Annotated in this window: 54 protein-coding genes and 1 pseudogene (2 of these 55 cut by a window edge); 38 read left to right on the top strand and 17 right to left on the bottom strand. The window is 61.1% G+C overall.

The window, feature by feature from the left end:
* Positions 1 to 149, top strand: the end of a protein-coding gene (locus tag RWJ89_RS26870) for a putative bifunctional diguanylate cyclase/phosphodiesterase (protein WP_131665224.1). 1669 nt of this gene lie to the left of the window's left edge; 149 of the gene's 1818 nt are visible here — the last part of the coding sequence; its start codon lies beyond the left edge, outside the window; the stop codon is at positions 147 to 149.
* A 370-nt stretch (positions 150 to 519) separates the two neighbouring features.
* On the top strand, positions 520 to 1368 hold the full coding sequence (locus RWJ89_RS26875) for a GNAT family N-acetyltransferase (RefSeq protein ID WP_221953709.1): 849 nt from the start codon (positions 520 to 522) through the stop codon (positions 1366 to 1368).
* A gap of 26 nt (positions 1369 to 1394) precedes the next feature.
* Here RWJ89_RS26875 and RWJ89_RS26880 read toward each other — a convergent pair whose 3' ends face one another.
* Positions 1395 to 2312, bottom strand: coding sequence for a DMT family transporter (locus RWJ89_RS26880; protein ID WP_316028722.1), 918 nt, complete (start codon positions 2310 to 2312; stop codon positions 1395 to 1397).
* A 191-nt stretch (positions 2313 to 2503) separates the two neighbouring features.
* Between RWJ89_RS26880 and RWJ89_RS26885 the strand changes: the two genes are divergently transcribed.
* Both RWJ89_RS26885 and RWJ89_RS26890 read left to right on the top strand, forming a co-directional pair.
* Positions 2504 to 3802 carry an adenylosuccinate synthase gene (locus RWJ89_RS26885; RefSeq protein ID WP_168284846.1) on the top strand — a complete coding sequence of 433 codons (1299 nt, stop codon included), beginning with the start codon at positions 2504 to 2506 and terminating at the stop codon, positions 3800 to 3802.
* A 60-nt stretch (positions 3803 to 3862) separates the two neighbouring features.
* Positions 3863 to 6412, top strand: coding sequence for a hypothetical protein (locus RWJ89_RS26890; protein WP_222062005.1), 2550 nt, complete (start codon positions 3863 to 3865; stop codon positions 6410 to 6412).
* A 106-nt stretch (positions 6413 to 6518) separates the two neighbouring features.
* On the opposite strand, the gene rpoH is transcribed toward RWJ89_RS26890, so the two are convergent.
* On the bottom strand, positions 6519 to 7427 hold the full coding sequence (gene rpoH / locus RWJ89_RS26895; protein WP_017961766.1) for an RNA polymerase sigma factor RpoH: 909 nt from the start codon (positions 7425 to 7427) through the stop codon (positions 6519 to 6521).
* Positions 7428 to 7617: 190 nt separating this feature from the next.
* Positions 7618 to 8643, bottom strand: a complete 1026-nt coding sequence (locus tag RWJ89_RS26900) for an RluA family pseudouridine synthase (RefSeq protein WP_017961765.1) — start codon at positions 8641 to 8643, stop codon at positions 7618 to 7620.
* Positions 8644 to 8685: 42 nt separating this feature from the next.
* Here RWJ89_RS26900 and RWJ89_RS26905 point away from each other — a divergent pair, with 42 nt between their 5' ends.
* Positions 8686 to 9072 (top strand): hypothetical protein, encoded by a 387-nt coding sequence (locus tag RWJ89_RS26905; protein ID WP_017961764.1) that lies wholly within the window; start codon positions 8686 to 8688, stop codon positions 9070 to 9072.
* 7 nt (positions 9073 to 9079) lie between these two features.
* Complete coding sequence (locus tag RWJ89_RS26910) at positions 9080 to 9904, top strand: TrmH family RNA methyltransferase (protein ID WP_017961763.1); 825 nt, start codon at positions 9080 to 9082, stop codon at positions 9902 to 9904.
* Between the two features lie 86 nt (positions 9905 to 9990).
* On the opposite strand, the gene RWJ89_RS26915 is transcribed toward RWJ89_RS26910, so the two are convergent.
* Both RWJ89_RS26915 and RWJ89_RS26920 read right to left on the bottom strand, forming a co-directional pair.
* A complete protein-coding gene (locus tag RWJ89_RS26915; RefSeq protein WP_017961762.1) occupies positions 9991 to 11154 on the bottom strand; it encodes a hypothetical protein in 1164 nt (387 codons plus the stop codon).
* A 116-nt stretch (positions 11155 to 11270) separates the two neighbouring features.
* Positions 11271 to 11858 carry a DUF1134 domain-containing protein gene (locus RWJ89_RS26920; RefSeq protein ID WP_025395705.1) on the bottom strand — a complete coding sequence of 196 codons (588 nt, stop codon included), beginning with the start codon at positions 11856 to 11858 and terminating at the stop codon, positions 11271 to 11273.
* Between the two features lie 193 nt (positions 11859 to 12051).
* Between RWJ89_RS26920 and chpT the strand changes: the two genes are divergently transcribed.
* Together chpT and RWJ89_RS26930 are read left to right on the top strand one after the other, a co-directional pair.
* Entirely contained in the window at positions 12052 to 12699 is a 648-nt protein-coding gene (chpT, locus tag RWJ89_RS26925; RefSeq protein WP_003542366.1) for a histidine phosphotransferase ChpT, read from the top strand.
* A 121-nt stretch (positions 12700 to 12820) separates the two neighbouring features.
* Positions 12821 to 13183, top strand: coding sequence for a response regulator (locus RWJ89_RS26930; RefSeq protein ID WP_003542364.1), 363 nt, complete (start codon positions 12821 to 12823; stop codon positions 13181 to 13183).
* 218 nt (positions 13184 to 13401) lie between these two features.
* On the opposite strand, the gene ctrA is transcribed toward RWJ89_RS26930, so the two are convergent.
* Positions 13402 to 14103, bottom strand: a complete 702-nt coding sequence (gene ctrA / locus RWJ89_RS26935; RefSeq protein ID WP_003542362.1) for a response regulator transcription factor CtrA — start codon at positions 14101 to 14103, stop codon at positions 13402 to 13404.
* Between the two features lie 436 nt (positions 14104 to 14539).
* Between ctrA and RWJ89_RS26940 the strand changes: the two genes are divergently transcribed.
* Positions 14540 to 14890, top strand: coding sequence for a hypothetical protein (locus RWJ89_RS26940; RefSeq protein ID WP_003542353.1), 351 nt, complete (start codon positions 14540 to 14542; stop codon positions 14888 to 14890).
* A gap of 205 nt (positions 14891 to 15095) precedes the next feature.
* Here RWJ89_RS26940 and RWJ89_RS26945 read toward each other — a convergent pair whose 3' ends face one another.
* The gene (locus RWJ89_RS26945) at positions 15096 to 15374 is read right to left on the bottom strand and encodes a GNAT family N-acetyltransferase (RefSeq protein ID WP_077979110.1); all 279 of its coding nucleotides are present in this window, start codon (positions 15372 to 15374) and stop codon (positions 15096 to 15098) included.
* 55 nt (positions 15375 to 15429) lie between these two features.
* On the opposite strand from RWJ89_RS26945, the gene RWJ89_RS26950 reads away from it, so the two are divergent.
* Entirely contained in the window at positions 15430 to 15996 is a 567-nt protein-coding gene (locus RWJ89_RS26950) for a paraquat-inducible protein A (protein ID WP_183594430.1), read from the top strand.
* Between the two features lie 23 nt (positions 15997 to 16019).
* Here the strand turns inward: RWJ89_RS26950 and sciP are convergent, their stop codons facing one another.
* Positions 16020 to 16295 carry a CtrA inhibitor SciP gene (gene sciP / locus RWJ89_RS26955; RefSeq protein ID WP_007533628.1) on the bottom strand — a complete coding sequence of 92 codons (276 nt, stop codon included), beginning with the start codon at positions 16293 to 16295 and terminating at the stop codon, positions 16020 to 16022.
* Positions 16296 to 16670: 375 nt separating this feature from the next.
* Here sciP and RWJ89_RS26960 point away from each other — a divergent pair, with 375 nt between their 5' ends.
* Both RWJ89_RS26960 and RWJ89_RS26965 read left to right on the top strand, forming a co-directional pair.
* Positions 16671 to 17249, top strand: coding sequence for an autoinducer binding domain-containing protein (locus tag RWJ89_RS26960; RefSeq protein WP_245503901.1), 579 nt, complete (start codon positions 16671 to 16673; stop codon positions 17247 to 17249).
* A gap of 354 nt (positions 17250 to 17603) precedes the next feature.
* Positions 17604 to 17756: pseudogene (locus RWJ89_RS26965) on the top strand (LuxR C-terminal-related transcriptional regulator); the annotation flags it as partial.
* 130 nt (positions 17757 to 17886) lie between these two features.
* On the opposite strand, the gene RWJ89_RS26970 reads toward RWJ89_RS26965, so the two are convergent.
* Positions 17887 to 18612 carry a sugar transferase gene (locus RWJ89_RS26970; RefSeq protein WP_026265403.1) on the bottom strand — a complete coding sequence of 242 codons (726 nt, stop codon included), beginning with the start codon at positions 18610 to 18612 and terminating at the stop codon, positions 17887 to 17889.
* A 638-nt stretch (positions 18613 to 19250) separates the two neighbouring features.
* Entirely contained in the window at positions 19251 to 20048 is a 798-nt protein-coding gene (gene cysQ / locus RWJ89_RS26975) for a 3'(2'),5'-bisphosphate nucleotidase CysQ (protein ID WP_221953714.1), read from the bottom strand.
* Positions 20049 to 20591: 543 nt separating this feature from the next.
* On the opposite strand from cysQ, the gene RWJ89_RS26980 reads away from it, so the two are divergent.
* From RWJ89_RS26980 to RWJ89_RS27005, 6 genes are all read left to right on the top strand, one after another.
* Positions 20592 to 21494, top strand: coding sequence for a branched-chain amino acid ABC transporter permease (locus RWJ89_RS26980; RefSeq protein ID WP_003542342.1), 903 nt, complete (start codon positions 20592 to 20594; stop codon positions 21492 to 21494).
* Between the two features lie 4 nt (positions 21495 to 21498).
* The gene (gene livM, locus RWJ89_RS26985; RefSeq protein WP_025395697.1) at positions 21499 to 22890 is read left to right on the top strand and encodes a high-affinity branched-chain amino acid ABC transporter permease LivM; all 1392 of its coding nucleotides are present in this window, start codon (positions 21499 to 21501) and stop codon (positions 22888 to 22890) included.
* Positions 22890 to 23768 (top strand): ABC transporter ATP-binding protein, encoded by an 879-nt coding sequence (locus RWJ89_RS26990; protein WP_003542337.1) that lies wholly within the window; start codon positions 22890 to 22892, stop codon positions 23766 to 23768. Before livM ends, RWJ89_RS26990 begins: the two co-directional genes overlap by 1 nt.
* Positions 23768 to 24511: an ABC transporter ATP-binding protein gene (locus tag RWJ89_RS26995; protein WP_003542336.1), complete on the top strand. Its 744-nt coding sequence runs from the start codon at positions 23768 to 23770 to the stop codon at positions 24509 to 24511. The genes RWJ89_RS26990 and RWJ89_RS26995 overlap by 1 nt, the downstream gene beginning before the upstream one ends.
* Positions 24512 to 24530: 19 nt before the next feature.
* Complete coding sequence (locus tag RWJ89_RS27000; protein WP_017961754.1) at positions 24531 to 24884, top strand: DUF6867 family protein; 354 nt, start codon at positions 24531 to 24533, stop codon at positions 24882 to 24884.
* Positions 24885 to 25004: 120 nt separating this feature from the next.
* Positions 25005 to 26126, top strand: a complete 1122-nt coding sequence (locus RWJ89_RS27005; protein ID WP_077979108.1) for a branched-chain amino acid ABC transporter substrate-binding protein — start codon at positions 25005 to 25007, stop codon at positions 26124 to 26126.
* Positions 26127 to 26398: 272 nt separating this feature from the next.
* Here RWJ89_RS27005 and RWJ89_RS27010 read toward each other — a convergent pair whose 3' ends face one another.
* The gene (locus tag RWJ89_RS27010; RefSeq protein WP_316031711.1) at positions 26399 to 27316 is read right to left on the bottom strand and encodes a DNA-binding response regulator; all 918 of its coding nucleotides are present in this window, start codon (positions 27314 to 27316) and stop codon (positions 26399 to 26401) included.
* A complete protein-coding gene (locus RWJ89_RS27015) occupies positions 27309 to 30695 on the bottom strand; it encodes a hybrid sensor histidine kinase/response regulator (RefSeq protein WP_221943042.1) in 3387 nt (1128 codons plus the stop codon). The genes RWJ89_RS27010 and RWJ89_RS27015 overlap by 8 nt, the downstream gene beginning before the upstream one ends.
* Positions 30696 to 30874: 179 nt before the next feature.
* Here RWJ89_RS27015 and RWJ89_RS27020 point away from each other — a divergent pair, with 179 nt between their 5' ends.
* From RWJ89_RS27020 to ureG, 20 genes are all read left to right on the top strand, one after another.
* Positions 30875 to 32779 (top strand): acid phosphatase, encoded by a 1905-nt coding sequence (locus tag RWJ89_RS27020; RefSeq protein WP_168329456.1) that lies wholly within the window; start codon positions 30875 to 30877, stop codon positions 32777 to 32779.
* A 196-nt stretch (positions 32780 to 32975) separates the two neighbouring features.
* Positions 32976 to 34268 carry an urea ABC transporter substrate-binding protein gene (urtA, locus tag RWJ89_RS27025; RefSeq protein WP_131665214.1) on the top strand — a complete coding sequence of 431 codons (1293 nt, stop codon included), beginning with the start codon at positions 32976 to 32978 and terminating at the stop codon, positions 34266 to 34268.
* Between the two features lie 115 nt (positions 34269 to 34383).
* Complete coding sequence (gene urtB, locus RWJ89_RS27030) at positions 34384 to 36021, top strand: urea ABC transporter permease subunit UrtB (RefSeq protein WP_131665213.1); 1638 nt, start codon at positions 34384 to 34386, stop codon at positions 36019 to 36021.
* Positions 36018 to 37181: an urea ABC transporter permease subunit UrtC gene (urtC, locus tag RWJ89_RS27035; RefSeq protein WP_094087560.1), complete on the top strand. Its 1164-nt coding sequence runs from the start codon at positions 36018 to 36020 to the stop codon at positions 37179 to 37181. Before urtB ends, urtC begins: the two co-directional genes overlap by 4 nt.
* Positions 37182 to 37186: 5 nt before the next feature.
* Positions 37187 to 37942 (top strand): urea ABC transporter ATP-binding protein UrtD, encoded by a 756-nt coding sequence (gene urtD / locus RWJ89_RS27040; protein WP_077979103.1) that lies wholly within the window; start codon positions 37187 to 37189, stop codon positions 37940 to 37942.
* 197 nt (positions 37943 to 38139) lie between these two features.
* Entirely contained in the window at positions 38140 to 38835 is a 696-nt protein-coding gene (gene urtE, locus RWJ89_RS27045; protein WP_003542323.1) for an urea ABC transporter ATP-binding subunit UrtE, read from the top strand.
* Positions 38836 to 38986: 151 nt separating this feature from the next.
* Positions 38987 to 39808, top strand: coding sequence for an urease accessory protein UreD (locus RWJ89_RS27050; RefSeq protein ID WP_077979269.1), 822 nt, complete (start codon positions 38987 to 38989; stop codon positions 39806 to 39808).
* Positions 39809 to 39841: 33 nt separating this feature from the next.
* Positions 39842 to 40144 carry an urease subunit gamma gene (locus tag RWJ89_RS27055; RefSeq protein WP_003542318.1) on the top strand — a complete coding sequence of 101 codons (303 nt, stop codon included), beginning with the start codon at positions 39842 to 39844 and terminating at the stop codon, positions 40142 to 40144.
* Positions 40145 to 40154: 10 nt separating this feature from the next.
* A complete protein-coding gene (locus RWJ89_RS27060; protein WP_077979102.1) occupies positions 40155 to 40406 on the top strand; it encodes a DUF1272 domain-containing protein in 252 nt (83 codons plus the stop codon).
* 10 nt (positions 40407 to 40416) lie between these two features.
* Positions 40417 to 40722 carry an urease subunit beta gene (locus tag RWJ89_RS27065; protein WP_003542314.1) on the top strand — a complete coding sequence of 102 codons (306 nt, stop codon included), beginning with the start codon at positions 40417 to 40419 and terminating at the stop codon, positions 40720 to 40722.
* A gap of 22 nt (positions 40723 to 40744) precedes the next feature.
* Positions 40745 to 41152, top strand: coding sequence for a lysozyme inhibitor LprI family protein (locus RWJ89_RS27070; protein WP_131639738.1), 408 nt, complete (start codon positions 40745 to 40747; stop codon positions 41150 to 41152).
* Positions 41153 to 41168: 16 nt separating this feature from the next.
* Complete coding sequence (locus tag RWJ89_RS27075) at positions 41169 to 41807, top strand: Urease operon accessory protein (RefSeq protein ID WP_131639770.1); 639 nt, start codon at positions 41169 to 41171, stop codon at positions 41805 to 41807.
* Positions 41808 to 41818: 11 nt separating this feature from the next.
* Entirely contained in the window at positions 41819 to 42085 is a 267-nt protein-coding gene (locus RWJ89_RS27080; protein WP_017961742.1) for an AbrB/MazE/SpoVT family DNA-binding domain-containing protein, read from the top strand.
* Positions 42072 to 42482, top strand: a complete 411-nt coding sequence (locus RWJ89_RS27085; RefSeq protein WP_077979099.1) for a PIN domain-containing protein — start codon at positions 42072 to 42074, stop codon at positions 42480 to 42482. The genes RWJ89_RS27080 and RWJ89_RS27085 overlap by 14 nt, the downstream gene beginning before the upstream one ends.
* 9 nt (positions 42483 to 42491) lie before the next feature.
* Complete coding sequence (gene ureC / locus RWJ89_RS27090) at positions 42492 to 44204, top strand: urease subunit alpha (RefSeq protein WP_077979098.1); 1713 nt, start codon at positions 42492 to 42494, stop codon at positions 44202 to 44204.
* Between the two features lie 31 nt (positions 44205 to 44235).
* Positions 44236 to 44907: a TIGR02117 family protein gene (locus RWJ89_RS27095; RefSeq protein WP_131665211.1), complete on the top strand. Its 672-nt coding sequence runs from the start codon at positions 44236 to 44238 to the stop codon at positions 44905 to 44907.
* 331 nt (positions 44908 to 45238) lie between these two features.
* A complete protein-coding gene (locus RWJ89_RS27100; RefSeq protein ID WP_168284854.1) occupies positions 45239 to 46102 on the top strand; it encodes a GGDEF domain-containing protein in 864 nt (287 codons plus the stop codon).
* Positions 46103 to 46188: 86 nt separating this feature from the next.
* Positions 46189 to 46767, top strand: coding sequence for an urease accessory protein UreE (ureE, locus tag RWJ89_RS27105; RefSeq protein WP_131665209.1), 579 nt, complete (start codon positions 46189 to 46191; stop codon positions 46765 to 46767).
* Positions 46768 to 46773: 6 nt separating this feature from the next.
* Entirely contained in the window at positions 46774 to 47445 is a 672-nt protein-coding gene (locus RWJ89_RS27110; RefSeq protein WP_017961736.1) for an urease accessory protein UreF, read from the top strand.
* Between the two features lie 90 nt (positions 47446 to 47535).
* Positions 47536 to 48147 (top strand): urease accessory protein UreG, encoded by a 612-nt coding sequence (ureG, locus tag RWJ89_RS27115; RefSeq protein WP_003542294.1) that lies wholly within the window; start codon positions 47536 to 47538, stop codon positions 48145 to 48147.
* 19 nt (positions 48148 to 48166) lie between these two features.
* On the opposite strand, the gene RWJ89_RS27120 is transcribed toward ureG, so the two are convergent.
* From RWJ89_RS27120 to RWJ89_RS27140, 5 genes are all read right to left on the bottom strand, one after another.
* A complete protein-coding gene (locus RWJ89_RS27120) occupies positions 48167 to 48850 on the bottom strand; it encodes a Crp/Fnr family transcriptional regulator (protein WP_131639735.1) in 684 nt (227 codons plus the stop codon).
* A gap of 167 nt (positions 48851 to 49017) precedes the next feature.
* On the bottom strand, positions 49018 to 52344 hold the full coding sequence (locus RWJ89_RS27125) for an efflux RND transporter permease subunit (protein WP_131665208.1): 3327 nt from the start codon (positions 52342 to 52344) through the stop codon (positions 49018 to 49020).
* Positions 52345 to 52356: 12 nt separating this feature from the next.
* Positions 52357 to 53547, bottom strand: coding sequence for an efflux RND transporter periplasmic adaptor subunit (locus RWJ89_RS27130; protein ID WP_131639733.1), 1191 nt, complete (start codon positions 53545 to 53547; stop codon positions 52357 to 52359).
* Between the two features lie 508 nt (positions 53548 to 54055).
* Complete coding sequence (locus tag RWJ89_RS27135; RefSeq protein ID WP_131665206.1) at positions 54056 to 55027, bottom strand: ABC transporter substrate-binding protein; 972 nt, start codon at positions 55025 to 55027, stop codon at positions 54056 to 54058.
* Positions 55028 to 55085: 58 nt separating this feature from the next.
* On the bottom strand, positions 55086 to 56029 hold the 3' portion of the coding sequence (locus tag RWJ89_RS27140) for an ABC transporter permease (RefSeq protein WP_131665205.1). 184 nt of this gene lie beyond the right edge of the window; only the last 944 of its 1128 coding nucleotides appear in the window; its start codon lies beyond the right edge, outside the window — the gene reads right to left on this strand; the stop codon is at positions 55086 to 55088.

Consider the following 56029-nt stretch of genomic DNA (forward strand, 5'->3'; position numbering starts at 1 on the left):
AGGCGCATGCCGTCGTGCTGGCGCAGCTCGGCTGCGACGGCCTGCAGGGTTATGCGTTCGGTTTTCCCGCACCGGCGGCCGAGACAGACCGTCTTTTCTCATCGATAACGAGCCGAATCGAAAAGCAGAAGGCCGCGATGAGCAGTTGAACGGCCGGTGATCCTTCCGCGGGCGACTGTCGTCGCTCCCGGTTTTTTGCTGCGTCGTGGAGGTGATTTCGGACGAATGCTTCTCTCGTCTTTCAAATTGGCGGGGCGGCATCTTTTCGGCGCGGCTTTTTATTCGCATCGGCTGGAAGATAATTGAGGCCCAAGTAATTTTCTTGAGCTTGCAACGGCATTGTTTCATGGTAATGCGGAAACGAAGCTTTCTGTATTGCATCGAAAAATGATTATACGCGTCGTCAAGTCCATGAGCGCGGCTCTCCATCGTTCGCAGGTGCAATCGGGAGCTGGGGCCTGACAATTGCTTTGCCGTTGCCGGGATGGACTTGCGGGACATTCAATCTGGGAAAGTTGCATGAATTCGGAATTTGCCGTTCGTTCGATGCGGCCCGGCGAACTGGAACTCGTGCTCGAATGGGCGCGTCAGGAAGGCTGGAACCCTGGTCTCGACGATTCGCTTGCATTCAACGAGGCTGATCCGTCGGGATTTTTCGTCGGCTCCATCGGTGAAGTCCCCGTCGGCTCGATCTCGGTCGTCAAATACGGCGATATTTTCGCCTTCCTGGGCCTCTACATCGTCCATCCCGATTTTCGTGGCAAGGGTTATGGCAAGGCGATCTGGGCGGCGGGCATTGCCAGCGCGGGAGACCGCACGATCGGTCTCGACGGCGTCGCCGCACAGCAGGACAACTACCGCAAGGCCGGCTTCGAACCTGCCTATTCCACCATTCGTTACGGCGGTGTCGCTACTTCCTTGCCTGTCTCGACGCTTGTCGCGCAACCGGTGCTGGATTCACGCCTCGAAGGCCTGCAGCGATATGATTCGGCGATCTTTCCGCAGCCGCGGGATGCTTTTCTCGCTGCCTGGTGCACCGCCCGCAAGGGCCGTCGTTCGGCGGTGGTGCGCAAGAGCCACAAGATCCGCGGTTACGGCACGATCCGCCGCTGCTACGAGGGCTACAAGGTCGGCCCGCTCTTTGCCAACGATGCCGACAGCGCCGCGGCGCTGCTTGCCGAATTGATCCCCGAGGCGAAGGGAGCCGCGGTCTTCATCGACATTCCCGCAGAGAACCACGAGGCGGTCGCGCTTGCCGAAGGCATCGGCCTTCAACCGGTGTTCGAGACGACACGCATGTATCGCGGACCGGCACCGGCCATCCCGCTGAAGCACGTCTTCGGCGTGACGACGCTGGAGCTTGGTTAGAGGCCTTTCCTGACCAGGAAAAGGTTTTAATCCATGGGTGAGGCGGGCACGGTCGGCGACGAAGCTTTCGGACGGCCCTTTTCGGCGATGGCGATGCCCCCCAAGGTCAGCACCAGTGCGATCACATGGAAGGACTGCAGTCTCTCGCCGATCAGGGCGACGGAAAGCAGCGTTCCGAACACCGGCACGAGATTGATGAAGAGGCCGGCGCGGTTGGCGCCGATTGCCACGACGCCCTTGATATAGAGGATCTGCGCCACCAGCGACGGGAAGATCGCCGTGTAGAGAGTGATGACCCAGCCGGCCTGGTCCGGCCACTGCGCGGCACCCCGGCCGGCTTCCCAGAGGAGCAGCGGCAGCGAGGTCAGCATGGCGCCGAGCGCCGGGACCGCCATCAGCGTGCGCCAGTCGAGCGGCGGCTTCCAGCGCAGGAAGATCGTGTAGACCGAATAGGCGGCAATGGCGATCAGCATCAGCCCGTCGCCGCGGTTGAGGCTGAGTTGCAGCAGCGTAGCGAGGTCGCCATGTGCGGCGGTCAGAGCGACGCCGATCAGCGTCATCCCGAAACCGAGACATTGCGCCAGCGAGATGCCAGTACGGAAGAACATGAAATTCAGCAGGAAGATCAGCATCGGGATGCCGGCCTGCTCGATGGCGACGTTGATCGCCGTCGTATATTGCACGGCCGAATAAAGCATGGCGTTGAAAAGGGTGTAGCCGATGACGCCGTAAAAGAGGAGCAGCGGCAGGTTCTTCCTGACTACCGGCCAGTCCTTCCGCAACTGCGGTACTGAAATCACGGCGATCATCGCGACGGCGAGGAACCAGCGCAGGAAGGTCAGCATCATCGGGCTGATATGCCCGAGCGCGAGTTTGCCGGCGACGGAGTTGCCGCCCCAGCAGAGGGTGGCGATAACGAGGCAGATATAGGCCGTGGCTTGCAAGAGCGTTCTTCCCGTCTTTCCGCGATCGCCGAGCGGCGTTTTGTGAGGGGAAATAGCCCGTCGGCTGCTGATTTGTCACGTAAAAAGCCCAATCTGCTGTGACAACAGGGTCGCTTTCCAAAAAACAAAGCTTTATAGATGCGCGGGTTTGAGCAGGTGCGCGGTTCCGCGCCGGTAACAGGAAGAGTTGGATGACGAACGTAGTCGTGGTCGGTTCGCAATGGGGTGACGAAGGCAAGGGCAAGATTGTCGACTGGCTTTCGGAGCGTGCGGATATCGTTGTGCGCTATCAGGGCGGACACAATGCCGGCCATACGCTCGTCATCGACGGCACGAGTTATAAGCTCTCGCTGCTGCCGTCCGGCGTCGTGCGCCCGGGCAAGATGGCCGTCATCGGCAACGGTGTCGTCGTCGATCCGCATGCGCTGATCGCCGAGATCGGCCGGCTGGAGGCGCAGGGCGTGGCGGTCACGCCTGACAATCTGCGCATTGCAGACAATGCGACGCTCATCCTGTCGCTGCACCGCGAGCTCGACGCGATGCGCGAGGATGCGGCCTCGAACAGCGGCACCAAGATCGGCACGACGCGCCGCGGCATCGGCCCGGCCTATGAAGACAAGGTCGGCCGCCGCGCCATCCGCGTCATGGATCTTGCCGATCTCGAGAGTCTTTCCGGCAAGGTCGACCGTATTCTGACGCATCACAATGCGCTTCGCCGCGGCCTTGGCGTTGCCGAAGTCAGCCACCAGGCGATCATGGACGAACTGACCTCGATCGCCGATCGGGTACTGCCTTTCCGTGATACGGTCTGGCTCTTCCTCGACAAGGAGCGCCGCAAGGGTGCTCGCATCCTTTTTGAAGGCGCGCAGGGCAGCCTGCTCGATATCGATCACGGCACCTATCCCTTCGTGACCTCCTCGAACACGGTGGCCGGCCAGGCGGCAGCCGGTTCCGGCATGGGACCCGGCTCGCTCGGTTACATTCTTGGCATCACCAAGGCCTATACGACGCGCGTCGGCGAAGGCCCGTTCCCGACCGAGCTCACCGACGAAATTGGCCAGTTCTTGGGCGAGAAGGGGCATGAATTTGGTACTGTGACGGGGCGTAAGCGCCGCTGCGGCTGGTTCGACGCCGCACTCGTACGCCAGTCGGTCGCCACCAACGGCATCACGGGCATCGCGCTCACCAAGCTCGACGTGCTCGACGGTCTCGAGGAATTGAAGATCTGCGTCGGCTACATGCTCGACGGCGAACAGATTGACCATCTTCCCGCAAGCCAGGGAGCGCAAGCTAGGGTCGAACCGATCTACGTCACCCTGGAGGGATGGAAGGAATCGACCGTCGGCGCCCGCAGTTGGGCGGATCTGCCGGCACAGGCGATCAAATATGTTCGCCAGGTCGAAGAGCTGATCGGGGCGCCCGTCGCGCTCCTGTCCACCAGCCCGGAGCGGGATGACACGATACTTGTGACCGATCCGTTTGAGGATTAAGCTCACGGGTCACTGTGGAGGATGGTTCGGTAGAGTGCCGGACTTCTTGAGAAAGTACTAATGGCGGATTTTATTGCAGTCATTCGGCGGGCCGTCGACGGCCTGGCTGAAAATACCCCCGAGATGCGGGTGAAAGTCTACGAACGTGCCCGCGGCGCAGTGCAGCGGCAGCTCGAGAACATGAAGCCGCGTCCGCCGGAAGCCATGCTGCAACGCCAGCTCGAAAAGCTCGAGGCTGCCATCCGCGAAGTGGAAGGCGAACACTCCGAGGCGATGCCGCTCGATGAGCCGGTTGCGGCCGTCGCCGCGGCGGAATCCTTCGAAGAACAAGCGGTTCCCGACGAAAGCGAACCGGCGCCGGAGACGGCTGTCGAGGAACCGGTCGACGAAGCCTATGCGGAACCGCAGGCGGCCGAGGCCGCCGACGAGCCCGATCATGTGGAATCCGCCGCGCCGGAGGAAGCTGAGGAAGAGGTCGCTGCGGAGGAGCCTCTTTCCCAGGAAACGCTCGTTTCCCCTGAAACATCCGTTCCCGCGGAACCCCCTGTTTCCGCGGAAACCCCTGTTTCCGCCGAGACATCGGTTTCGCCGGAAACATCCGGTCCGGCCGAGACATACTGGCATCCCTCGCAGGAGGAGGAAGCGCCGGCCGAGGAATGGCATGCCAGCGAGGCGCGCGACGTCGCTGCCGAAGACGTACCGGCCGAACATGACGGTTGGGAAGCGCCACCTGCCGAGCATCGCGACGAACAAGCCGACGAAGACCGTGCCGACGAGCCGCATCCCCTGGAAGCCGACGAGATCGCGGGCGAACCTGCGGCGGTGGAAAGCGAGGAGCCGGGGGCCGAGGAGGCTTACGAGCCCGACGAGCCGTTGCCGCCGATCACCCGCGGCATAGACCACGCATCCAACCGCCTGGTGGAGCCGGTCGCCGATTTCGATCGTCCGCAGGAGTTCGTCGAGCATAGCCGCGAGGAGCCGTTGCAGGCCGAAGCTGCGGCGCATTTCGACCCCGTCTGGACCGAGCCCGTTGCCGAAACGCCGGCTCCGGCGCCCAAGGATGCGGAGACCGAATGGGCGGAAGAGGAACTCCGGCAATATTCGGAGACGGCGCCGGCGCCGATTACCGCCGATGCCTCGGCGCGCGCCTTCGAGGAGGTGATATCGAGCCTCGAAAAAGTGGCACCCGCCGCCGTCATGCCGGCCGCCAAGGAAAGTTTTTCCTGGGAGACGGCCGCCTTCGACGATCTGCCGCCGATCGAGGCCGGCAACAATAAGAAGACGCCGGTTGCCTCTCATTTCGACGATGTCGATATCTTCGCCGAAGTGCACAACGGCAAGCCTGCGCCTGCTAGCGGCGCGCCGAGCGAGGACTGGCGCGAGGCGAAGGCGCTGCGCGGCTACGACCGCCGCGGCTCTGTCGCCGCCGATGACGATGACGCCAATCCGTCGATGGATATCGATCAGATTGTCGCCTCCAAGCTGCAGGGCAAGAGCTTCCGTATGGAGCCGAAGCGCCGCCGCTTCGGCATCGGCACCGTGATCACGCTCATCTTCGCACTCATCCTGATTGGTGGCGGCGCCTATGCCGGCTGGACGAACAGGGAGGCGCTGGTGGCGATGGTCGACGGGCTCGTCAGCTCGGCACCGTCGCAGGCGACCAGGAACGAGGCGGCAACGCCGCCGGATGGCTCGGCGACGCCTGCCCAGCCGGACGCGGTGACGCCAGCCCAGCCAACCACACCAGGAGCGCAGAATACTCCAGCGGCGCCGGCGCAGCCGAACCCGCAGGTAGCATCAGTGAACAATGACGGCGCTGCGGCCAATTCGAAATTCACCCAGCGGCTGCTGACCGATGGAACCGAGGTCGACAGTGGCCCGGCGACTGTGCCGGGAACGCCGACCGCGGAAGGAAAGTCGGTCGCCGAACAGAATGTTGCGGCAGCCGATACACCGCCTGCCAGCGCGCAGGGCGATGCGGCACCCGCCGACACGCGGACGCCGCCGAATGGCCCCGTGGCATCGCCGCCGCAGACCGCGCCCGTCGGTTCGTCGCAAAAGATGTTCCTCTACGAGGAGCGCATCGGCCAGAGCTCGCCGACGGCGATCGAGGGATCGGTTGTCTGGAGCGTGCAGCACGAGGCTGGCCAGGATGGCCGGCAGGAGGCGACGGTGCAGGGCAATGTCACGGTTCCCGAGCGCAATCTCTCGGCTCTCGTCACCTTCAAGCGCAATTCCGATCCGTCGCTGCCGGCAAGCCATCTCGTCGAGATCGTCTTCTCGGTGCCGCCGAATTTCGAAGGCGGCAGCATCGACAGCGTCCAGCGCATTTCGATGAAGCGCACGGAGCAGGACCGCGGTGACGCGCTGATCGCGGTTCCGGCCAAGATCACCGACGACTTCCACATGATCGCGCTCAACGACTACCCTGATGCGCGCAAGGCCAATCTCGACCTGATGTCGACCCGCAACTGGATCGATATTCCGATCACCTACCGCAACGGCCGCCGCGCGCTGCTGACGATGGAAAAGGGCGGTACGGGAACGGACGCCTTCAATACCGCGATCAAGGAATGGACTGCGCTCGGAGATGTGTCGACGAGCCAGTGACGGTTTCCCGATCTTGGCGTGATGCCGAGGCTGCGGACAAAGATGAATGAAAAAGAAAAGGCGGGCCGCAAGGACCCGCCTTCTTCAATTGTATCACGCGACAGGCTTATGCCGTGGCTTCGACGACCCGGACGGCCTTGGCGCGTTCCAGGGCTTCCTTGCGGACGGCGTCCTGCACCTTTTCGAAGGCGCGCACCTCGATCTGGCGAACGCGTTCGCGACTGATGTCGAATTCAGTCGAAAGGTCTTCCAGGGTCACTGGATCCTCGGCGAGGCGGCGCGCCTCGAAGATGCGGCGTTCGCGCTCGTTCAGCACGCTCATCGCTTTCGCCAGCATGCGCCGGCGGGTTTCGAGTTCATCCTGTTCGATCAGCACGTCTTCCTGGCTGTCGTGGTCATCCACCAGCCAATCCTGCCATTGGCCGCCGTCACCTTCGGCTGCCTTGATCGGCGCGTTCAGCGAGGCGTCGCCGGAGAGGCGGCGGTTCATCGAAATGACCTCCTCCTCCGAGACGTTCAGCTTGGTGGCGATCTCCGAGACGTGCTCCGGCTTCAGGTCGCCGTCATCGATTGCCTGGATGCGGCCCTTCAGCCGGCGCAGGTTGAAGAACAGGCGCTTCTGGTTGGCGGTCGTGCCCATCTTCACCAGCGACCACGAACGCAGGATATATTCCTGGATCGAGGCCTTGATCCACCACATGGCGTAGGTGGCGAGGCGGAAGCCGCGCTCGGCATCGAACTTCTTGACGGCCTGCATCAGGCCTACATTGCCTTCGGAGACGACTTCGCCGATCGGCAGGCCGTAGCCGCGATAGCCCATCGCGATCTTCGCAACGAGGCGAAGGTGGCTGGTGACGAGCTTGTGGGCAGCATCGCGGTCGCCATGCTCGGCATAACGCTTGGCGAGCATGTATTCCTGCTGCGGCTCCAGCATCGGGAACTTGCGGATTTCGTCGAGGTAACGATTGAGACCGGCTTCACCGGCGGTAATGGACGGCAAGGTATTTCGGGCCATAGTGCACCCTCCTAAAGTGAATTCCGGTTCCCGATGGAAACGCATCCTCGCGTTAAAAAAGGCAAACCGGGACGTGCGGCTCTACTGCGAGCCCGCACTAAGTCAATATACAGATAAGTGTGGCGAAACAGCGGTTCAAGGTGCCGCTCACGCAGGTGTGAGTTGGGCAGGCGGCATTCGGAGCCCGGCTTTATCGCCGCAGCGCGTCGACCAGTTCGACCATATCATCCGGCAGCGGCACCTCGAAATGCATGATTTCACCGGTGCGCGGATGCTCGAACTGCAGCATGAAGGCATGCAGCGCCTGGCGGCCGAAGCCGTTGACGACCTTGCGGATCTCTTCGGGCAGGAGATTGGCCTTGGTCTTGAAGCCGGCACCGTAAACCGTGTCGCCGAGCAGCGGATGGCCGATATGGGCCATGTGGACACGGATCTGGTGGGTGCGCCCGGTTTCGAGGTGGCACTCGACCAGCGAGGCGAACGCGGTCGCGTCCGGCTTCTCATGGAAGCGCTCGATTACCTGGTAATGCGTGATCGCCTCGTCGGCGTCCTGACTGTCGGGGCGTTTGACGGCGCGGCGCGTGCGGTCGCCGGTGGCGCGGCCAAGCGGCGCGTCGACCGTGCCCGACAGCGTGCGGGGCCGGCCCCAGACGATTGCCTGATAGGCCCGCTCGAGCGGCATGGTGCGGCCATGGTCGGCAAATTGCAGCGACAGGTGGCGATGGGCAATGTCGTTCTTGGCGACGACCATGACGCCTGTCGTGTCCTTGTCGAGACGGTGGACGATGCCAGGGCGGCGCACGCCGCCGATGCCGGAAAGTGTATCGCTGCAATGGTGGATCAGCGCGTTGACCAGCGTCCCCGTCCAGTTGCCGGCGCCGGGATGGACGACGAGACCGGAAGGTTTGGAGATGACGATGACGTCGTCGTCCTCATGGAGGATATCGAGCGGGATGTCCTCGCCCTGCGGCGTCGGGTCTTCCGGCTCGGGCAGCGTGAGTTCGAAACTGTCGCCGGTGCGCACCTTGCGCTGCGGGTCGGTGACGGGTTCGCCGCGCAGAAAAACCTGGCCGTCCTTGATCAGCGCCTTGATGCGGCTGCGCGAAAATTCCTCGCCGACCTGCGCCGTCAGCCAGGCGTCCAACCGGCCTTCGGCAGTTTCATCGGCGGTCAGGACTTTTCTATTGCCGGCTGCTTGTTTAAAGGGGTCGCTCAAGACGCTTCTTCTCCGACGTATTTTTTAGAACGGGACGCACAGATGACAGCAATCGAGCCAGACGACCAGGAAGAGAAGCCCCTTGATCCGGCGATGGAAAGTGTCCGGCGCAAGATGGTCCGCCTGCAGATCGTTTCCGGCGCCATCATGTTCGTGAGCCTTATGGCGGTCTTCGGCGCGGTTGTCTACAAGGTGATGCACAGCGAGCCGAAGGAGACGGCGTCCGCTGTTACCGCCTCCGGCGTGCCCTCGGATGCGCCGCTTGCGGCAACCGTTTCCCTGCCGCTCGGCTTCAAGGTGCAGTCCACTTCGTTTTCGGCAGGGCAGCTTCTGTTCTACGGCGAAACGGTCGAGGGCAGGAACAAGGCGCTGGTCTACGACCTCAGGACCGGCCGCACCGTCGCCGACGTCACTGTTACGGGCAATTGAGGCCGGCATGGCCGCCGTCCCAATCGACATCGACAGCGCCGACGATCCGCGCGTCGCTGAATTCCGCGAGATCCGCGAGCGCGACCTGACAGGCCGAGAGAACCGCTTCATCGCCGAAGGCACCGTCGTGCTGCGCATGCTCGCCGAGGCGCATGCGGCAGGCCGCGGCTTTCTCGCCGAGAAGATCCTGCTGCTGCGCAACCGCGTCGAAGGCGTCCTGCCCATCCTGGAGCGGTTTCCGGCCGATGTGCCGGTCTATGTCGCCGGGGCGGATGTGCTCGATAGCGTCGTCGGTTTCCATCTGCATCGCGGCGTTCTCGCGCTCGGCCGGCGACAGGACCGTGGGGAGGCGGCACTTCTCGACGCGCTGCCGGAACGGGCGCTGCTGCTCGTCGGCTGCGGCATTTCCAACCACGACAATGCCGGCTCGATGTTCCGCAATGCGGCCGCCTTCCGGGCGGATGCGGTGCTGCTCGACGAAACCTCCTGTGATCCACTCTACCGCAAGGCTCTGCGTGTCTCGGTCGGTTCGGTGCTGAGCGTTCCACACCGCCGCGGCGGCAAGGCGCTCGATGTGCTCGTGGCGCTTGCCGAACGGGGCTTTGCCATCTGGACGCTTTCACCGCACGGCAAGACCGATATCCGCGCCATTCCGGCCTCGACGCGCATGGCGCTCGTCGTCGGCACCGAGGGCGAGGGGTTGCCGGAGGCGCTGCTTGCGCGGTTCCAGAGCGCGCGCATTCCACAGTCGGAGGAACTCGACAGTCTCAATGCCGCGACGGCGACGGGGATCGCGCTGTTTTCCATGGCCTCGGCGATGGGCCGGGTCTAACGCAGATCCTTCTCAAATCGGATTGACTTTCAGGTTTCTGCGTCAATTCAAACATGATGGTCAAACATGATGGCGCGCCGCGCGTCCTATCGGACGCTCGGGGGATCGGCGAGGATCGCGGCCGCCCTGTCGGCAAGGCTGACGCGATCGTTCGGCTTCTTTTCAGCAGCTTCGACGAGCAGCGTCCGGATCGGTGAAGAGGCCCCCTCGTTCAGTGCGGTCAGCGCCACCATATTGGCGGCAATCGAGGCGATCTCCTCGCGGATCGCACCATCGCGTCCGGCTACGGCCTTTGCCTTTTGCAGGCGCTCGGCCAGGGCGGCGCTGCGTTTACGGACATCCTCGCCCATCTCAGCCGTGACGATGGCGGTGTCGAGAGTGGATGTGGTCGTGTCTTCCGTCATTTCCGCCGGCAGCTCCGCGGCCATCCCGGCAAGGCCGGCGTCGCGCAGCACCCGGTTGACCTTGCGGATCTCGGCGTTGGCGGCCTTCAACTGCTCCTTCAACCTGGCGATCTCCTGCTGGCGGCGAGCGACCAGGTTTTCCTTTTCGATGGCGGAAGCGCTCTCGCGCGCGGCCTTATCTTCCAGGCGGATCACCATATGCTGCTGCTGCGTCAGTTTCTGTTCGGCATCCTTGGCGCGCTTTTGCAGCAAGCTGACGTCCTGGCGCAGCGTGTCCCGTTCGTCACGCAGCGCGTTGACGCGGAATTTCAGGCTCTCCGCCTCGGTCTCGCGCGCGGCCAGGTCTATTCTCAGCCCATCGGCCTGTTCACCGAGCTTGCTCAGCCGCGTCCGCATCGTCGCCAGTTCGCTCTCCTTGTTGGCGGCGGACTGTTCGGCAATATGCAGATTGGTCTTCAACTGGCTGATATAGTTCTCGTCCTTTCGCAGATGCGAGCGCTGGTCGGCCGCCTCGACATGCATCTCGCCGATCTGGGCCTGCAATTCGCCGATCTCGGCGGCAAGCCTGCCGGCATCGACGGCGAGGGCGTCGTGGCGAAGCTGGAACGACAGGGATTTCTCGCGCTCGCGCAGAAGGTCCTGGGTGGTGCGGGCGTTTTCGGCGGCATAAAGCGCGCGCACCATGTCTTTCTGGGCGCGGACCTCCTGCGGGCTCAGCGGCATCGTCGCTTTCAGCCTGTTCTCCGTATACCAGACGATGCGGCGGTGAACGGCGGGCGAGACCAGAAAGACGAGGAAGGCCGCGGTCAGGAAGCCCAATCCGAACAAGAGAGCATATTCGATCACGGCGCGGCCATCGGTAAGAAGGTTGATACGAGGTCAGCCGCGATGATTAAGCACGCGTGACGCGCATGGCAAGGCCGCCGGTGGAGACGGCGGCAGATTCCAGCGGCTTTGAGGCCTCAGAAGGGGTTCCAGGTCGGCGCCTGGGTGATTTTGAGATAGCCGACATTGACGCCGAGGCGTGCACCGACGCCGGTGCGGATCGGCACGACCAGCACGTCGTTGTTCTTGAGCAGCGTCATGCCGAAGCCGGCGATCACATAGGCCGAGCCGCTGACGCCGCCGAAGCGGGCATAGATGCCGTTAACGGAGGGCAGGTCGTAGACCAGCATCATCACGCGTGAGCCCTGGCCGCCGTAATCGAGGCCGAGCGAGGGGCCTTGCCAGTAGAGGTTATGTTCGCCGGCGTTCTTGGTGTTCAGCTGGCCTTCGCCATAGGTAAGGCCGGCGATGAAGGCGCCGCCGCCTTCCTGTCCGAGGATATAGCCGTTCGGCAGGCCGTATTTCTGGAAGGCACTTTCTACGACCTTGGCAAGTCCGCCGCTGGCAGAGCCGAAGAAGGAGTGGCCGGTGTCGACGATTTCCTGCATCGTGTACTGGCCGTTGTCCTGGGCGGCGGCCGGCCCGGCAATCATCAGCGAGGAGACGATGAGGGCCGAAAGTAACCTGCAGAAGCCGATGAATCGGTGCGGAAATCGAGGGCGCATGGTGTCATCCGTTCGTCGTTTGGCTGAGAGCGGGCAACCGCTCGCGGCGATTGGTGCATTTTGCGCCGATGATCTTAACAATCGGTTTACCAAATATGGTGTCATTATGGCACCGAGTACGATCGCAAACTTCGCGCAATTTTGATGAAGCATATTCCGGGCGCAATGAGTTGCCGCCCATCAGGAGACAATGATGTCCAAGAACCCCAATCTCACCCTGTCCGGCCCGGATCTGGCCGCGCTTCTTTGCAGCCGCGTTTGCCACGATGTCATCTCGCCGGTCGGCGCGATCAATAACGGGCTGGAGCTCCTGGATGAAGGCGGCGCCGATGCCGATGCGATGGACCTGATCCGCACCAGCGCGCTCAATGCTTCCGTCCGCCTGAAATTCGCACGTCTCGCCTTCGGCGCGTCGGGTTCCGTCGGCGCCTCGATCGACACCGGCGAGGCCGAGCGTGCAGCCAAGGATTTCGCCGTCGCCGAAAAGAAGACCGAGGTGATCTGGAACGGACCGCGCGCCATCGTCGCCAAGAACCGTGTCAAGCTGCTGCTCAACCTCTTCCTCGTTGCCTATTCCGCCATTCCGCGCGGCGGCGTGCTCGAGGTAACGCTCGAAAATCCCGAGTTCGATGCGAAGTTCAAGCTCACGTCCAAAGGCAAACTGATGCGCCTGCCGCCGAAGTTCGTCGAGATATCGACCGGCACTATCGAGGAAGCGATCGATGCCCATTCGATCCAGCCCTATTACACCGTGCTTCTGGCGCAGGAGTGCGGAATGACGCTTGATCACAGCGCCAGCGCCGACGAACTGGTGTTCACGGCAGTGGCTGCGGCAGCCTGATTTCGGGGCGCGGACCCGTGTCGGCGCCCCGTCCGGTAACGATTCGTTAGCCTGATGGACCTATTCTCCAGGGTTGTAAGAGGCCTCTTGCTGCGACGAATGCGGGGGCAAAGGAGCGGCCATGCAAAGGTTCATGATCACCGATAATTCGGACATCGTCCGCAAGGTCGGCAAGCGCATTCTCTCCGAACTCGACTTTCTGGTCAGCGAGGCCTCCAACGCCGGCGAGGCGCTGCAGCGCTGCCAGGCGGAGCTGCCGGAATATCTGATCGTCGATTCCGGCATGGAAGGCGCCCTCGACCTCATCGCCGCCATCCGTGCCATGGAGGGCGGCAAAGAGGTCAAGATCTATTACTGCGTCGTCGAGGCGGATCTGAAGAAACTCATGGCGGGCAAACGGGCCGGAGCCACCGACTTCCTGCTGAAGCCGTTCGATCGCAAGATCCTGACCGCCGTTTTCGGAAACCGCGCGATCGCCGCCTGACGGGCAGATCTCTTCCGCCGATATCGGCACCACCGGAGCATGATGCCGCGTGCAAGCGGTCTCGGCCGCCCCAGGTTATTTCCTAGATCGAAAGAACAGAGGATTTCAGGCCGATCCGGCCTGAGGTGAGGGCGGATTCTTATTGCGCAGGCAGAAACGAAAATCCCGCCGAAAAGGCGGGATCTTCGTTTATCCGATAAGGGGGATCGGAAAAAATATCAGGCGGTTTCGGCGTATTCGGCACCATCCGGCTCGCGAAGAACGTAACCACGGCCCCAGACGGTCTCGATGTAGTTGGCGCCGCCGGCAGCGTTGGCGAGCTTCTTGCGGAGCTTGCAGATGAAGACGTCGATGATCTTCAGTTCCGGCTCGTCCATGCCGCCGTAGAGGTGGTTCAGGAACATTTCCTTGGTGAGGGTGGTGCCCTTGCGGAGCGAAAGCAGCTCCAGCATCTGATATTCCTTGCCCGTCAGGTGGACGCGCTGGCCGCCGACTTCGACCGTCTTGGCATCGAGGTTGACGATCAACTCGCCGGTCATGATGACCGACTGGGCGTGTCCCTTGGAGCGGCGGACGATGGCGTGGATGCGGGCGACGAGCTCGTCCTTGTGGAACGGCTTGGTCATGTAGTCGTCAGCGCCGAAACCGAGGCCGCGAACCTTGTCTTCGATGCCGGCCATGCCCGACAGAATAAGGATGGGCGTCTTGACCTTGGACAGCCGGAGAGTGCGAAGCACTTCATATCCGGACATGTCGGGCAGGTTCAGATCGAGAAGGATGATATCATAATCATACAGCTTGCCCAGATCGACGCCTTCTTCACCGAGATCGGTGGTATAAACATTAAAACTCTCTGATTTAAGCATCAACTCGATGCTCTGCGCCGTCGCGCTGTCATCCTCGATTAGAAGTACCCGCATAATTATCCCCTTTACCGCCGCCGAAAGGTGGTCTGGCCCCCTACACGATACCGAACACGCTACGTGATTTGAAAGCTGCCACGAAATGGTTAACAAATTCTAATTCACTCTGGCAAGGAGTATCGAATTTATTAAACAATTTTTCCATTTCTCTGTTTTCCAATAGGAATCTCAAAAAGGTGTTCCTCAACTTTAACATTAGGAAACATCGCTAAGTGATTCATCCGACTCGCCAATGAAAAGGTTCGAACTTCATGCCTCGGCATTTACCGACCCTTAAATCATAGGGCCTATCATTAACGATGCCCGTAAACGAAAGGTTACCAGCGGTAGGTATTTGTTAATATCGCGGGAAATTTTTTAGCAAACCGTGTCAAAGCGGCGCGCAGGGCGGTTTCAAGTTGAGCCGGGGTCTCGCATCACGGGAGTAATGCGTATGAAGTCGCGAGAAAGTCTCGTTCGCCTGAAGGAATTTCAGGTGAACGAAAAACGACGTCAGTTGCAGCAGTTGCAGATGATGATGTCCGAATTCGAACGGATGACGAAGGATCTGGAGAGCCAGATCGTCGTCGAGGAAAAGAAGTCCGGTATTTCCGACCCGAATCACTTTGCTTATCCGACCTTCGCCAAGGCCGCGCGTCAGCGGGCCGACAACCTGCAGGTTTCGATCAAGGAACTGAAGATGCAGGAAGAGACGCTGGAAATGGCGCTCGAGGAGATGCAAGCGGAATATGCAAGGGCCACAGCGCTGGAAGAGCGTGACGGCGGCGCCAGAGCAAGGGCGTAAGAGAAACGGCTGGGTGCCGGCTTCGGCGCCCTGGGATCGCCACTGAGAAGCCATGTATGATGGGCGCGCTGTCCGTTATACATGGCTTTTGGTGTTTGCCTTATGGCGTCGCTCCCACCGGAAACGAGATTCGTCCCCCGCAGGGACGATTTATTTTATGCGTGTCCTTGTCCCAAACCCGCTGTGCGTTTTTGGGCGACATGCATTAATTCACGACATCCTTCCATTCCGGATGGCGTTGCGCCTGCGCCTTGAAGAATGGGCAGAGCGGGATGATCTTCCAGCCGCCGCTGCGGGCTGCCTCCACGGCGTGGAGCGCCAGCGCCTGGCCGACACCTTTACCGCGCAGCGAATCGGGAACGCCCGTGTGATCGATGATGACCAGCTTAGGCGATGTGCGTGAATAGGTCATCTCCGCCTCGTGCCCTTCGACCTCGGCCGCATAGCGGCCGCCGGAGACGCCTTCCTCACTTCGAATGTCCATTGTCTTTCCTCATAACCGATATTGTCGTAGCGGACCGTGACATGGCGGCGCGGTCGTGCCAAGCCGTGGAGGCAATACAGGCAGGAGACAGAGTGTTCATGCAAAATGTCGGATCGATGAGAGGTTCAGGGCAATGAGTGCGCTTTCGATGGCTCGCCCCGTGCTTCTCGTGGCTGCGCCGTTCTTCCTGGCGCTCGGCCTCGTCTTGCCGCTGGTCCGTTTCGAGACGCTGTATTTCTTCGACGAAACGCCGTCGCTCATCGAAATCATCGTCTCGCTCTGGCAAGGCGGGGACGAGCTGCTGGCGGCAATCGTCGCCCTGGTTTCGATCCTGCTCCCGTTTCTAAAGATGATCGGCATCACCGTGGAGGCGATGGGGATCACCGCAGAAGCGACGGCCTCCGGGGGTGGGGCCGGCAGCCTGTTCTATCGTCGCGTCGTACCGCATCTGTCCAAGTGGTCGATGATGGATGTGCTGCTCGTCGCGATCGTCATTGCGGCGGCGAAGACGACGGGGCTGGCGGATGCCTTCACGCAGCCCGGCCTCTGGTGCTACGCGGCCTCGTCAGTGATTTCGGGCCTTCTTCATTCCCTCATGGGAGATGCGTCCGGCCCGAAATAAATGTCGTCGATGCTGGGGTGTGATCAGTGACGATATTGCTGAATGCGCGTGGTGCGCAGGCCGGCAAGACCGTGGCTGTTGATCGACGACTGCCAGGACAGGAATTCTTCGACCGTGAGCGTGTAACGCTCGCAGGCCTCTTCCAAGCTCAACAAGCCACCGCGGACAGCCGCGACAACCTCTGCCTTCCGGCGAATCACCCAGCGCCGCGTATTGGGCGGCGGAAGATCCGCGATCGTCAGGGGGCTGCCATCGGGGCCGATGACATATTTTACTCGGGGACGTATCATTTCGGTCATTGGACTCTCTACACAACGCAAGACCACGAGCCCCACTCTAGCCTGCCACATTTAAAAATTGCCTAAACCCATCGTAAGACTTTGATAACAAATTTAGACGCCCGCCCTGGCCGGCGATGGGGGCCGCTGTCTGCCGCCACATCAATTTGTAGCGCCTGCATGGGAGCCATGCGGAATAAATATTAGCTGATTTCCCGGGACGATCTTATAAGGGCGGCAACATAAGGATGAGCGCAAGACTTCGTCTCCGTTCTTCCCGCTGTATCAGTCCAGTTCGCGTTTTTGATGCTTCGTATCCTCGGAATGCGGGCAGAAGCCGTCTTTGCTGATGTCCCGGTGACAGCAAGGCCGAGCCGAAGCTGGCCATTCGAGGATATGAAGTTGAAAAGACGTGAACGCGCAGTCGGCGACTGCGCTGAGGATGCTGCATTTTCGCCTTCGCAGGCCGATCGCGCCGGGGTTTCGGCCGACGACGGCAAGGAACGGCTCGACGCGATGGCGAAGCTTGTGGGCTTCGATTTCTGTCTGCTCTCGGCTTTCCCGCGGGGCGACCGCACAGCTTTCACCGAAAACCGGTTGATCAGCAATTGGCCGCAAAGCCTTGTCGGCTTTTACGAGGCTGCCGATCTCTTCTATTGCAGTAGACTGGTGACCGCGATGAAGCGGATAATCGTGCCGATCTTCTGCGAGGAGGGGTCGTTTGCGGGCAGCGCGGCCAATCAGGAAAACCGCAAACTCAACGCGCTCTTTCAATTGCACGGGATGAAGAATACCTTCGCCTTCACGCTGCACGACGCTGACCTGAAACAATACATCTTCGCCTTCTCAGGCGGCTGTCCTATGCCCACGCGAGAGCAGGCGATGGCGCTGCTCTACGGCTCCATGGAGGATGGCCCGTTAGAGACGCTCACCCGGCGCGAAATCGAATGCCTGCGACGCTGCCTGATTCCTTAAATCGGAATCGATTTAGAGCCTTTCCTGGTCAGCTTGAAGCATTCTGTTGGCTCAAACGGAGTCGGATGGTCGACCGGCCGGCGCGCGTCGTAGCCAAGCTCTACGGCCAAGCCGGCCGGTCGATCAGCCGGTCCGTTTTAGCCAACCCGAAGGGCCGGGCATCTTTGCGCCAGGGCAAAGGCGATCGGCTCGGACGTACCAAGGGGTATGCCCGTCGCCAATCGCCTTTGCCCTGACGAAAACCTGCTCCGGCAGAATGCTTCAATCTAACCCGGAAAGGCTCTAAGGAATCAGGCAGCAATTCAAAGTGCTACAGCGTCCTTTGCGCGTCTAAAAAGACGCGCAGCGCTGTAGTCGGCGGCCGGCAAGAGCAGCGACGAGATCGCGATCATTCTCGATCTCTCGGCACATACGGTGGTTGGTTATCTGAAGGGCGCGATGCGCAAGCTCGATTCGGTCAGCCGCATGCAGGCGGTCGCCGGAGCATTCCGGTACCGGCTGCTCTGAGGCAGCCGGCCCTTCTCACAAAGCTAAAGCTGGGAAGCATGTAGCGCAAAATGTGCATCGCTTTTTGTGCGACATGCGCAAAAACAAAGACTAAAGCGCGAGCAGCGAATCTGAAAGATCGCGACGCGCTTTAGAAGCCTTTTCCGCGGGTCAGCTCCGACACGATGGTTCCGAAAATGATGCGCATGTCCATCAAGATCGAAAAATTCCCGACGTAGTAGAGATCGCTGGCGATACGGGCGCGCGCCTTGGCCGGACGATCGGTCGGACCGCGCAGGCCGCGCATCTGGGCAAGACCCGTCATGCCGGGGCGCATCGCATGGCGCTGATGGTATTCCGGTACGAGCTCTTCGTAGAGCACGCCGCCGGCGCGCATGCCGATCGCATGGCAGCGCGGGCCGACGACCGACATGTGGCCCAGCAGTACGTTCAGCAGTTGCGGCAACTCATCGACATTCGTGCGGCGCAGAATGGCACCGACGCGAGTGACGCGCGGATCGTTCATCACCGTCTGGGCAACGCCGGAGACGTCGCAGAGGTCGGTGCGCATGGAACGGAACTTGTAGACCTTGATGGCCTTGCAGTTCTTGCCCCAGCGGGTCTGCTTGAAGAGCACCGGCCCTGGGCTGTCGATCTTGATCAGCAGGGCGACGAACAGAAGGAAAGGGGCGAGGACGAGGAGGGCGCTCAACGACGAAACAATGTCGAACGCCCGCTTCAGGACCAAATCCACCAACGGCGCCTGCGGCGCATCGCTGTGGATAACAGGGGTCTGAATCTTCAGGCTCGGCTGCTGGCGGCGGCTCGGCCGGAAGGACTCTGTCGAAATGCTGTTGTTTAATTCCGTGATGCTCAAGGATCGTACTCTGTTGTCTTCGAGGGGGCGCGGCGGCAATAGGCGATCAATGGTTAACCCTGTCACCAGGGCTGCACTTAGGTCTTGGTAACCCTACTAAAACGGAAAAATGCGACAATTGTGTAATGGTGTCCAGAGAAATATCGCATCGCAACAAATCTTTCGCATCTGCGTTAAGTTGAGGCAAACTCATGATATTTCGTTAATAATTGGAATTTCGTCAAGGTTTTTAGGACTTTGGCGAGGGTTTGCGCGGGCTGGCGACGCACCGTTTCGGCACGTGACCCAGGTCTCTTAACTGTATTTCTTAAGGGAACACGAGGCGAAATTTCTCTGATGAAGATATCGATCATCCTAGAAGCCGTGTCAAAATGTGACAGAATCAAGGCAGGCTTGGTGAAGCGATAGCGTCTGGAAAAGATGCAGACGACGAGTTTACGGCCAGAATCAGTTGGTGAGACCCGATCGCGCGAATCACTCCACAGCTCGAAATGGACATGCTTCCAGACACGCAGGGGGGAGGTTATTTGGCGGGCAAAGAGACGGCCCGCTCAGGGGGGCGTTTGTCGGAGATCGCGGATTGGCGGCGAGGCAAAGGATTGCGCCGCCTGCCGGTATTCAGCGATATCCGCGGGTGATCACGCCGGTTCGAGGACGCGTTTCCTGCCACCCCAGGAGATGAAGTTCGGGTTGGCGAAGTCGAAATCGGCCGCCGTTCCCGTCTTGCCGTAGGTCAGCGGCATTCCGTCCAGCGTCACTGTCGAACCGCCGGCGGCACGCAGCACCGCATCACCGGCCGCGGTGTCCCATTCCATCGTGCGGGTGAAACGCGGATAGACGTCGGCCTTGCCTTCGGCGAGCAGGCAGAACTTCAGAGAGGAACCGATATTGGTGCATTTGAAGATCGCGTGGTCGGCGAGGAAGCTCCCGGTCTCCGGGCTGTTGTGGCGAAGGCTTGCAAGCGCCAGCCTGTCGTCCGGCTGTTCGCGCACCGTGATTGCGCTGCGTGCGCCAACCGTGAAATCGTCCATGACGACGAGCCTTTCAGCGTGGCCGCGTTCTCCAGAGAAAGCAAGCCCCAGCGCCGGCGCATAGACGATGCCGGCCACCGGGGCGCCGTTCTCGATATAGGCGATGTTGACAGTGAATTCCTGCCGTCCGTCGACGAATTCACGGGTGCCGTCGAGAGGGTCGACCAGGAGGAAGCCTCGCCCGGCAATGTCGGGCACTTTTCCGGCGGCGACCGATTCTTCCGCCACGACTGGTATTTCGGGATAATCTCTGGCGAGATGAGCGAGGATGATGCGTTCGGCCTCCTCGTCGGCGACCGTGACCGGACTTGCATCCGCCTTCATGGCGACAGGGAAGCCTTCGCGCAAGACCGTGATGATGGCCTTGCCGGCTTCGAGCGCCGCCTTTTCAAATGTCCTCAGCATTGTCCTTTTGCCGTTCGCCACGCGGCGAGCACCCCGCTGTCGCTCGTCCGCAAACCATCCCTGTCACAACCAGATACGCAAGTTAATATGGTGTTCCCCGTCGTGCTCCGCATCCCTCAATACGCAGCCTGATGATGCTACCATAAGTTTTCAGCCTTGTCAGACGAAGATGCGGCATCGCTGGTGAAATGGCATTCGTCAAAGGGGCTGCCTTGGGGTCTGAATTTGCTCCATCTTCCAATTCTGTGGAATAGCTTACGCAGCAAGCAGTGCAGGAAATCGACGGCGATATCTCCGGATGGTTAACCCAGTTGTAGTTTCTGGCTAAAAATAGGCCCCGCTCTGCCGTTTTTCTGTGGATTTTGGTTCAAAACGCGCCATTTAGGCCTGTTCTGACAAGAATCTGTCGGAGTAAATCCTTTTTGTCTTCACATTTCCAACGAAACCGCTATGCATTCGGCCTATGAGGTTCCCTGAAACGGGGAACCAAAGAACCAAAAAGAGATGCAGCATGTTTCGCTCGCATCCAGGGGAAAACGACATATGGAGTATTTCGTCCAGCAGCTCTTAAACGGGCTGACGCTCGGATCCATCTATGGCCTTGTGGCTATTGGCTATACGATGGTTTACGGCATTATCGGCATGATCAATTTCGCCCATGGCGACATCTTCATGCTCGGTGGCTTCGCCGCTCTTATCGTCTTCCTCGTCCTCACATCCATCTTCGCAGGTCTCCCGGTGGCCGTTCTGCTGCTGGTGATGCTTGTCGTTGCGATGCTGATGACGAGTTTGTGGAATTGGACGATCGAGCGCGTGGCATACCGGCCCCTGCGCGGGTCCTTCCGCCTGGCGCCGCTGATTACTGCGATCGGCATGTCGATCACGCTGTCCAACTTCATCCAGGTGACGCAGGGTCCACGCAACAAGCCGATCCCGCCGATGGTGAGCTCGGTCTACCAGTTCGGCAACATCTCGGTGTCGCTGAAGCAGATCATCATCATCGTGATCACCGCAGTGCTGCTGACGATCTTCTGGTACATCGTCAATCGTACGGCACTCGGCCGTGCCCAGCGCGCCACTGAGCAGGATCGCAAGATGGCCGCGCTGCTCGGCGTCAACGTCGACCAGACGATCTCCATCACTTTCGTTATGGGTGCGGCACTCGCAGCGGTCGCCGGCACGATGTACCTGATGTATTATGGCGTTGCCTCGTTTAACGACGGCTTCACGCCTGGTGTGAAGGCCTTCACGGCAGCCGTTCTCGGCGGTATCGGTTCGTTGCCCGGCGCCGTCTTCGGCGGCCTCCTTATCGGCCTTATCGAGTCGCTGTGGTCGGCATACTTCACCATCGCCTACAAGGACGTCGCGACCTTTGCGATCCTGGCTTTCGTGTTGATCTTCAAGCCGACCGGCATCCTCGGGCGGCCGGAAGTCGAGAAGGTATAACGTCATGGCAAACACCGAAAATTCTGCAGGCAAGCCCGATGCCGGACTTGTCCGCAAAGGCCTTACCGAAGCTCTTTTCGCCGCCGTCCTGTCGTTCGGCATGTTCGTTCTCTATGTCGGCCTCAAGACCGACCAGAACATCAGCAATGAGTTGATCATCGTCCAGCGCTGGGGCCTGCTTGCGATCTTCGTCGCGGTCGCTGCCATCGGCCGCTTCGCCATGGTCGTTTTCATCAGGCCGAATATCGACCGCCGCAAGCTCAGCAAGGCGCGCGAGGGCGAACTCGATATCTCGACAGAGAAGAGCTTCTTCCACCGGCATTTCCTGAAGATCGCGCTGATCGCGCTGCTGCTTTATCCCATGGTGGTGGTGGCGATCAAAGGCCCTCAGGGCTCGCTGACATATGTCGACAATTTCGGCATTCAGATCCTGATCTATGTGATGCTCGCCTGGGGGCTGAACATCGTCGTCGGCCTTGCCGGCCTGCTCGACCTTGGCTATGTCGCCTTCTATGCCGTCGGCGCCTATTCCTACGCACTGCTTTCGAGCTATTTCGGCCTGTCCTTCTGGGTGCTGCTGCCGCTTTCGGGCATTTTCGCCGCACTCTGGGGCGTCATTCTCGGCTTCCCGGTGCTGCGCCTGCGCGGCGATTACCTTGCCATCGTGACGCTTGCCTTCGGTGAAATCATTCGTCTCGTCCTCATCAACTGGACTGAAGTGACGAAGGGCACCTTCGGTATCTCAAGTATCCCGAAGGCAACACTCTTCGGCATTCCCTTCGATGCGACGGCCGGCGGCTTTGCCAAACTCTTTAACCTGCCGATCTCCTCGGCCTATTACAAAATCTTCCTGTTCTATTTGATCCTGGCGCTCTGCATGCTGACGGCCTATGTCACCATCCGGCTGCGCCGCATGCCGATCGGACGCGCCTGGGAAGCTTTGCGTGAAGACGAGATCGCCTGCCGTTCGCTCGGCATCAACACGGTGACGACCAAGCTCACCGCCTTTGCGACGGGCGCGATGTTTGCCGGTTTCGCCGGCTCGTTCTTCGCCGCCCGCCAGGGCTTCGTCTCGCCGGAATCCTTCGTCTTCCTGGAATCGGCCGTCATTCTCGCCATTGTTGTCCTTGGCGGCATGGGGTCGTTGACCGGCATCGCGATCGCCGCCATCGTCATGGTCGGCGGCACCGAGTTGCTGCGCGAGATGAGCTTCCTAAAACTCATCTTCGGACCAGATTTTACGCCGGAACTTTACCGCATGTTGATCTTCGGCCTCGCCATGGTCGTCGTCATGCTGTTCAAGCCGCGCGGCTTCGTCGGCTCGCGTGAGCCGACAGCCTTCCTCAGAGAGCGCAAGGCGATATCCGGAAGCTTCATCAAGGAGGGCCATGGTTGATGAGCCCCGTGACGACGAATACGATGTCTGACGACACTCTTCTCAAGGTCGAACACCTGTCGATGAAGTTCGGCGGCCTGATGGCCATCAACGACTTCTCCTTCGAAGCCAAGCGTGGCGATATCACCGCGCTGATCGGGCCGAACGGCGCCGGCAAGACCACCGTCTTCAACTGCATCACCGGCTTCTACAAGCCGACGATGGGCATGATCACGTTCAACCAGAAGAGCGGCAAGCAATACCTGCTGGAGCGCCTGCCGGACTTTCGCATCACCAGGGAAGCCAAGGTCGCGCGTACCTTCCAGAACATCCGGCTGTTCTCCGGCCTGACCGTTCTGGAAAACCTGCTGGTTGCCCAGCACAACAAGCTGATGAAGGCATCGGGTTATACAATCCTCGGCCTTATCGGTGTCGGCCCCTATAGGCGGGAAGCGGCCGAGGCGATCGAGCTTGCCCGTTTCTGGCTTGAGAAGGCCGACCTTATCGACCGCGCCGACGACCCCGCCGGCGATTTGCCCTACGGCGCCCAGCGGCGTCTCGAAATCGCCCGCGCCATGTGCACCGGCCCGGAGCTGCTTTGCCTGGATGAACCGGCTGCCGGCCTCAACCCACGGGAATCGGCAACGCTCAACGCTCTGCTGAAGAGCATTCGCGCCGAAACCGGGACGTCGATCCTGCTGATCGAGCACGACATGTCTGTGGTCATGGAAATCTCCGACCACGTCGTCGTCCTCGAATATGGTCAGAAGATTTCCGATGGCACACCGGATCACGTGAAGAACGATCCGCGGGTCATCGCGGCCTATCTCGGTGTCGAGGATGAGGAAGTGGAAGAGGTGATCGCAGCCGTCGAGCAGCTCGAAGGAGGCGCAAACTGATGGGCGATGAAGTAATGACGGGTCAACCGCTCCTTCAGGTGAATGGCGTCGAAACCTATTACGGCAATATCCGGGCGCTGGCCGGCGTCGATGTCCACGTCAACAAGGGCGAGATCGTCAGCCTGATCGGCGCCAACGGCGCCGGCAAGTCGACACTGATGATGACGATCTGCGGCAGCCCGCAGGCCCGCACCGGTTCGGTGGTCTTTGAGGGCCGCGACATCACCCGCATGCCGACGCATGAAATCGCCCGTCTGCGCATTGCACAGTCGCCGGAAGGCCGCCGCATCTTCCCGCGCATGACGGTTCTGGAAAATCTTCAGATGGGCGCTGGCCTCGATAATCTGAAACACTTCGCCGAAGACGTTGAGAAGATCTTCACGCTCTTCCCGCGTCTCAAGGAACGTCACGCCCAGCGGGGTGGAACACTTTCGGGCGGCGAGCAGCAGATGCTGTCGATCGGCCGCGCGCTGATGGCGCGCCCGAAACTGCTGCTTCTCGACGAACCCTCGCTCGGTCTTGCGCCGCTGATCGTCAAGGGCATCTTCGAGGCGATCAGGAAGCTCAACGAGGCGGAGGGGCTGACCGTTTTCCTCGTCGAGCAGAACGCGTTCGCCGCCCTCAGGCTTTCTCACCGCGCCTACGTGATGGTGAACGGCAAGGTGACGATGAGCGGCTCCGGCAAGGAGCTTCTTGCCAATCCCGAGGTCCGCGCCGCCTATCTCGAAGGCGGAAGACACTAGCTCGAAAGGAGAGTTTGACATGCAGGGACTTTTCTTCGAAGCGGATGCCGGCCCCCTTGTGGCGATCCGTGTCATCGTCTTGCTCTTAGGCTTCTGGACGGCCTGGCGCGCCGGCAAAGCGGTTGCCGAGGGCTGGAGCGACTATCCGCTGGTCATCGTCTATACATTTCTGCTCGCCTGGGCGATGCAGTTCCTGCATCATGCCCTGTTCAATGGGCCGATGCTCAACGCCTTCTACTATATCCTCGACTTCGTGACGCTGCTGGTGTTCTCGACGGCCGGCTTCCGCTACCGCCGCACCAATCAGATGGTTAACAACTATTACTGGCTGTACGAGAAAACTTCCGCGTTTTCGTGGAAGGACAAACATTGACAGTCCGTTGAAACTAGGCATGAATTGCCTTCCGAGTGGAACAGCTTTCCTGGCGCAGTCAATGGTGGGTAGTGCGCTGGGCCTTAGACCGGAACCCGCCCAAAAATTGGGAGTAATAATATGAAGAAGTCTCTTCTGTCGGCGGTGGCTCTGACGGCGATGGTCGCCTTCAGCGGCAACGCGTGGGCCGACGTTCTCATCGCTGTCGCTGGTCCGCTGACTGGCCCGAACGCCGCGTTCGGCGCTCAGCTCCAGAAGGGTGCTGAACAGGCAGCCGCCGACATCAACGCGGCTGGCGGCATCAACGGCGAGCAGATCAAGATCGAGCTCGGCGACGACGTCTCCGACCCGAAGCAGGGCATTTCGGTCGCCAACAAGTTCGCTGCTGACGGCGTCAAGTTTGTCATCGGCCACTTCAACTCGGGCGTTTCGATCCCGGCTTCGGAAGTCTATGCCGAAAACGGCATCCTCGAAATCACCCCGGCCGCGACGAACCCGACCTTCACGGAGCGGGGCCTGTGGAACACGTTCCGCACCTGCGGCCGTGACGACCAGCAGGGTGCCATCGCCGGCAAATATCTTGCAGATCACTTCAAGGACGCCAAGATCGCTGTCGTTCACGACAAGACCCCCTACGGTCAGGGCCTTGCCGACGAAACCAAGAAGGCTATGAATGCCGCTGGCGTCACGGAAGTCATATACGAAGGCATCAACGTCGGCGACAAGGACTTCTCGGCCCTCATCGCCAAGATGAAGGAAGCCGGCGTCTCGATCATCTATTGGGGTGGTCTGCACACCGAAGCCGGTCTCATCATCCGCCAGGCGGCCGACCAGGGCCTGAAGGCCACGCTGGTTTCGGGCGACGGTATCGTTTCGAACGAACTGGCCTCGATCGCTGGTGACGCCGTCGCCGGTACGCTGAACACCTTCGGCCCCGATCCGACGGCGAACCCTGCGAACAAGGAACTCGTCGAGAAGTTCAAGGCCGCTGGTTTCAATCCGGAAGCCTACACGCTCTATTCCTACGCTGCGATGCAGGCGATCGCCGGGGCCGCCAAGGCTGCCGGTTCGCTGGATCCTGAGGCCGTTGCCAAGGCCATGAAGGAGAAGGGCCCGTTCCCGACCGTTCTCGGCGACATTTCGTTCGACGAAAAGGGCGACCCGAAGATTCCTGGCTACATCATGTATGAATGGAAGAAGGGTCCGGACGGCAAGTACAGCTACTTCCCGCAGGGCATGTAAGCCTCGCTTCCCATTTTGGGACATGATTATCGAAGCCCGGTTCCGACCGGGCTTCTTTCTTTTTGCGGGTGTTTCAATTCCGGCTTGGCTACCGTGCCGCAGTCGCTCATCGATCGATCCACGAAGACGGCGCGTTACGGCGCCCGGCAGCTCGCTTCGGTGAAGGGGATGCTGACGGCGAAAAATGGTACGATCCGGCGCTTCGGCGAATGGAGACCGTCATGGTCCCGCGGCATCTCGGCAGCGCCACGGAGCTAGCCTCCATCACCCTCTTACATCTCGTACAGCACGTGCGTGGCTTTCACGGCGGCCGAGGCGCGGTTCTCGACGCCGAGCTTCACGTAAATCTGTTCGAGGTGTTTGTTCACCGTCCGCGCCGACAGTCCCAATATTTCGCCGATGTCGCGGTTGGCCTTGCCCTTGGCGATCCAGAGCAGCACTTCGGATTCGCGCTGGGTGAGCGAGAAGCGCTGGCGCAGCACCTCGTCGTCGCTGCGCTGACTGGCGGCGGTGAGGCGGAAGAGATATTCGTCAGGGCCGATTGCGCCGAGGAAGGCGAGCTGCAACGCTGCCTGGCCGGCATGGGCGATCGAGATGATGCCGTCGCGCACTGCGGCGACGCGGTCGCGCATCCAGCCGGTGATATGGCGGACGACGATTTCCATGCCGTCGTCGCTGCCCATGGCGGCATTGACCAGCCGTGTCGCTTGCGGCGTTGACCAGTGGATGGCGCCGTCGCCCTTGACTGCCAGCAGATGACGGCCGGCTGCGTCCAGGGCGATGCGGGCGCTTTGGGCCGAGCGAGCGTTGCGCAGATGGACGCGGATGCGGGCGCGCAGTTCATCGATGTTGATCGGTTTGCTGAGATAATCGACGCCGCCGGATTCCAGCGCGTGCACGACATGCTCGGTCTCGGTCAGGCCGGTCATGAAGACGACAGGCACCTGCGCTACAGCAGCATTCGCCTTCAGCCGGCGGCAGGTCTCGAAGCCATCCATACCCGGCATCACCGCGTCGAGCAGGATAAGATCGGGTGTGATGCGCTCGACGATACCAAGTGCCGCCGTGCCTGATGTGGCGATCAGCACGGAGAAGCCGGATTGTTCGAGCGCGTCGGTCATGAAGCCGAGGGCTTCGGCGGAGTCGTCGACGAGCAGAACGATGTCGCGGGGGAGGGCCGGCTCAGCCAATGGATTCCACCTTTTCGTCGAAGTCGTGCAGGAAGGTCATGAAGCCGGCGAGATCGAAGGCGGCGACATAGGCGCGAAGTTCCTCCGTGAATGGCTGATTTGCCTCCACCTTGGCAAGGTCTGAAAGCTTGGCTTCAATGCCTCTGATATAGCCGATCTCGCCGAGCCGCAGCAATTCCTGCACATGGGCAGCACCTGGGCTCAGCATCGGCGCTTCGATCTTGACAGGAACGGCTGGCGTGGCATCGGCATAGATCCATGTCAGGCCGAGATGCAGGGCGAGCTTGTCGCGCAGTTGGCGGATGTCGACCGGCTTGCCGATCGCATCATTGTGGCTGTCGTCGCTGTCGCTGAGAACGGCCGCATCACCGATATTGGCCGACAGCATCAGCACCGGCGCCGTCTGGCCGGCCTCACGCAGACGCGAGACGAGCTGCCAGCCGTTCATGCCGGGCATCAGGATATCGACGAGGAAGAGGTCCGGCATGATGCCCTCGATCAGCGTCAGGCATTCGCCGCCGCCTGCCGCCGTCAGCACGATGAAATCGAGCGGCGCCAGGATCTCGCGCATCATCTCGCGGTGGTCCTCGTTATCGTCGACGACGACGACCGTGCGGCGCGGGCCGTCATAACCGACAATGCGCTTCTCCTGCGGCGCTGTGGCCACGGCGCGCATGACGGCGGACAGCATCAGCCGGACGCGGAAGGTCGAGCCTTCGTCCTTCACGCTTGCAACCGAGATCTCGCCTCCAAGCGTATTGGTCAGAAGCCGGGTGATGGTGAGGCCGAGGCCGAGCCCCGGCATCGGCCGCACGCTTTCGGCCTCGCCGCGCTGGAAGGGTTCGTAAATACGGGGCAGGTCTTTCTCCGTGATGCCGCGGCCGGTATCGGCAACGGCGAAGGTCGCGACCTGGCTGCGATAGCCGACGTCGAAGGTGACGCTGCCTTCGTCGGTGAACTTGATGGCATTGGAGAGCAGGTTGACCAGGATCTGGCGCAGGCGCTTTTCGTCGGTGCGGACGAATTGCGGCAAGGCCGGCGCGCGCTCATGGATGAAGGCAAGCCCCTTTGCCTGCGCCTGCGGGCGGAACATATCGACGATCTGGTCGAGGAAATCCTGGATGTTGATCTCGTTGGAATAGACCTGCAGGCGGCCGGCCTCGATCTTGGAAATATCGAGCAGGCCGTCGATCAGCCCGGAGAGGTGTTCGGCGCTGCGGCGGATGACCTTGATCGAGGATTGGCGCGGCGCCGGGATGGTCTCGTCGCGTTCGAGGATCTGGGCGTAGCCGAGCACGGCGTTCAGCGGCGTGCGTAATTCATGGCTGAGCCCGACGACGTAGCGGCTCTTGGCGCGGTTGGCGGCCTCGGCTGTTTCCTTGGCGTTCTGCAAGGCGGCGTCGGTCTTTTTGTGGGCGGCGATTTCCTTGAGCAGCAGCGTGTTCTGGCGTGATGATTCCTCCTCGGCAACGACGCGGCTGTCATGGGCGAGCACATAGAACCAGCAGACGACGCCTGAGATCACCGAGAAGACGAAGAAGACGATGAGGATGGTGCGATTGACGACCTCACCCGTCTCGGGCGAGGCAGAGGCGACCTGATGGGCGATCATCGCCAGGATTGCACCGATGGCGGTCAATGCCAGCACGACGGCGATGCCGTAGCGGCCAAGGCGCGTCGTCAGCTTCTCCAGAATGGCTTCCGGCAGCAGCGCCTTGGCGACGGTGCCGACCTGCGCGTTGAAACGGGCGGCCGGCTTGCACATGTCGTGGCAGCGGCTGTCGAGCGAGCAGCAGAGCGAGCAGATCGGCGCGGCGTAGGCCGGGCACCAGGCCATATCCTCCGGCTCGAAGGGATGCTCGCAGACCGAGCAGGTGATGTTCGTCAGGTTCTTCCAGCTCTGGCGCGGCTTGCGGGCGAGATAGAACTTGCCTTTCGTTGCCCAGGCGATGACAGGCGAGGCGACCAGCGCGATGACGAGGGTGATATAGGGCGCGAGCGAGGCGGCGATCTCGCCAAAGGCGCCGAAATGGGCAATCAGCGACACCGTCGCCGACAGCGTCATGGCGCCAAGGCCGACCGGGTTGATGTCGTAGAGGTGGGCGCGCTTGAACTCGATGCCGGGGGGAGCCAGCCCCAGCGGCTTGTTGATGAAGAGATCGGCGGAGATCGTGCAGAGCCAGGCCATGGCGATGATCGAGAAGATGCCGAGCGTCTCCTCCAGCAGCCGATAGATGCCGAGTTCCATCAAGAGCAGGGCGATTGCGACGTTGAACACCAGCCAGATGACGCGGCCGGGATGGCTGTGGGTCAGCCGCGAGAAGAAGTTCGACCAGGCGAGCGAGCCGGCATAGGCGTTCATCACATTGATCTTCAGCTGCGAGACGACGACGAAGGCGGCCATCAACAGCAGCGCGCCATTATGCCAGGGGACCATGTAGCCGAAGGCGGTCAGATACATCTGCGCCGGGTCGGCGGCGCGATCGAGGGGAACGCCCGAAGTGAAGGTCAGCACGACCAGAAATGAACCAGCAAGCAACTTCGGCGCGCCGATGATGACCCAGCCGGGCCCGGCGAGAAAGATCGCCAGGCGGTGGCGCCACTTGCGCTGCGGGTCCGGCGGCAGGAAGCGCAGGAAGTCGGCCTGTTCGCCGATCTGCGACATCAGCGCCAGGATGACGGCGGAGGCGGCGCCGAACTCCACCAGATCGAATTCGGCGATGGTGCCGGGCGGGCCGGAGGCATGGCGGATGCCGGCAAAGGCGCGCCAGAGATCGAATTTTTCCCAGTCCAGCAGGGCGATGAAGATGAAGGGCAGGATATTCAGCACGATCCAGAAGGGCTGGGTCATCAGCTGGAACTTGCTGATCAGCCGTACGCCGTGCGTTACCAGCGGGATCACCATGACGGCGCTGATGATGTAGCCGATCCAGAGCGGGATGCCGAGGGTGAGCTCCAACGCCCCGGACATGATCGAAGCCTCGATGGCAAACAGCATGAAGGTGAAGCTCGCATAGATCAGCGAGGTGATGGTCGAGCCGATATAGCCGAAGCCCGCGCCGCGCGTCAGCAGATCGATGTCGACGCCGTGGCGAATGGCGTAGCGGCTGATCGGCAGGCCGATCGCCAGCATGGCGACCGAGGCGACGACAATGGCGTAAAAGGCGTTGGTGGTGCCATAGGAGAGGGTGATTGCGCCGCCGATTGCCTCCAGCGCCAGGAAGGAGATTGCGCCGATCGCCGTCTGCGAGATGCGCTGCGAGGAGAAATGGCGGGCGCTCTTGGCAGTAAAGCGCAGCGCGTAATCTTCCAGCGTCTGGTTGGCGACCCAGCGATTGTATTCGCGTCTCACCGGAATGATGCGTTGGCGCGCTGCCATGTCTTCCTTTCCGGCATTCCGGTTGGGCTCATCGTCTCTCCGGCAGTTTTGGCGGGATGGTTGGGAAAGGCAAGAGGCAGGCACCGACTGGTTCACAGAATGGCAATATTTTTGCAATTGATCTGTCACATAAGAGCTCTAACTCTCGCGGCGTTCGTTCAACCATTTCGGGTATCACCATGTCTGTTTTAAGCCTTTGCCGCCTGAGCACCGCTCTCGTCTGCCTCCTTTCCATCGTGCCATCGCTTGCCAGCGCCGAGCAGTCCACGGCGGCGAAAGCGCCTTATGCGCAGGCCGGAAACACCAACAAACGCGGTGACGCCTGCTTCTCGACGGCGAACACCAACGCCGCCGTTCACCTTCTCTCCGGCTTCCTCGAAATCTGGACCCCGCGCACGCCTTTCGTCGATGCGGGTGTCGAAGCTCCGGCAAAGGACAATTGCCCGGAGGTCGCCAAGACGGATTGGGATGGTATTCCCGCCAGCAAGACTGACGGCCATATCGTCAACCAGGCCGTCCATGACGCCAACATTGCCTATGTCGTCAATGCGACGCGGGCGCGGACGGCCGACCAGGCGGTGGCCGCCTATCTCGACGATCGGCGCGGCAAGAATGCCAGCATCGTCGATGGCCTCGGTCCGCTGACGGATGCCTGGAAGGCCGGCTCGAAGCAGACCACCACGATCACCGAGGTGGCGGCCGACGCGACAACGGTCAAATATGACGACAAGGGCAACAATCGCGGCGCCGGCAGCAAGCCGGACACGGAAAGCAAGACCGATGCCAACCCCGACATGGGCCTTGCAATCGACTTCATCATTGCCGCCAGCGGTGACGGCTCGACGGAGCCGGCCAAGCGCTATTTCAAATATGGCCGTCCCTACCGCTGGAGCCAGGAGGTATCTGTCGTCCCGACGCTGGAGCCTGCCAAGAGCGGCAAGCCGGTTGAGGACGGCGGTTTCCCGAGCGGACATACGGCGGAAGCCTGGCGGGATGGGCTCGCCATGGCCTATCTCGTGCCGCAGCGCTTTCAGGAAATGATCACGCGCGCCAGCGAGCTGGGTGAAGACCGCATCCTTGCCGGCATGCATTCTCCTCTCGACGTGATGGGCGGCCGGATGCTCGGCACCGCCACGGTCGTCTACAATCTGAACAAGGCCGACAATGCGGCGCTGAAGAGCGATGCTTACGCCCAAGCGCAGGCATGGCTCGTCGCCAAATCAGGCGTTGCGGATGCGGGCGCGCTCGAGGTTGCCGCCCATGCGGCACCGCTGGCTGCAGATCGTTTCGCCGATCGTGACGCCAATCGCGCTTACGTGCTGCAGCGCCTGAGCTATGGCCTGCCGACGATCCATGCGACCGATCAGCCGGCGCGTGTGCCGCAGGGCGCCGAAGCGCTTCTCGAAACGCGTCTGCCCTATCTGGACGGCGAGCAGCGCCGCGACGTGCTGAAGACGACGGAGATCGCCTCCGGCTATCCGCTGCTCGACGACGCGGAAGGTTACGGCCGTCTCAACCTGTTTGCCGCCGCCGATGGCTACGGCGCGTTCGAACAGGACGTGACCGTGACGATGGATGCGGCAAAGGGCGGTTTCAATGCGATCGATACCTGGCGGAACGACATCACCGGCAAGGGCAGGCTGGTGAAGCACGGCGAAGGCATCCTCGGGCTGTCGGGTGCGAACAGCTATGCCGGCGGCACCGTGCTGGAAGAGGGCGCGCTGGTGGCCCTCTCGCCGTCGGCCTTCGGTACTGGCGGCCTGACGGCTGACCGCGGTTCGCTCGTTCTGGCGGCGGACAAGCCCGTGACCGTCGGCGGCGACTATCAGCAGCTTGCCACGGCCGTGATGAAGCAGAGGCTCGGCGCGAACGGCGAGGGTACGCTGATCGTTCATGGCAAGGCGGTGCTAGCCGGCGAGCTCGATGTGACGCTTGCCGACGGTTTTGTCCCGACGCCTGGAACGAAGATCGAGATCCTGAAGGCCAGCGCCGTGACCGGCGCCTTCGAAAAGCTGACCGTCGCAGGCCATAGGGCGAGCCTCTCTTACGGTCCGACGGCCATCGTCTTGACGATCGACGGATAATTCCTCCGAGAGAATCGACGGGGCATCTCCCGCGGTGGGGGATGCCACCTCTCTCCCGGCCTGCTGCCTGTTTGACCCCCGCGCCTACGTCAATCGACGTATGTGTTTTCGCGCTGCAGCACCCGATAGTTCTTTAAGCAACAGTTAATCTCCGTTTCCGGTCTGTTGCGGAACAAGAAGAGGGGAGTTCAACCAGATGAAGCTCAAATCCACTATTACGGGCGCAGCGCTCGGCGCCGTCATGGCGGCGTCGGCCGCCTTTAGCGGTGCAGTTGCCGCCGATGACACGATCAAGGTCGGCATTCTGCACTCGCTCTCCGGCACCATGGCCATCTCCGAGACCACGCTCAAGGACGCCATGCTGATGCTCATCGACCAGCAGAACAAGAAGGGCGGCCTTCTCGGCAAGAAGCTTGAGGCCGTCGTCGTCGACCCGGCTTCCGACTGGCCGCTGTTTGCCGAAAAGGCACGTGAGCTGATCCAGAAGGACAAGGTTGCCGCCGTCTTCGGTTGCTGGACGTCCTCGTCGCGCAAGTCCGTTCTGCCGGTTTTCGAAGAGACCAACTCGATCCTCTTCTACCCGGTCCAGTATGAAGGCGAAGAGTCCTCGCGCAACATCTTCTACACCGGCGCTGCTCCGAACCAGCAGGCCATTCCTGCTGTCGACTACCTGATGGAAAAAGAAGGCGTCAAGCGCTTCGTTCTCGAAGGTACGGACTACGTCTATCCGCGCACGACCAACAAGATTCTCGAGGCATACCTGATTTCGAAGGGTATTCCGAAAGAAGACATCATGACCAACTACACGCCGTTCGGCTTCTCCGACTGGCAGACCGAAGTTTCCAAGATCAAGGAATTCGGTTCGGCCGGCAAGAAGACCGCCGTCGTCTCTACGATCAACGGCGATGCCAACGTTCCGTTCTACAAGGAACTGGGCAACAAGGGCATCAAGGCAACCGACATCCCCGTCGTCGCCTTCTCGGTCGGCGAAGAAGAGCTTGCCGGCCTCGACACCAAGCCGCTCGTCGGCCATCTCGCTGCCTGGAACTACTTCGAATCGGTCGAAAGCTCGGCCAACAAGAAGTTCATCAAGGACTGGCACGCTTTCACCAAGAACGACAAGCGCGTGACGAACGACCCGATGGAAGCTGCGTATATCGGCTTCAACGCATGGGTTAAGGCCGTCCAGGCTGCCGGCACGACCGATACCGACAAGGTTCTCGACACCATTATCGGCGTCAGCGTTCCGAACCTCTCGGGCGGCTATGCGACCGTCATGCCGAACCACCACATCACCAAGCCGGTGCTGATCGGTGAAATCCAGGCCGACGGCCAGTTCGAAATCGTCCAGCAGACACCTGCCGTCGTCGGCGACGAATGGTCAGATTTTCTGCCTGACTCCAAGGATCTGATCTCCGATTGGCGCAAGCCGATGTCCTGCGGCAACTTCAACGTCGCTACGGGCAAGTGCGGTGGCAAGGGCTCCTGAGTACGACCCCGATCCGATGATTGTATGAAGGATTCCGTCCGGGTTTGATCCCGGGCGGAAGCTCCGTCCCAGCGATTGCGCCGCGAGGCCAACACTATCAAGGGCGAGAAAGCCGATGTATCGCGCCATAAAGATTTTCCTCATCACGGTTTGCCTGGCATTTTCGGGCCTGACATTTTCGGGCGTGATGATCTCGAGCGAAGTCCAGGCTCAGGACGATATCCACGTGCTCATCGACGCGCTCGGCGTCGGCGATTTCCCGGAACGCGAAGCGGCCATCAAGGCGCTGGTCGCTTCCAAGGATCCGCATGTCAGCCAGATCCTGCAGCAGTTGAGCGACGGCCTTCTCTACGTCAATTCCGATGGCGGCCCGGTTCTCCTCCGGGGCGGTACCGATGACGAACCGACCTATTCCGATCCGATCACCGGCGAAGCCGCTGCCGATGTCGATCCGGATCTGATGACGAAGGTGAAGATCAACAACGCGCTTCGCGGCGTCATCGGAGCCGCCACCAGCCAGCTGACGCTGATGAGCCCGGACCGTTCAGCGCGGCTTGCCGCGGCGCAGGGCCTTCTGAAAGATGCCGATCCCGCCAATCTCGACCTGCTGAACTCGGCTCTTGCGGCCGAAAAGGACGCTGAGATCAAGAATACGATGGAAGCGGCACGCGCAGTGCTGCTGCTCAAGACGGATGCGAGCGTCGAAGACAAGAAGGCTGCGATCGATACGATCGCGGCGCGCGGCAATCGCGATGCGTTGACCATCCTCACGACCACACTCGAAACCGCGCCTGACGACCTGAAGCCGGCGATCCAGGCGGATATCAGCTCCATCAATCGCAGCCTGGCGCTGTGGGATATCGTCCAGAACATCTGGTACGGATTGTCTCTCGGCTCGGTGCTGCTGCTTGCCGCGATCGGCCTTGCCATCACCTTCGGCGTCATGGGCGTCATCAACATGGCGCATGGCGAAATGGTGATGATCGGCGCCTACACCACCTATGTGGTGCAGGAGTACATCACCTCCGCCTTTCCTGAACTTGCCGATTATTCGCTGGCCTTTGCCGTGCCTGCGGCCTTCGTCTTTACCGGCTTCGTCGGTCTGGTGATCGAGCGCGCCGTCATCCGCTATCTCTACGGCCGGCCGCTCGAAACGCTGCTCGCCACCTGGGGCGTGTCGCTCATCCTGCAGCAGGCGGTGCGCAGCATCTTCGGTCCCACCAACCGCGAGGTCCGCAATCCGACCTGGATGTCCGGCGTCTTCGATCTCGGCGGGCTCTCCATCACCTGGAACCGACTGTGGATCATCGTCTTTTCGATGGTGGTCTTTGTGGCGCTGCTCCTGCTGCTCAAACGGTCCGCCTTCGGCCTGCAGATGCGTGCCGTTACGCAGAACCGGCGCATGGCGTCGTCGATGGGCATCCGCACCGGCTGGGTCGATGCCTTCACCTTCGCGCTCGGCTCGGGCATTGCCGGCATTGCCGGCGTGGCGCTCAGCCAGATCGACAATGTCTCGCCGAACCTCGGTCAATCCTACATCATCGACAGCTTCATGGTCGTCGTCTTCGGCGGTGTGGGCAATCTCTGGGGTACGCTGGTCGGTGCACTCTCGCTCGGCGTCGTCAACAAGTTCCTCGAGCCCTTCGCTGGTGCCGTGCTCGGCAAGATCCTGGTGCTCGTCCTCATCATTCTCTTCATCCAGAAGCGTCCCCGCGGGCTCTTCGCACTCAAAGGAAGGGCGGTGGAAGCATGATAACGGCCTTCCTTCTCCGATCACTCGATCGCAAGATCGTCATTGCCATCGCCCTCCTGCTTCTCGTCGCCGTCCTTGTGCCGGTCCTGAACCTGATGACGGGGCCGAGCAATCCGCTGCACGTGCCGACTTATATCATGTCGCTGTTTGGCAAGTATCTGACCTATGCGCTGCTGGCGCTGGCGCTTGATCTCGTCTGGGGCTTCTGTGGCATCCTCTCCCTCGGCCACGGTGCCTTCTTTGCGCTCGGCGGCTATGCGATGGGCATGTATCTGATGCGCCAGATCGGCACGCGCGGCAGCTACGGAGACCCTGTTCTGCCCGACTTCATGGTGTTCCTGAACTGGAAGGATCTGCCCTGGTTCTGGTACGGCTTCAACCATTTCTGGTTTGCGGCGCTGATGGTGCTCGTCGTGCCCGGCCTGCTCGCCTTCGTTTTCGGCTGGTTTGCCTTCCGCTCACGCGTCAACGGCGTCTATCTCTCGATCATCACCCAGGCGATGACCTACGCGCTGCTGCTGGCCTTCTTCCGCAACGACATGGGTTTCGGCGGCAATAACGGCCTTACCGATTTCAAGGACATTATCGGTTTCAACGTCCAGGCTGACGGCACGCGTGCAGTCCTTTTTGCCGCAACTGCGATCTTCCTGGCGCTGTCGCTGCTGCTCGCCTCGGCGATCGTGCGCTCGAAGTTCGGCAAGGTGCTGGTCGGCGTGCGCGATGCCGAAAGCCGCACACGCTTTCTCGGCTACCGCGTCGAGCACTTCAAGCTCTTCACCTTCGTCGTCTCGGCGATGATGGCCGGTATTGCCGGTGCGCTCTACGTGCCGCAGGTCGGCATTATCAATCCCGGCGAATTCGCGCCCGCCAATTCGATCGAAGTCGTCATCTGGACGGCGGTGGGCGGACGGGCGACGCTGATCGGCCCGATCATCGGCGCGATCCTCGTCAACGGCGGCAAGACGATCTTCACCGGCCTCTTCCCGGAGTTCTGGCTGTTTGCGCTCGGCGGCCTCTTCGTTGCCGTCACGCTGTTTCTGCCCAAGGGTGTCGTCGGCACGATTGCGCAATATCTCGGCAAGCGGAAGGTCGTCTCCAAGGCGGCACCACCGGCGGCTGAGGAAGACGGTATCGAGCCGAAAATCCAGGCAGCGGAGTGAGCGCCATGATCCCCGACGTCAAACCCACCAGCGTGCTTTATCTCAACGGCGTCTCGGTTTCCTTCGACGGCTTCAAGGCGCTGAATTCGCTGTCGATCGTCATCGAACCCGGCGAGCTTCGCGCCATCATCGGCCCGAACGGCGCCGGCAAGACGACGATGATGGATATCATCACCGGCAAGACCAGGCCCGATGAGGGTGAGGTGTTCTTCAACGGCACGATCGATCTTACCAAGAAGGACGAGGCCGATATCGCCCAGCTCGGCATCGGCCGCAAGTTCCAGAAGCCGACAGTCTTCGAAAGCCATACGGTGTGGGACAATCTGGAGCTGGCGCTGAACCGCCGTCGTAGCGTGTTCTCGACACTGTTCTACCGGCTTTCGGGCGAGGACAAGACGCGCATCGACGAGATCCTCGAAACGGTGCGGCTGACGCATCGCCGCGACGAATTCGCCGCCAATCTCTCGCACGGGCAGAAGCAATGGCTGGAGATCGGCATGCTGCTGGCGCAGGAGCCGAAGCTCCTGCTCGTCGACGAGCCGGTGGCCGGCATGACGGATGCGGAGACGGCGGAAACTGCGATCCTGCTCAAGGATATCGCCAAAACCCGGTCTGTCGTCGTCGTCGAACATGACATGGGCTTCATCCGAGACCTCGGCGTCAAGGTGACCTGCCTTGCTGAGGGATCGGTGCTGGCCGAAGGGTCGATCGATTTTGTGAGTTCGGATCCGAAGGTCATCGAGAACTATTTGGGGCGGTGAGCGTCGCGTTTGCCGGATGCCCCTCACCCTCACCCTTTCCCCGTAAACGGGGCGAGGGGACGTGCCATGCGAGAGGTGGACGAGGGACGGACAGGTCGCGGCATATTCCCTTCTCCCCGCAAGCGGGGAGAAGGTGGCGGCAGCCGGATGAGGGGCAGCGGCCTGCTCCGACAGCAGTTTGATTTAAAGGGAAACCGATGCTGACAGTCGAAAACGCAAACCTCCACTACGGCGCCGCTCAGGCGCTGCGCGGCATCTCGATCAAAGCGGAGATGGGCAAGATCACCTGCGTGCTGGGGCGTAACGGCGTGGGGAAGAGTTCTCTTCTGCGCGCCGTTACCGGCCAGCATCCGCTGTCGGCCGGTACCGTCACCTTCAACGATACCAAGCTCAACGGCTTGCCGCCCTTTGCCCGCGCCAAGCAGGGCATCGGCTATGTGCCGCAGGGGCGCGAAATCTTCCCGCTGCTCACCGTCAAGGAAAATCTCGAAACCGGCTTTGCTCCGCTTGGCCGCCGCGACCGCAACATCCCCGATGACATCTTCAGTCTCTTCCCGGTGCTGAAGTCGATGTTGTCACGTCGCGGCGGCGATCTTTCTGGCGGGCAGCAGCAGCAGCTGGCGATCGGGCGCGCCATGGTGACACGGCCGAGGATTCTCGTGCTCGACGAGCCGACCGAGGGCATTCAGCCATCGATCATCAAGGATATCGGCCGGGCGATCCGCTATCTGCGCGACTCTACAGGCATGGCGATCCTGCTCGTCGAGCAATATCTCGATTTCTGCCGCGAGCTTGCCGACTATGTCTACATCATGGATCGCGGCGAAATCGTGCATGAAGGGCTTGCCGAGACGTTGGATACGCCGGAGGCCCGCCGCCACCTGACTGTCTGACCGGCAGATGCCGCATTTTGCAGCAGAGGGCGCGGCGCCTGGGAAACCTTCCGCCGCCGGCAAAGGTCTGCTCGGGGCGGCATAGGAATTGCTTGCTTTCTGCTATCCGCGCGCTTGAATGAAAACCAGGGGCGCGGCCGAAAGGGACGATATGACGATCGCGGCGGCAGGCACGAGACCGCAAAGAGCGGAAGGGCGCGGGCATCTGGCGGCAAAGCTGTTCGATGGCCGCACGCGCATCCGTGAACTCTATCAGGAGGGGGCGGCGAAAATCCGCCTGCCCGATACCTTCGACGCCTCCATGGAAGCCGTCATCATCAATACTGCTGGCGGTTTGACGGGCGGCGATCGGATGGATTGGAGCGTGGATGCCGGCCCCGGCACGCGCATCGACGTCACCACTCAGGCTTGCGAGAAGATCTACAAGGCATCGGCCGGCATCGCCGAGGTGGCGACCAGCATCAAGGTCGGAGCCCAAGCCCGCGTCGACTGGCTGCCGCAGGAAACGATCCTCTTCGACCGGGCCGCACTTTTCCGCCGGCTGGATGTCGATCTTGACGAGAGCGCCGAATTTCTGGCCGTCGAAGCCGTGCTGCTCGGCCGCAAGGCGATGGGTGAGGCGGTGGTATCGGGGCTGTTCCGCGATCGCTGGCGGATCCGCCGCTCGGGTCAACTGATCCACGCCGAAGAACTCAGGCTTTCCGAAGGTGTGGCGGCACTGGCGGCGCGGCAGGCCGTGCTCGGCGGACAGGTGGCCTTTGCGACGTTGCTTTATGCCGGGCCGCTTTCAGAAGCCTATCTTAGCAAAGTCCGGCCGCTGGTCGAAGGATCGATGGGCGGTGCGAGCGCTTGGAATGGCAAGCTCGTCGTTCGCCTAGCAGCGGCCGACGGCTTCTCGCTCAGAAAAATCCTGATCCCCGTCATTTCCGCCTTGCGCAATGGTGCGCCTGTGCCGAAAGTCTGGAATCTATGAACGTAAGCATTCGGTCAAGCAGATGGACAAGCGATGAACCTCACTCCGAGAGAAAAAGACAAGCTGTTGATTTCGATGGCGGCGATGGTGGCGCGGCGGCGACTGGAGCGCGGCGTCAAGTTGAATTACCCCGAAGCGATCGCGCTGATCAGCGACTTCGTCGTCGAAGGCGCCCGCGATGGCCGCCCGGTTGCCGAGCTGATGGAAGCTGGCGCCCATGTGATCGGCCGCTCCCAGGTGATGGAGGGCATTGCCGAGATGATCCACGACGTGCAGGTGGAGGCAACGTTCCCGGATGGAACCAAGCTCGTCACCGTGCACGAGCCGATCCGGTGAGGAGATAGGGATGCTCGAGCTCAGGCCCAATTGCGAATGCTGCGACAAGGATCTGCCGCCTGATAGCACTGAGGCACGGATCTGCACCTATGAATGTACCTTCTGTGCCGATTGCGTGGACGGCGTGTTGAAGGGTGTCTGCCCGAACTGCGGCGGCAATCTCGTCGCGAGGCCCATTCGGCCGGCGGCGATGCTTGTCAAAAATCCAGCGTCGACGAAGCGTGTGCTGAAAGCTGAGGGCTGCGCGCCCAAGGCGGCTTAAGGAGGACGAGATGATTCCAGGCGAAATCATTGCCGCAAGCGGCGACATCGAACTGAATGCCGGCGCGCCGACGGTGACGCTGGAGGTTTCCAATACAGGCGATCGGCCGGTGCAGGTCGGCAGCCACTATCATTTCGCCGAGACCAATGCGGGACTTTCCTTCGATCGCGCGGCGGCGCATGGCAAGCGGCTCGATATTCCGGCAGGGACGGCGGTGCGCTTCGAGCCGGGGCAGACGCGCTCGGTGACGCTGATCCCGCTTTCCGGCAAGCGCGAGGTTTACGGCTTCCGGCAGCTGGTGATGGGCAAGCTTTAAGAACAATAATCTGGAGGAATGCATGCGCTTGAATATCTGCCTCGTCGGGGCGGCGATGCTGCTGACGGCAGGTGCTGCCTCTGCTGAGGATATCGATTGCAACAGTCCCAAGACGCAATCGGACATGACGTCTTGCGAGGCGGCGCGTCATGAGGCCGCCGACAAGGCTTTGAATGCGCAATACAAGAAGACCCGCGCCGTCTTGGCAGCGATCGACAAGGACCTGGATGGCGACATGAAGGGCGCGGAGCAGGCGCTGGTCAAGGCGCAGCGCGCCTGGATCGATTATCGCGATGCCGAATGCGACGCCTTCGGCTTTCAGGCCCGCGGCGGCACGATGGAGCCGATGCTGGTTGCCGGATGCCTCGCCAACATTACGGATAAACGCACGAAAGAGCTGAAAGAGCTCGAAGATATGATGAGCAACTAGGGTGATCAGGAAGATCATGATCGTCGGCAATGGCGACATCGGAGAGGCAGAGGCTGGTGTCATCGATGCCGCCGATTTCGTCATCCGCTTCAATGACTGCCGCTCCTATGGGGCCGGCGGCAGCCGCACGGATGCCGTTGCGGTCTGCAACACCGGCAGGCCGGCAAAGGCGATGCTTGGTTCGCGTGAGTGGCGCGCCCATCCGGGCGTCGTGTCGGCCGGCGAAATCTGGAGCGTGCGCGACCCGGAAAAATTCGCCGCGATGCGGGCGCCGCTTGCCGTCTCGCATCCGGAACTCGACGATTTCTGCGACGACTATACCGCTGAGTTCAGCGCCTTCTGCGCAGACACCGGCAAGACGCACGTCATCATCGACAAGTCGATTCACGATGCCGTCGATGCAGCGATTTCGGCTTTTGATCCTCAGCCATACGTGGTGCCGAGCAGCGGCATGATCGTGATCGGCGAGGTGCTGGAGAGACGTGACGAGGCCGAGGTGACGCTCGCTGGCTTCGGCCATGTCGGCTGGGAATGGCATCCGTTCGCCGCCGAGCGGCAGCTGGTGGACCGGTATATCGACGAGGGGCGGCTTCGGCGGCTTGGGACAAACATTGCGGCATCCGGCAAAACGCCTTACATTTTGAACAAAAGGTAAGGAGACTTGTTATGGCGACATCGGCAAAGGTCACATCGAAAAATCAGATCACGCTGCCTGCAGGGTTGCGCAAGTCGTTGGACATTCATGCCGGAGACCGGATCGATTTCGTCGCGAATTCCAACGGCGTTTTCGAAGTTCGTGTGCTGAGAGAAAGTCTTGCCGACTTGATAGGAGTTCTGAAGAGCGACGAACCGGTTTCGGGCGATGACATTGAAAAATGGATCGCCGAGGCGCGCGGTGCAATGGCGACGGGATCATGGAATGCTGGGGATTGATACGAATATCCTGCTCAGGATCTTTCTCACCGATCTTTCCGAGGGGGACCACACGCCGGACCAGTTCGCCCTGGTTCGCGCTGCCGTTGTGGGGAGCCGCGAACCGTTCTTCGTCAACCATGTGGTCGTTGTCGAGACGATCTGGGTGCTTCGGCAGAAGCTGAAATACAGCAAGGAGGTCATTGCCGGGGTCATGACAAGGCTGCTGCACATGTCAAATGTAATGGTCCAGGACGCTGCGACCGTAGAGGCATCGTTGAGCAGCTTCATCGCATTTCCGGGCGATTTTTCCGACCATCTCATCGGCGAAATCAACAAGCGAAACGGCTGCCGCACGACCCTGACTTTCGACCGGGCCGCATCGAAATCTCCCAATTTTTCGGAACTCCAGAGGTAGAACCAGAATATGCCCTACAAGATCTCGCGCGCCGCCTATGCCGGCATGTTCGGACCGACCACCGGCGACAAGGTACGCCTTGCCGATACGGAGCTTTTCATCGAGATCGAGAAGGATTTCACCATCTATGGCGAGGAGGTGAAGTTCGGCGGCGGCAAGGTGATCCGCGACGGCATGGGACAGAGCCAGGTGACGCGGGCGGATGGCGCGGTCGATACGGTCATCACCAATGCGGTGATCGTCGATCATTCGGGCATCTACAAAGCCGATATCGGCCTCAAGGATGGGCGCATCGTCGCGATCGGCAAGGCGGGTAATCCCGACATGCAGCCGGGTGTCAACATCATCGTCGGCCCGGGCACGGAGGCGATCGCCGCCGAAGGCAAGATCGTCACCGCTGGCGGCATGGACAGCCATATCCATTTCATCGCACCGCAGCAGATCGAGGAAGCGCTGATGAGCGGCATGACCTGCATGCTTGGCGGCGGCACCGGTCCGGCACACGGCACGCTCGCCACCACCTGCACGCCCGGTCCCTGGCATCTCGCGCGCATGATCGAAGCGGCCGACGCCTTCCCGATGAACCTCGCCTTTGCCGGCAAGGGCAATGCCTCGCTGCCGGGGGCGCTGACCGAAATGGTGCTGGCGGGCGCCACCTCGCTGAAGCTGCACGAGGATTGGGGCACGACACCAGGCGCCATCGACTGCTGCCTGTCGGTTGCCGACGAATACGACGTGCAGGTGATGATCCACACCGATACGCTGAACGAAAGCGGCTTCGTCGAGGATACGATCGGCGCCATCAAGGGCCGCACCATCCATGCCTTCCACACGGAAGGAGCAGGCGGCGGGCATGCGCCTGATATCATCAAGATCTGCGGCCAGCCGAACGTCATCCCGTCGTCGACCAATCCGACGCGTCCCTATACGGTCAATACCATCGCCGAGCATCTCGACATGCTGATGGTCTGCCACCATCTGTCGCCGTCGATCCCCGAAGATATCGCCTTTGCCGAAAGCCGGATCCGCAAGGAGACGATCGCCGCCGAAGACATCCTGCACGATATCGGCGCCTTCTCGATCATCTCGTCCGATAGCCAGGCCATGGGCCGCGTCGGCGAGGTGGCGATCCGCACCTGGCAGACGGCCGACAAGATGAAGCGCCAGCGCGGCCGGCTGAAGGAGGAAAAAGGCGACAACGACAATTTCCGCGTCCGCCGCTATATCGCCAAATATACGATCAACCCGGCGATTGCCCATGGTCTCAGCCGTGAGATCGGCTCGGTCGAAGTCGGCAAGCGCGCCGACCTCGTGCTGTGGAATCCGGCCTTCTTCGGCGTGAAGCCCGATATGGTGCTGCTCGGAGGCTCGATCGCGGCCGCCCCGATGGGCGATCCGAACGCCTCGATCCCGACGCCGCAGCCAGTACATTACCGGCCGATGTTTGCCTCCTATGGCAAGAGCCTCACCAATTCCTCCGTCACCTTCGTCAGCCAGGCCGCGCTCGACGGCGGCCTGAAAGGCCGGCTCGGCGTCGCCAAGGAACTGGTCGCGGTGAAGAATACGCGCGGCGGCATCTCCAAGGCATCGATGATCCACAACGACCTGACACCCGAGATCGAGGTCGATCCGGAGACCTACGAGGTCAGGGCGAACGGTGAGCTGCTGACTTGCGAGCCGGCGACGGTGCTGCCGATGGCGCAGCGCTATTTCCTGTTCTAGGCCCACGTCCGATGTGTGATGGACGGCTGCGATGAGGACAGGTATCCGCTGGTTGTTGCGGATCGTATTCCTGCTCGTGCTTTCGGCGGTCTGCGGGACCCTTATTCCCCGGCCGCTGATTGCGCCGGTCAAGGCGTCATCTGCCGCAGTGACGCATCGGGTTCTGCTGCTGTCAGGCCCGATCCATACCGATATTGCCATTCCGCTCGACGCGGAAACGCGGGCTGCCTTTTCCTTCCTCGACAATACCGATTTTCCGCTCGGCCATCCGAGCGCGGAGTGGCTCATTATCGGCTGGGGCGGTCGTGCCTTCTATCTGGAAACGCCCACATGGGCGGAGCTGAAGCCGCTGCCGGTGTTGCGCGCGCTGACGATCGACCGTTCAGTGCTGCATGTGGACCTTGCTGGCCCTATCACCGAGCCGCAGCCCACCGTTACGGCATTCAATGTCAGTGAGGATCAATTAGCGCAGCTGCGCGACTTTATCTCCGAGAGCTTCGTCCGCGACGCGGGCGCGGTGGTGCCGATTCCGGGTGTGGGTTACGGCGAGATCGACCGGTTCTTCGAGGCCAGGGGATACTTCAACGCCCTCTTCGGCTGCAACACCTGGACTGCCGCTGCCCTGCGCTCGGCTGGGCTTCGAACAGGCATATGGAACCCGCTTCCACAAGCATTGCGATTGTCTGTTTCTGTCTACAATTGAAGCAGCCGTCGAGCCGGTCCGCTCTTAAAGGGAATTGTGAATAGCGCTCTCCATCTGGTTGTAAAAATCCGTGGAAAAACCGGTATTTTCTTCAGTTAAGCCATTCTGGAGCAACCGCGTCTGGAAGCTCTATAAATCCCTTTTATATCAATTATTTAACTGTCTCTCTGCGCTGTTCGATTCAGGGACTGGAAAGCTGCATCCTTTGCTAGAAAAATTCTGTCCACCAAAACGTCCAAAACCGTTCGAATTTTAACGAGTCAATTAAGACACCCGCAGCAATTGGGCTCTTATCAATGCCTGGAAACGCCGAGCAGGAAGGTTGATTCTCATGAGAAACTGGATTTCGCTGCAGGCCGATTTCGGCGATCTTCAATACCGCAGGAACGTCTATGTCTTCGCCCTGAAGATGGCTTTTCTTGCCGTTATTCTCTCAGGAGTCATTATCGCATTGACGATGCCATCGCTCGATCTTCTCGGGCTTCTACCGGTGACGCTCGCCCATGCAATCGGCTTCAGCGCGATCTTTTCCTGGCTGATCGGCGGTACCGTTTCCGGCATGCTGTCGCTGTTTGCCGGCTTTGCCATGCGCGATCTTGCGCTCTCGCGGGCGGAATTCGAAAAGCTCAGCCGCACGGATACGCTTTCCGGACTGCTCAACCGGCGCGCCTTTGCCGAGGCGCTTGAGAATATCGATGGCAACGCGTCCCTAGTGATTTTTGACGTCGATCGTTTCAAGACGATCAATGACCGCTTCGGCCATGGCTGCGGCGATGCCGTTATCGTCGCCGTTTCGGGCATGCTCACATCCGCCTTCGATGAGGTGTCCGTCGTCGCACGGCTGGGTGGGGAGGAGTTTGGTGTGATCCTATCCGGCGAGCCGCTGGAGGCACGGATGCAGCGTATTGAAGGTGTCCGGGCCCGGATCGCCGGCGGCGCCATCAAGGCCGAGGGGCACGATATCCGCATCACCGTTTCCGGCGGCATTGCCGATCTCGTCGCCGGGCGCAACAAGCAGGCGGTTTATGCCTCCGCCGACCGGGCGCTCTATCTCGCCAAGGCGCTCGGGCGCAATCGCGTCGTACATGAACGGGAAGGTCTTCATCACGCCTGGCACGGGCTCGTCGAGAACGGCGTCGACGGCGAGAACAGAGGCCCGGAGAGCGACAATGTGATGCAGGCTTACGGAATATAAAAGCCGAAGCCGGACGAAAGGCCATTGGTGCTTGCATCGGGAAGAGCTATTTTGCATGGTCGTCCTCTCAGAAAAACGGACATGTCATGCAGCGCGTCACCTCCTATCTTCCCGCCGGAACCCCTTCCTCCCACCCAATCGCCCAGGTCAAGCTGCCGCATGATCTGCGCCATCTGCGCCGCAAGCTGCTGCATCTGGAAAATGGTGAGATGGTCATGCTCGATCTCAAGGATCCGGTGCTTTTCGCCAATGGCGACCTGCTGGTGCGCGACGACGGCGAACTGATCGAGATCCTCGCCGCCGACGAGAAACTCTTCGAAATCCGCGGTCGCGACCGCACCCATCTGGTCGAGCTCGCCTGGCATCTCGGCAACCGGCATCTTGCCGCGCAGATCGAGGAAGACCGCATCGTCATCCTGCGCGATCACGTCATCCGCGCCATGCTGCAGGGTCTCGGCGCCGTCGTCCTCGAGATCGACGAGCCGTTCCAGCCGGCGCGCGGCGCCTATCATTCCCAAGGCGGGCATTCGCATGGGCATGACCACGATCACAATCATGACCACGGGCATGATCACGGCCATGACCACGATCACGAACATGGCTACGAGCATGAGCATGAGCACCGCCACGATCGCGGTCATGATCATGACCACAAGCACGACTGAGTCTTGATGACCAGGGATCGCGAGCTGCAGGCATTGCTGCGCCTGACGGCATGGCTCTCGCCGGCCTTTCCGATCGGCAGCTTTGCCTATTCGGGCGGGCTGGAGCGGGCGGTGGCCGACGGGCTCGTTACGGATGCGACCTCGCTTGCGGCCTGGATCGGCACGCTGGTCGGGAATGGGTCGGCCTGGAACGATGCGGTGCTTCTGGCCGAAAGCCACAGGCAACAGGCAGAACCCGCACGCCTTGCCGAAGTCGCTGCACTCGCCGAGGCGCTGGCCGGATCACGCGAGCGGCATCAGGAAACGATGTTGCTCGGTGAGGCTTTCCTCGCAGCGGCGCGGGCCTGGCCCGACGGGGTGTTCGAGCGGCTACCTGACAGGGTCGCGTATCCCATTGCGGTCGGGGCGGTGACGGGCGCCCATGGCATAGGGCCCGAGAAGGCGCTCGCCGCCTTCCTGCATGCCTATGTCTCACAAGCGGTTTCATCAGGTATCCGCCTCGGTGTCGCCGGGCAACGGGATGGCCTCGCCGTTCTTGCCGGTCTGGAAGACCGTATCGCGGAGGTCGCCCGGCGGGCGGCAGCCTCGACGCTCGACGATCTGGGTTCGGCGACAGTGCAGGCCGATATTGCCAGCCTGCGCCACGAGACGCAGGCGACACGGCTGTTCCGTTCGTGATTGTCCGAAATTATCGCTGCGGCTGCGTCATTTGACGGTGGCGCGGGCGGGCGGCTTCGTTATCATCGGGGTTCGATTGGAGTAAGGCACATGAAATCGAGAAACGGTCCTTTGCGTGTCGGCATTGGCGGGCCGGTCGGCTCGGGCAAGACGGCGCTGACCGAAAAGCTCTGCAAGGCGATGCGCGACGATTATTCCGTCGCCGTCGTCACCAACGATATCTACACGACCGAGGATGCCGAGGCGCTGGTGCGGATGCAGGCATTGACTTCGGACCGCATCGTCGGTGTCGAGACGGGCGGCTGCCCGCATACCGCCATCCGCGAGGATGCGACGATCAATTTGCAGGCGATCGCCGGCCTTAACCAGCGGATCCCCGATCTCGACGTCGTCTTCATCGAATCCGGCGGCGACAATCTGGCAGCGACCTTTTCGCCCGATCTTGCCGATATCACCATCTATGTCATCTCCGTCTGCCAAGGCGAGGAAATCCCGCGCAAGGGCGGGCCTGGCATCACCCGGTCGGACCTGCTCGTCATCAATAAGAAGGATCTGGCGCCTTATGTCGGCGCCGATCTCGAGGTCATGGACCGGGATGCAACCCGCATGCGTGCGAGCCGCCCCTTCGTCTTCTCCGACATGAAGCGCGGCGACGGCGTCAGCTCGATCGTCAGCTTCCTCAGGGAGCAGGGCGGGCTTTAAAGCGGGATGGTTTTGGCGATCAGATCTGCCGCAGCACTTTGACGTCGCGGACGGCGATTGCCCGGCCGCGCACCGTGACACCCTTCGTCTTCAGCGCCGAGAAGGCGCGCGAAAGCGCCTCCGGTGCGAGGCCGAGTTTGCGGGCAAGCAGATTTTTCGGAAAGGGCAGCCGCAGCGAAGCGGTCGCACCGTTCTCGATGCAATGGGTCAGCAGATAGTTAGCCACGCGCTGCGGCGCGGTCTGCATGCGGTCGCTTGCCAGGCATTCCATCGTCGAGATCAGATGCAGCGACAGGCTGCGCATGATCGCCTTGCCGATCCGCGGCTGCTCATCGAGCAACAGCCGGACCTTGGCGATATGAAAGCACGCCAGCACGGCATGATCCATCGCCTGCGCGCCGTAACGATAGGTTTCGTCGGCGTGGATCAGGCATTCGGCGAAACTGTCGCCGGGCTCGCAGATGCGGATATCGGCCTGCCTGCCGTCGCCCTTGTGACGATAGAGCCTGACATAACCGCTGAGCATGCAATAGAAATAGGCCGCCTTGTCGCCCTCCTCGAAGAGAACGGCGTGCGGGTCGCAGAGGAGAACGGTGGCGCAGGCGCGCAGGGCTTCAGCCTCGTCGTGGTCGAGCCCGGCCATGAAGTCAGCCTTGGCGAGCACAGCGGCCTCATGGCCGTCGAATGTCGGCGTTCTGTTCATCTCCCGGTCCCCTGATATGGCGGTCTTTTCAATTCCTTATGCCTGCCGGGCAAAATACGGGAAGGAGACGGCGATGGAATTGATTTTGGTCAACCGTCAGAGATGAATGAAAAAAAGCGAAACGGGCCGGGAGATCGCTCCCGGCCCGTTCAATTCCTCGGCTTTGCTTATTCAGCCGCGAAGGGCGGCAGGCGCAGCACGTTGGTGTCGTTGCCATTGGCGGTCTTGCGTTTGCTTTCCGGCTTTTCGATCGCGGTCAGGCGCTCCTCCAGCGAGTCGATGTCGCCGCGGTTCTCCCGGGTGACGCGGGTGAGATCCTCGCGCGACAGCGGCAGTTCCTCGTCGTCCTTCCTGCCGACCAGGCGGCCGAAAGCCCAGCCGAGCAGGCGGGAGAGGTCGTCCATGATCAGGAAGAAGGAGGGCACGACGACGAGCGAGAGCACTGTCGAAACGATGATGCCGCCGATCACCGCGATCGCCATCGGCGCGCGGAATGAGCCGCCTTCGCCGACACCGAGAGCGGAAGGCAGCATGCCTGCCGACATGGCGATCGAGGTCATGATGATCGGCCGGGCGCGTTTGCGGCCGGCTTCGACCATGGCCTCGACGCGGGCCATGCCTTGATGGCGCATCTCGATTGCGAAATCGACGAGCAGGATGGCGTTCTTGGTGACGATACCCATCAGCATCAGGATGCCGATCATGACGGGCATCGACAGCGGATTGTTGGTGAGGATCAGGCCGGCCGCGACACCGCCGATGGCGAGCGGCAGCGAGAACAGGATGGTGAAGGGCTGGATCACGTCCTTGAAGAGCAGGATCAGCACCGTCAGCACCAGCAGCAGGCCCATCAACATGGCGTTGACGAAACTCTGCTGCATCTCGGTCTGCACCTTGGTGTCGCCGCTTTCTGCAAGACGCACGGAAGCCGGAATATTGGCCCCATTGACTATCTCGCGGAAGCGGGCGGAGGCTGTGTCGAGTGCGACGCCCTGGGGCAGATCCGAACCGATCGAGACGACGCGGTAGCGGTTGTTGCGCTTGATCGAGCTTACGCCTTCCGAATAGTCGATATTGGCGACGCTCGCGAGCGGAACGGTGCCACCGTTGGCGGTCTGGATCTTCAATGTCCTGATGGCCGCGAGATCGCGACGCATGTCGACTGCGGCCTGGACCCGGATCGGGATCTGGCGATCGTCGAGCGAGATCTTGGCTAGGGCGGCATCGACATCGCCGATGGTGGCGACGCGGATCGTCTCGGAGATCTGCTGCGGCGTGATTCCGAGGCGGGCGGCCTCATCCATGCGCGGATGAACCTGCAGTTCCGGACGGGGCAGCGAGCCGTCGGCGCTGACATTGGCAAGCAGCGGATCGGCGCGGAGCTTGGATTCCAGAATGCCGACGGCGTCGTTCAGGTCCTTGTCGTTCTTGGAGAGGAAGTTGAAGGAGAGGTCGCGTTCGCCACGGTCATTGAGCTTCAGGATACGGACATCGGGAATGTCGCGCAGCTTGGCGAAGACTTCCTTTTCAATATCCCATTGCGGGCGTTCACGGCCGTGGACTTCCACTTTCGGCAGCATCGGGCCGACGACCGGTATGTCGCCGAGCACGTCGTTGACCACCTTCTTGACGAGCGATTGATCGAGCTTGTGAAGCGCGAGCGTGATGGTCGCACGGCGCAGTTCGAGATCGCCCTTCGGCGACGCGCCGCCGAGGACGAAGACGCTTTCGACGCCGTTGATGTCCTTGACCCTGTCATAGATCGCATCCGTCGTCTTCTCGGTATCGTCGAGCCGTGCATTGGGCGGCAGCTCGACGGAGAGAACGATGCGTGAGGCATCTTCCGGCGGCAGGAAGCTGCCGGGAACCTGCATCAGCAGCAGAACAGAGCCGGCCAGGAAAGCGAATGCGACAATCAGCGTGGCATAACGCGTGTACCAGCGGCCGGTCGTGCCACGTATGAGACGCGTGTATCCCCGCATCAGCAGGCCATCATTGTCGTGATGGTCTTCCATGCCGTCTTCGGCGCGCATGAGATAGGCGGCCATCATCGGGGTGATGAGGCGCGCGACCATCAGCGAGAAGAAGACCGAGAAGGCGACGGTCAGGCCGAACTGGATGAAGTACTGGCCCGGAATACCCGGCATGAAGGAAACGGGCACGAAGACGGCGATGATCGTGAAGGTGGTGGCGATGACGGCAAGACCGATTTCATCGGCCGCTTCGATCGCCGCCCGATAGGGCGTCTTGCCCATCTTGATGTGGCGGGCGATGTTTTCGATTTCCACGATCGCATCGTCGACAAGAATGCCGGTCGCAAGCGTCAGCGCGAGGAAGCTGACGAGGTTCAGCGAGAAGCCCATCATGTCCATGATCCAGAAGGTCGGGATCGCGGACAAGGGTAGGGCGATTGCCGAAATCAGCGTCGCACGCCAGTTCCTGAGGAACAGGAAGACGACGATGACGGCGAGCAGCGCACCTTCGAGCAGCGTATGAATGGCGGCTTCGTAGTTGCCGTAGGTGAAATAGACCGAATCATCGATCAGTTCGATCTTCACATTCGGGTTTTCGGCTCGCACCTTGTCGAGATTCTGCGCCACGGTTTCGGCGACGCTGACTTCGCTGGCGCCCTTCGAGCGGAAAACGCCGAAGGTAACGACCGGCGTAGCGTTGAATCTCGAGAAGGATTTAGGCTCCTCATAGGTGTCCTTGATAACGCCGAGATCGGATAGTTTGACGAAGCGGCCGTTCGGCAGGCCAATGGTCGTATTGGCGAGGTCAGCGACGTTGCGGGCGTCGCCGAGAACACGGATCGCCTGTTCGCTGCCCGCCACCTGGCCGCGGCCCGAACCGAGGTCGATGTTGGTGCCGCGCAGCTGCTGGTTCACGCTCGCGGCAGTGATGCCGTAGGCATTGAGCTTGTCAGGGGTGAGTTCGATACGCACTTCGCGCTCTGCGCCGCCGTAACGGTCGACGCGGCCGATGCCGGCCTGTCCTTGCAGCGAACGCTTGATCGTGTCGTCGACGAACCAGGAAAGTTCTTCCAGCGACATGGCAGGCGAGGAAACGGCGAAGGTCTGGATCGCCTGTCCCTCGACATCGACCTTGGAGACGATCGGTGCTTCGGCCGTTGCCGGCAGGTCGCTGCGAATGCGGTCGATCGCATCCTTGGTGTCCTGGACAGCCTGCTCCGTCGGCACTTCCATCCGGAACATGACGTTTGTCTGCGAGCTGCCGTCGGTCACCGTCGACTGGATTTCGTCGATGCCGGTGATGGAGGCGACCGCGTCTTCGATCTCCTTTGTAACCTGCATTTCGAGCTCAGCCGGCGAAGCGCCGCTCTGCGTCACGCTGATCGAAACGAGCGGCACGTCGATGTTTGGAAAGCGCGTGATCGGCAGCGTATTGAAGGACTGCATGCCGATGAACATCAACAGGCAGAAGGTCAGGAGCGGCGCGATCGGATTTCGAATGGACCAGGCTGAAAAATTCATCGGATGGTCTCTTTAGTTGGAAGCCGGGGGCTGTTCACGCACCGGTGTGATGTGGTCGCCGTCGCGAACGTAGGCGCCCGCCTTGGCCACGACCTCGTCGCCGGTCTTCAATCCTTCTATGATCTCGACATAGGCACCGTCCTGGATGCCGGTCTCGATCTTGGCGAATTTCACCACACCATCCTCGACCTTGCGGGCGGAGGAGCCTTCATTGCCGGTGAGCACTGCGGTCAGGGGAAGCGCTACGCCTTCAGTCTCGCGGACGATGATCTCGGCGCTGCCGTACATGCCGGAACGCGCCTTGCTGTCATCATCGATGGAGATATGAACGAGGCCGAGGCGGGTGACGGGATCGACGGTCGGCGAAACCAGACGCACGGCGCCGGAAAGTCTCTCGCGGCTACCGGAAAGCGAAATCGTCGCCTTCTGGCCAGCCATCACCCTGACGATATCGCTTTCGGCGATTTCGGCGACAAGCTCGATATCGCCGTTGCGGATAAGCGTGAACATCGGGTCGCTGGTGCCGGCAGCAATGGCGCCGACCTTGGCGTTCTTTGCCGAGATCGTGCCGGCGACCGGCGTCTTCACATCGGTGCGCGCCAGCTTCAAATCCGCATCTGCGATCTGGCTGTCGAAGACCTTGAGATCGGCTTCGGCGACCTCGATCGCCTGTTCGGCAGAGACGACACGGGCGTTGGCGGCGGCGGCAGTCGCATCGGCCTGTTCGACCTGGGCGGTGGAAACGGTACCCTTCTTGACCATTTCCTGAGCGCGAGCCTGCTGCTGCCTCGCCTGTTCGGCATTGGCCTGTGCCTCGATGAGTTGGGCGCGCAGTTGGGCGAGGCTTGCCTCGCCTTTGGCCCTCGTCGCCATCATCTGGCTCTTCTCCAGCACCAGCGCGTCATCGTTGAGCGTCGCCAGCGTGCTTTCGGCCTGAACCTTGTCGCCGACATCGGCTTTCAATGTTCGGATCGAGAGGCCTTCGACCTGCGGCTGGATATAGACTTCCTCGACGGGCTTGACCGTTCCTGTGCCGATGACACGGTCGACGAGGGTGCGGTTCACCGCCGTGGTGACGACGATCGCCGGCAGGTTCTGCTGCGGCTTTGCGACCGGCGTTTCTTGCGAAAAAGCGGTGGATGCAGCAAGTGCCGCTGCAAAAAGAGTAGAAGCGCCTAGAATTCCAATTGGCTTGCGTGCCATGCGTCTTCGTCCAATCTTATGATAAGGTTGGCCGAACTCGAGCGTCTGCCACTCAGCGCGCGATCAGGCCACTGCCCTTCCTGCATTCTCAGAGGTATCCGCCGATCCTTTGCCGTCTTCATCCCTCGCCGGCAAATTCGGCTTGTAGGTGGTATCGATTTGCTCGATCTACAAGTCCGGCAGAAAACAATTCCCCATTTGGCGATAATAATTACCATTCCGACGTCAATCAATCACCGCAAGGTTATGTCAACATTACGAAGATTGATCGCGTCTTATCTCTAAGACGTTTGACGCCCGATAAATGCGACAGTTGCAAGGCTTTTTTTTCCAGTTACCAGATGCTGATAATGTAAGCCGACTGGCCTAAAATCTAAATCAGCATCTAGATCAAATAAATAGAGCATGATGTCGTCCGAAAACAGCGTACACTTTTCGGCATCATGCTCTAGAATAGACAAAACGCGCGGAAAATCTCCCGCGCGTTTCGCTTCGCAATCTCGCCGAATTATTTGGAAGCGGCGTCGGTGATGTCGTGCGTCCAGGCGCCCGACGGCTCCTTGCTGATGATCTTCTGATCGAGCAGCGCCTTTGCGGTGCGGGCATAGAGCGCCTCGTCCAGCTTGCCGGAGCTGTCGCCGACCAGCTTGGCGACTTCGCCCATCATGCGCTTCTGATGGTTGTCGTCCTGGCCGCCATTGTCCATGACGATCTCGGCGGCCTCGTCGGGATTCTCGGTGGCATATTTCCAGCCCTTCATCGAAGCGCGGACGAACTTGACCATTTTCTCCTTGAAGGCCGGGTCTTTCAGCTTGTCTTCCATTGCATAGAGGCCGTCTTCGAGAAGGTCGTTGCCCATTTCAGTGTAGTTGAAGACCGTCAGTTCTTCAGGCTTGAAGCCGGCATCGATCGCCTGCCAGTATTCGTTATAGGTCATGACGGAGATGCAGTCGGCCTGCTTCTGGACGAGCGGCTGCACGTCGAAGCTCTGCTTCAGCACGGTGACGCCGTTCGGACCGCCTTCGGTCGACAGGCCGAGCTTGTTCATCCAGGCGAAGAAGGGATACTCGTTGCCGAAGAACCAGACGCCGAGCGTGTGGCCCTTGAAGTCGGCTTCGGTCTTGACCGGGCCGTCCTTGCGGCAGACCATTTCCAGGCCCGACTTCTGATAGGGCTGGGCGATGTTGACGAGCGGAACGCCCTTTTCGCGGGCAACCAGGGCGCCGCCCATCCAGTCGACGATGACATCGGCGCCGCCGCCGGCAATCACCTGCTCGGGGGCGATATCGGGGCCACCCGGCTTGATCTCGACGTCGAGGCCTTCTTCCTTGTAGAAGCCCTTGTCCTTGGCGACATAATAACCGCCGAACTGGCTCTGCGTGACCCATTTCAGCTGCAGCACCACCTTGTCGGCGGCCATCGCATGGGCCGATGCAAGCGACATCGCGCTCGCCATCATTGCAACCATCAACTTTCTCATTTTCTTATCCTTACCCTCTGAAGTTATGCCCGGACCCGTTTCTGGAGCCCGCGCGCGCCTAGCCACCACGGATAGACGGATGCCAGAACGTCACCGCCCGTTCGGTCAGGGCGATGATGCCATAGAAGATCGAGCCGGCCAGCGCCGCGACGGCGATTTCCGCCCAGACCATGTCGACATTCATGCGGCCGATCTCGGTGGAGATGCGGAAGCCCATGCCGACGATCGGCGTTCCGAAGAATTCCGCAACGATGGCACCAATCAGCGCCAGCGTCGAGTTGATCTTCAGTGCGTTGAAAATAAAGGGCATTGCCGCCGGAAGCCTGAGCTTCAGCAGCGTCTGCCAATAGCCGGAGGCATAGGTGCGCATCAGGTCGCGCTCCATGCTGCCGGAGGCGGCAAGGCCGGCGACGGTATTCACCAGCATCGGGAAGAAGGTCATGATGATGACGACCGCGGCCTTCGACGGCCAGTCGAAGCCGAACCACATGACCATGACAGGGGCGACGCCGATGATCGGCAGGGCCGAAACCATGTTGCCGATCGGCAGAAGGCCGCGGCGCAGGAAGGCGATTCGGTCGGCGAGCACTGCGACGACGAAGCCACTGAGGCAGCCGACGATATAACCGATCAGCACCGCCTTGAAGATCGTCTGCCTGACGTCCGCGCCGAGGATGGGCAGCGACGCCATGAACCGCGCGCCGATGGCGCTCGGCGGCGGCAACAGGATGAAGGGAACGCCGGCGCCGCGAGTGACCGCTTCCCAGAGAATGAGGATCCAGGCGCCGAAGATCGACGGGATCAGGAGTTGGAGCGCCGACTTGCCGAAAGTGGTGACGGGCTGCAGTTTCGACAGTTCGGTGACGCATCGCCAAGCAAGCAGCCAGCAGGCGAAGAGCAGCAGGAAGAACGCCCGCGTCGCCGTTCCCTCGTTGCCGGAAAGAGCCGAAAGCAGCATCCAGGCGGCGCCATGCGCGCCGATAAACAGCACGGTGGCCCGAT

Origin of the sequence: Rhizobium sp. 10PS4, from assembly GCF_032464805.1 — a bacterium.
GTDB classification, from domain to species: Bacteria; Pseudomonadota; Alphaproteobacteria; order Rhizobiales; family Rhizobiaceae; genus Rhizobium; species Rhizobium laguerreae.

Excerpts from the sequence above, each read along its gene's own strand:
- RWJ89_RS27130 (WP_131639733.1), bottom strand. The coding sequence starts at position 53,547 with ATGGCACGCAAGCCAATTGGAATTCTAGGCGCTTCTACTCTTTTTGCA.
- RWJ89_RS27005 (WP_077979108.1), top strand. The coding sequence starts at position 25,005 with ATGAAGAAGTCTCTTCTGTCGGCGGTGGCTCTGACGGCGATGGTCGCC.
- RWJ89_RS26960 (WP_245503901.1), top strand. The coding sequence starts at position 16,671 with ATGAAGTTGAAAAGACGTGAACGCGCAGTCGGCGACTGCGCTGAGGAT.
- RWJ89_RS27075 (WP_131639770.1), top strand. The coding sequence starts at position 41,169 with ATGATCGTCGGCAATGGCGACATCGGAGAGGCAGAGGCTGGTGTCATC.
- RWJ89_RS26905 (WP_017961764.1), top strand. The coding sequence starts at position 8,686 with ATGACAGCAATCGAGCCAGACGACCAGGAAGAGAAGCCCCTTGATCCG.
- ctrA (WP_003542362.1), bottom strand. The coding sequence starts at position 14,103 with ATGCGGGTACTTCTAATCGAGGATGACAGCGCGACGGCGCAGAGCATC.
- RWJ89_RS27120 (WP_131639735.1), bottom strand. The coding sequence starts at position 48,850 with ATGAACAGAACGCCGACATTCGACGGCCATGAGGCCGCTGTGCTCGCC.
- RWJ89_RS27000 (WP_017961754.1), top strand. The coding sequence starts at position 24,531 with ATGCAGGGACTTTTCTTCGAAGCGGATGCCGGCCCCCTTGTGGCGATC.
- RWJ89_RS26945 (WP_077979110.1), bottom strand. The coding sequence starts at position 15,374 with ATGGACATTCGAAGTGAGGAAGGCGTCTCCGGCGGCCGCTATGCGGCC.
- RWJ89_RS26875 (WP_221953709.1), top strand. The coding sequence starts at position 520 with ATGAATTCGGAATTTGCCGTTCGTTCGATGCGGCCCGGCGAACTGGAA.
- ureC (WP_077979098.1), top strand. The coding sequence starts at position 42,492 with ATGCCCTACAAGATCTCGCGCGCCGCCTATGCCGGCATGTTCGGACCG.
- RWJ89_RS26910 (WP_017961763.1), top strand. The coding sequence starts at position 9,080 with ATGGCCGCCGTCCCAATCGACATCGACAGCGCCGACGATCCGCGCGTC.
- RWJ89_RS27015 (WP_221943042.1), bottom strand. The coding sequence starts at position 30,695 with ATGGCAGCGCGCCAACGCATCATTCCGGTGAGACGCGAATACAATCGC.
- RWJ89_RS27070 (WP_131639738.1), top strand. The coding sequence starts at position 40,745 with ATGCGCTTGAATATCTGCCTCGTCGGGGCGGCGATGCTGCTGACGGCA.
- RWJ89_RS27020 (WP_168329456.1), top strand. The coding sequence starts at position 30,875 with ATGTCTGTTTTAAGCCTTTGCCGCCTGAGCACCGCTCTCGTCTGCCTC.
- urtD (WP_077979103.1), top strand. The coding sequence starts at position 37,187 with ATGATCCCCGACGTCAAACCCACCAGCGTGCTTTATCTCAACGGCGTC.
- urtC (WP_094087560.1), top strand. The coding sequence starts at position 36,018 with ATGATAACGGCCTTCCTTCTCCGATCACTCGATCGCAAGATCGTCATT.
- RWJ89_RS27065 (WP_003542314.1), top strand. The coding sequence starts at position 40,417 with ATGATTCCAGGCGAAATCATTGCCGCAAGCGGCGACATCGAACTGAAT.
- urtE (WP_003542323.1), top strand. The coding sequence starts at position 38,140 with ATGCTGACAGTCGAAAACGCAAACCTCCACTACGGCGCCGCTCAGGCG.
- RWJ89_RS26990 (WP_003542337.1), top strand. The coding sequence starts at position 22,890 with ATGAGCCCCGTGACGACGAATACGATGTCTGACGACACTCTTCTCAAG.
- cysQ (WP_221953714.1), bottom strand. The coding sequence starts at position 20,048 with ATGCTGAGGACATTTGAAAAGGCGGCGCTCGAAGCCGGCAAGGCCATC.
- RWJ89_RS26930 (WP_003542364.1), top strand. The coding sequence starts at position 12,821 with ATGCAAAGGTTCATGATCACCGATAATTCGGACATCGTCCGCAAGGTC.
- RWJ89_RS26995 (WP_003542336.1), top strand. The coding sequence starts at position 23,768 with ATGGGCGATGAAGTAATGACGGGTCAACCGCTCCTTCAGGTGAATGGC.
- RWJ89_RS27050 (WP_077979269.1), top strand. The coding sequence starts at position 38,987 with ATGACGATCGCGGCGGCAGGCACGAGACCGCAAAGAGCGGAAGGGCGC.
- urtA (WP_131665214.1), top strand. The coding sequence starts at position 32,976 with ATGAAGCTCAAATCCACTATTACGGGCGCAGCGCTCGGCGCCGTCATG.
- chpT (WP_003542366.1), top strand. The coding sequence starts at position 12,052 with ATGTCCAAGAACCCCAATCTCACCCTGTCCGGCCCGGATCTGGCCGCG.
- sciP (WP_007533628.1), bottom strand. The coding sequence starts at position 16,295 with ATGACCGAAATGATACGTCCCCGAGTAAAATATGTCATCGGCCCCGAT.
- RWJ89_RS26920 (WP_025395705.1), bottom strand. The coding sequence starts at position 11,858 with ATGCGCCCTCGATTTCCGCACCGATTCATCGGCTTCTGCAGGTTACTT.
- rpoH (WP_017961766.1), bottom strand. The coding sequence starts at position 7,427 with ATGGCCCGAAATACCTTGCCGTCCATTACCGCCGGTGAAGCCGGTCTC.
- urtB (WP_131665213.1), top strand. The coding sequence starts at position 34,384 with ATGTATCGCGCCATAAAGATTTTCCTCATCACGGTTTGCCTGGCATTT.
- RWJ89_RS27085 (WP_077979099.1), top strand. The coding sequence starts at position 42,072 with ATGCTGGGGATTGATACGAATATCCTGCTCAGGATCTTTCTCACCGAT.
- RWJ89_RS27110 (WP_017961736.1), top strand. The coding sequence starts at position 46,774 with ATGACCAGGGATCGCGAGCTGCAGGCATTGCTGCGCCTGACGGCATGG.
- RWJ89_RS27060 (WP_077979102.1), top strand. The coding sequence starts at position 40,155 with ATGCTCGAGCTCAGGCCCAATTGCGAATGCTGCGACAAGGATCTGCCG.
- RWJ89_RS27125 (WP_131665208.1), bottom strand. The coding sequence starts at position 52,344 with ATGAATTTTTCAGCCTGGTCCATTCGAAATCCGATCGCGCCGCTCCTG.
- RWJ89_RS27095 (WP_131665211.1), top strand. The coding sequence starts at position 44,236 with ATGAGGACAGGTATCCGCTGGTTGTTGCGGATCGTATTCCTGCTCGTG.
- livM (WP_025395697.1), top strand. The coding sequence starts at position 21,499 with ATGGCAAACACCGAAAATTCTGCAGGCAAGCCCGATGCCGGACTTGTC.
- RWJ89_RS26940 (WP_003542353.1), top strand. The coding sequence starts at position 14,540 with ATGAAGTCGCGAGAAAGTCTCGTTCGCCTGAAGGAATTTCAGGTGAAC.
- RWJ89_RS27080 (WP_017961742.1), top strand. The coding sequence starts at position 41,819 with ATGGCGACATCGGCAAAGGTCACATCGAAAAATCAGATCACGCTGCCT.
- RWJ89_RS26980 (WP_003542342.1), top strand. The coding sequence starts at position 20,592 with ATGGAGTATTTCGTCCAGCAGCTCTTAAACGGGCTGACGCTCGGATCC.
- ureG (WP_003542294.1), top strand. The coding sequence starts at position 47,536 with ATGAAATCGAGAAACGGTCCTTTGCGTGTCGGCATTGGCGGGCCGGTC.
- RWJ89_RS27100 (WP_168284854.1), top strand. The coding sequence starts at position 45,239 with ATGAGAAACTGGATTTCGCTGCAGGCCGATTTCGGCGATCTTCAATAC.
- RWJ89_RS27135 (WP_131665206.1), bottom strand. The coding sequence starts at position 55,027 with ATGAGAAAGTTGATGGTTGCAATGATGGCGAGCGCGATGTCGCTTGCA.
- RWJ89_RS26890 (WP_222062005.1), top strand. The coding sequence starts at position 3,863 with ATGGCGGATTTTATTGCAGTCATTCGGCGGGCCGTCGACGGCCTGGCT.
- RWJ89_RS26885 (WP_168284846.1), top strand. The coding sequence starts at position 2,504 with ATGACGAACGTAGTCGTGGTCGGTTCGCAATGGGGTGACGAAGGCAAG.
- ureE (WP_131665209.1), top strand. The coding sequence starts at position 46,189 with ATGCAGCGCGTCACCTCCTATCTTCCCGCCGGAACCCCTTCCTCCCAC.
- RWJ89_RS27055 (WP_003542318.1), top strand. The coding sequence starts at position 39,842 with ATGAACCTCACTCCGAGAGAAAAAGACAAGCTGTTGATTTCGATGGCG.